This window comes from Streptomyces sp. I05A-00742, assembly GCF_013055795.1.
Classification (GTDB): domain Bacteria; phylum Actinomycetota; class Actinomycetes; order Streptomycetales; family Streptomycetaceae; genus Streptomyces.
Genome location: NZ_JABETO010000015.1, coordinates 1 through 57671, shown reverse-complemented (window position 1 = coordinate 57671; position 57671 = coordinate 1). Strand labels below are relative to the sequence as shown.

Here is a 57671-nt window from a genome sequence, read left to right as displayed (position 1 = left end):
CGGTGATCATGTCGAGCACCGCCCGGTCGTCCGTCAGACGCACGGCGAGGTGGTGCAGCGGGCTCCCGGGGCGCGGCACGAGGAGCCGCCCCGCGGGGAAGGTGCGCAGCTCGTGGGCGTGCCAGGGGGCGATCGTGCCGCGTACGCGCCAGTGACTGGGGGTGTCGGGCAGAACCGGGGTGGTCATGTTGTCCAGCGCGAACCGGACGACGAGACCGTCCGCTCTCCCCTCGGCGACGGACGAGCGCAGCGCCTCCGTGACGGGCGAGACGCGCGCGTCCGGCAGCCACTCCGCCTCCTCCCGGGTGACGACGAACTGGTGGACGGCGCCGTAGCGGAACCAGTCGGCCAGGACGTGCTCGCCGACGTCGAGGACCCGGCCGAACCCCACCCAGCGCGGCGGCTGGAAGCCGGTGACGCCGCCGGTGAAGAGGTAGCCGTCGTCGTGCGAGCGGCCCAGCCGGCCGAAGCCGAACCGGCCCGTCATCAGGGCGGTGGTCCACCGCGAGGCGGGGTCCAGGTCGAAGACCCGGGCCCGGTTGACGGTGGTGCGCAGATACGGGTTGTAGTGGCCCCAGACGTCGACGTGGCGGCCGACGACCGGGTCGCCGGTGTCCACCCGCCCGTCCGGGCCCTGGACGGCGGTGACGCGGGCGTCGAACAGGAAGTGCCCGTTGCCGTCGAAGTTCCAGCCCTTCGCGAGGCTGAACTCGCCGTCGGCGCGGGGGCGTCCGTGCCGGTCGAAGCGCGGCCCGCGCCGTTGCAGCCAGTCGTGGTAGTCGTCGGCCGGCCGGTCGGCGGGGAAGGGGACGGGGGACGGGCCGTCGTCGGTGAGGACGGTCCGGGTCGCCAGGTCGGTCAGGCCGCCGCGCGGACCGGTGGGGAGCCGGGTCGTCGCGACACCGGCGAAGTGCAGCCTGGGCAGGTCGAAGACGCTCACCGCAGGGCCCCCGTGCGGCGGCGCCTGCCGGGTATGCCCAGGACGCGGCGGTGCGGGACGTAGTGGACGACCTGGTGGACGGCGTTCAGCGCGGACTCGATGGCACCCTCGATCCAGGCCGGTGCCGTCGAGCAGTGCTCGCCCGCGAAGAACAGCCGGCCCGCCGGGCGGGCGGCGCGCAGCCGCTCCATCTCGCACGCGGCGGCCGACTTGCCCCAGCGGGTGGCGCACCCGCCGCTCCAGCGCGAGACCCCCCACGCGGCGCTCGCCGCGCCCAGCACCATGCCCGGCCGCCGGAGCTGGGGGTGCGCGGCGGCGAGCTCCTCGACGACGAACCGGTGCCGCCTGCGGGCCGGCAGCCGTCCGAGCCGTTCGGCCTCGTCGCCGATGGTGTAGCTGGCGATCAGCGCGGCGCCCCCGCTCCCGCCTCGGGTGTCGTCCGGGGCGGGGTAGTACGTCTGGCGGACCAGCCCTCCGGTGAACGACGCACCGCCCAGGATGCCTTCGTCGTGCCAGAAGGGCTCGCGGCAGTGGAGGGCCACCTTGGTCGCCGGGCAGTAGACGACATCGTCCAGTACGGAGCGTTTGTCGTCGTCGATGCCGTGCAGGCGCAGCTTCCGGAGCACGGGGAAGGGGAGGGTGCAGACGACGAAATCGGCGTGCTCCACGATGGTCCGGGCCCCGGTGCGGACCCGGACGAGCACCCCGTCCTCCCGGACGTCGATGCCGACGACCCTCCGGCCAGTGGAGAGCCTGCCCCTGAGCCGCGCGGCGAGCCGGAGGACCAGCTGGTCCATGCCGCCCTCCAGGCGGAGCAGGGCGGGGCTGGTCTCGGTGAGGATGTCGTCCAGGAAGCTGTTGAGCCGTCCGCTGCACCCCGTGCGGATGCCGGGGTGGGCGGAGAACAGCGAGTGCAGGTCGATCCGGTCGCGGTCCGGGCCGCGCAGGTGCGGCGTCGGGTCGAGGCGGTCGACCAGCTCCAGGAGCTGGCGGCGCAGGTCGTCGCGGAGCGCCTCGCGCAGGTCGGGAGGGGCTGTGGCGTCGACCACGGCGGTCAGCCAGGCGCCGAAGGCGACGGTGGGGGCGGCGTACGGGCAGTCCTGGCCGCGCAGGGCGAGCTCGGCGCGGAAGCTCTCGCACAGCGGCCCGGAGGCGTCCCGGACGCGGACGAATCCGGCGGGGGTGCGGAGGAGGGCGTTCTCCTCGGAGAGGAGCGTCCTGAACGTCCGCAGCCTTCCCGTCAGCCCCATCCGGTCGATGTACTCCAGGGTGAGGCGGTGGTGGGCCGGAACGCGCATCGCGCCGAGCTCGGCCGCCGGGGCGTCGGGGCCGGGGCCGAACCGGTGGGTGAGAACGCGGCCGCCTATGCGGGTGTTGCCCTCGACGACCTCGACCCGGAACCGGCGGCGCTCCAGCTCGTAAGCGGTCGTCAGGCCCGCCACGCCGGCGCCGAGCACGAGGACACGCGGCCATTTCTGTTCGATTCCATCGAATGCGTGCACATGCCAAAGGTCGGTCGTGCCGGACATCGAACTTCCCCCCGTAAATGTGTGCCTATATCCAGTTTGTGGCTCCAAGAGATGTCATGGGATTCGATGCGGCACAACAGCTTTTCCGGACAAGGGGGATGTTGTGAAAGGTGGGCAGGTCAGTATGTCGACGGCGTAGAGGAATTACGGCCCGGGGATAGGCGGGGACCTCCCCGTGAACGGAACGGGAATCATCCGGAGCGCTCGCCCGCCGCACGACGGAAGGACCGTGCGGACCGTGGTATTTGTCTGCTACGCGGTTGTACTCCATCGGGAGTAGGGACAACCCCGTTCCCAGGAACGACGACGCAGCGCACGGTGCGGGGCATCGTTGGAGGTATGAAGGACGACGGTACGGACCGCAGGGGCACCTCGTGAGCTCTTTCGTGCTCTCGGTACTGCTGTGCCTGGTGTCCGCCGTCTGCTACGCGGCCGCGGCCATCGTGCAGGAACGAGTGGCCGCCACGGGCGACGGCGGGGCCTGCGGGCCGCTGCGCAGCACGGCCTGGTGGGGTGCCGTGGCCCTGACCGGCCTGGGCGCCGGGCTGCACGTACTGGCACTCGCCTGCGGGCCGCTGAGCCTGGTGCAGCCGATGGGGGCGCTCACGATCGTCTTCGCCCTCCCCATGGCGGCGGTCTTCGTGGGCCGGCCGGTCGGCGCGGCCGGCTGGCGGGGCGCCCTGCTGGCCACCGGCGGCCTCGCCGGACTGCTCGCCCTCACCGGGTCGTCCGGCACCGAATCCCTCCCCGGCGGCGAACGGCCGGTCCTGGCCGGCACGGTGTTCGGCGCCATGGCCGTGCTGATGCTCGCCGCCCGCTGGACGCGCGGTCCCGTCGTGCGCGGCGTCGTCCTGGCCACGGCGGCGGGCGCGGCCTTCGGCATGGGATCGGTCTTCACCAAGGCCGCCGCCGAGGACATCGCCGCGCACGAGACCGGGGCACTCGTCCCGACCCTTGTCCTGACGGCCGTCCTGGCCTCGGCGGGCATGCTGCTGTCCCAGGCGTCCTACCGCGGTGCGGGCCTCGCGGCACCGCTGGCCACCGTCACCGTCGTCAACCCCGTCGTGGCCGCCGCCGTGGGGATAGCCGCTCTCGGCGAGGCGTTCCGCTACGGCCCGTGGGGCGGGCTGCTGGCCTGCCTGGCGGGCGTGGCCACGGCGGCCGGGGTGGTCGTGCTGACGTTCCGGGGCGTGGAGGCGCCCGCCGGCGCCGGGGTGTTCGCCGGCGCCGGGGAGTCCGCCGCGGCCGAGGCGGGCGGCCTGCCGCGGCAGGCCGCACCGGTCCCACCGTCCGCACCGCAACCCCCGTCCGGCCGGGGGCCCGTCACACGGCCCGGCCGCCGGTGCCTGGTCTCCGCCCGGCAGGGGTCGAAGGTGGGCTGACGGGCGGAGGCTCGCCGTCCGGGGTCGCCGGGCGTGGGCGCGCTTGCCCCTGCGGGGGCCGCGCTCGTCCCGCCGGAATACCGGAGGGGCCGGAACCGCACCATGGTGTCCAGCCGCCCGCGGCGCCACGATGGTGCCGGCCGCGTCGGAGCCGCCGCGCCGCCACCTACCGAGGAGTGCCCGTGGACTTCGACGTCATCGTGGAAATCCCGCAAGGCAGCCGCAACAAGTACGAGATGGACCACAGGCTCGGGCGCATCCGGCTGGACCGGCTGCTCTTCACGTCCACCCGCTACCCCGCCGACTACGGCTACATCGACGGCACCCTGGGCGCCGACGGGCAGCCCCTGGACGCCCTGGTGCTGGCCGGGGACCCCACGTTCCCGGGGGTGGTGGTGCGGTGCAGGGCGATCGGGATGTTCCGGATGCGGGACGAGCAGGGCGAGGACGACAAGGTGCTGTGCGTACCGGCCGCCGATCCCCGCCACGAGCACCTGCGCGATCTGCGTCACCTCGCGGAGTTCGACCGGCTGGAGATCCAGCACTTCTTCGAGGTCTACAAGGAGCTGGAGCCCGGCAAGTCCGTGGACAACGCCTGCTGGGCCGACCGTGCGGCGGCCGAGGCGGAGATCCGCGTCTCCCGGGTCCGCGCCGGGAACTCGGGGGATCCGGGGGAGCCATCGGCGCGCTAGGCGACGCGCCGATGGCTCCCCCGGATCCCCGGCCCTCGCGCCCCTGAGGAGCCGGGAACCCTCGGAGGCCTCCCCGGGCAACCGACCGGTCGGTATTCAGAGCTGACGGAGAAGCGCCTCGACACCCCCGTCGACGTCGAGGCAGCCGGCCTCGCCGCCCACCGGCACCAGCGCGTACGAACGGGCCAGGAAGCCGCGCAGCTCCTCGGTGTCGATCTGGACCATCGCCACGCCCTCCGGCGCGTGGAATTCGAGGACGGTCCGCTCCGGGCCGCAGGGCCAGACCCGGACGTCACCCCCGCCCGACGGGGAGAGGAGCCCCCCGGCCAGCAGTTCACGGGCGAAGGCCCATTCGACCTCGGCACCGTCGAGCGAGGCGGTCGGCGGGAAGGCGATGTGTACGGCGAAGGGGTCGGCGCGCTTGTACCGGAGCTGCGCGGGGATGGCGCGGGTCTGGGGGGAGGACGCGATGAGTCGGGCCTGGACGGCCTGGTCGATGACGGTGGGCAACGCCTTCTCCCTTGCGGTTGGTTGGTCTTCCCGATGGTGGGGTCCGTGGCACTCCGCAGGGTGAGACGGTGGATCGTGGGGCTCAGTGCTGGATTCGAGCGTGAGATGCGTCACGGCCCTTGAATGAACAGAGCATTTCGCTTCTATGCCTACGAACCAAAGCACTTCCGCCATGTGTGAGGGTCTACGCGTAACGGTCGTCCGTTGTCTGACGCCACTGATGTCGCAGCCGTAACAGTCACCACAAGGATACGCCGCACGGGCCGTCCGCGCGGACAACTCCCGGAAACGGGCCGCCCGTTCGGGGAGCGGACGGCCCGGCGGTCCGGCGGCTCAGGCCGGCGGCCGCTGCTCCCGGTACGCCTCCAGGGCCGGCGCCGTCTTGGTGGGGACGAACTCGGTGACGGAGTACTCGCACACGCCCGCCACCATGAACGGATCGCTCCGCGTGATCTCCTCGATCTTCGCCCGGTCGTCACCGACCGCGAGGATGACCCCGCCGTCCCGCGGCACCTTGCGCCCGGAGGCGAGAAAGACCCCGGAGGCGTAGTGCGCGTCCAGCCAGGCGAGGTGCTCGGCGTGCGCGGCTTCCACGCGGTCGATCGGCGCGATGTAGGTCAGCTCCAGTACGAACATGATCACAGGCTACGTGCCGGGGGTCCGTCCCGTACCGTGTCCTCGCCATGAACCACACGTCCGATGAACTGCCCCCCGACTGGCCCACCACCGAGGAGCAGGCGCTCGCCGTCCAGAACGCGCTCCGCGAGCGCGTGGTCCTCCACGAGCCCGGCCCCGCACCCGGCGCCGCCCTGACCGCCGTGGGCGTCGACGTCGCGTACGACGACGAGCGGGACCTCGTCGCCGCGGCGGCCGTCGCCCTCGACGCCCGCACCCTCCGCGTCGTGGCGGAGGCCACGGCCGTCGGCCGGGTGGCCTTCCCTTACGTCCCCGGGCTGCTCGCCTTCCGCGAGATCCCGACGGTCCTCGCCGCGCTCGGCCGCCTGCCCGCCGCCCCGGACCTGGTCGTCTGCGACGGCTACGGGCTCGCCCACCCGCGCCGCTTCGGCCTGGCCGCGCACCTGGGCGTGCTGACCGGGCTGCCCACGATCGGGGTCGCGAAGAACCCGTTCACCTTCCGCCACGCGCCACCGGGACCCGCCCGCGGCGACGCGGCGTCCCTGCTCGACGGTGACGAGGAGGTGGGCCGGGCGCTGCGCACCCGGGAGGGCGTCAAGCCGGTGTACGTCTCCGTCGGCCACCGGGTGAGCCTGGACCGCGCCTGCGCCCATGTGCTGGACCTGTCCCCCCGGTTCCGCCTCCCCGAGACCACGCGGGCGGCGGACGCGCTGTGCCGGACGGCGCTGCGGGAGGCGGTCGCGGCCGACGAATGAGCATCGACGGCGGATAGCAAGGACGACGGATGAGCAAGGACGGCGGATGAGCACGGACGACCGATGGGTAGGGACGACGCACCAGCCGTCCGCCCGCCCCGGAGGACCCCGTGCGACTCACCGGCTTCATCCCGCCCCTCTGCACCCCGCTCACCCCCGACGGCGCCGTCGACACCGCCTCCCTGCGCCGCCTCGTCGAACACCTCCTCGCGGGCGGCGCCTCGGCCCTCTTCGCCCTCGGCACCAGCGGCGAGGCCGCCTTCCTCACCGACGACCAGCGCCGCACGGTGCTGCGGACCGCGGTCGAGGCGGCCGACGGGCGCGTCCCGGTCCTCGCCGGCGTCATCGACATGACCACCCCGCGCGTCCTCGGCCACGCGCGGGAGGCCGCCGCCCTGGGCGTCGACGCCCTCGTCGCCACCGCGCCGTTCTACACGGGCACCCACCCCGCCGAGACCGCCGACCATTTCCGCCGCGTCCGCGACGGAGCCGGCCTGCCGCTCCTCGCCTACGACATCCCGCCCTGCGTCCACACCAAGCTCCCGCCGGCCGTGCTCCTGGAGCTCGCCGAGGACCGCACCCTCATCGGCGTCAAGGACAGCAGCGGCGACCTCAACGCCCTCCGCCGCCTCCTCGTGACCCTCCGCCACCGCGGCCTCGACGCCACCTTCTCCGTCCTCACCGGCTCCGAACTGACCGTCGACGCCGCCCTGCTGATGGGCGCGGACGGCGTCGTCGCGGGCCTCGGCAACGTCGACCCCGCCGGCTACGCCCGGCTGTACGACCACGCCCGCGCCGGCCGCTGGACCGAGGCCGCCGCCGAGCAGGACCGGCTCGCCGCCCTCTTCGCCCTGGTCGAGGCGGCCGACCCGGCGACGATGAGCGGAACGGCCGCCGCCCTGGGCGGCTTCAAGGCGGCGCTGCGCCTGCTGGGCGTCATCGACTGCCCGGCCACGGCGGCTCCGCTGCGGCCGCTGTCCGAGGGGGCGGTGCGGGTGGTGGAACGGCATCTGAAGGAGGGCGGCTTGCTGTGAGTCCGGGAGGGTCGTGAGGCCGGCACCCTCTAGCGTGGACGCGTAACGATCACTCGCCCCGACCCCCGGAGCCCCCATGCCGTCCGCGCCGCCCAGCACCCGGGCCAGGATCCGTGCGTTCGCCCTCTCCCTCCCCGGCGCCGTCGAGGAGTTCCCCTGGGGTGGGAGCGCCGTCGTCAAGGTCAACAAGAAGATCTTCGTGTTCCTGGGCGACGAGGACGCCGAGGCGCCCGGCATCAGCGTCAAACTGCGGAACGAGGAGGCGCACGGCCATGCCCTCGCCGTCCCCGGCGCCGCCCCCACCGGGTACGGGCTGGGGCGGGCCGGCTGGGTCTCGGTGCCGCTCGGGGGTGGGGGGACGCCCGTGGAGCTGTTCTGCGACTGGGTGGAGGAGAGCTACCGCACCGTCGCGCCCAGGCGCCTCGTCGCGGAGCTCGACGGCTGACCGCCGGACTGGGCGCGGGCCCGCTGTCAAGTTCCGTCGTTCCGACGGGGCTTGTGGAAAATGGAACACGTTCTTAACATCGCGGGTGTTACAGCGGTCTTGTCATAGAGGTGACGGTCACAGGGAGCGGTCCGGATGGCTGATGCGGCGAGCGGCGGCCCGCTCACCGGCGTGCGTGTCGTCGAGCTCGCGGGGATCGGGCCCGGCCCGTTCGCGGCGATGCTCCTCGCGGATCTCGGTGCGGACGTGGTGCGCGTCGACCGGCCCGGGGGGCCGGGCCTGTACATCGATCCGCGCCATGACGTCACCAACCGCAACAAGCGCTCCGTCCGCGTCGATCTCAAGGCGGACGGGGGAGCGGAGACCGTCCTCGATCTCGTCGAGCGGGCCGATGTGCTGCTGGAGGGGTACCGGCCCGGGGTGGCCGAGCGGCTGGGGGTCGGGCCGGGGCCCTGTCTGGGCCGCAACCCCCGGCTGGTGTACGGGCGGATGACCGGTTGGGGCCAGGACGGGCCGCTGGCGCCGGCCGCGGGGCACGACATCGGGTACATCGCGCTCACGGGGGCGCTGGGCCTGGCCGGGGCGGCCGACGGGCCGCCGTATCCGCCCGCCAATCTCCTGGGTGACTACGCGGGCGGGTCCCTCTATCTGGTGATCGGTGTGCTGGCCGCGCTCCAGCACGCCCGTGCCACGGGAACCGGCCAGGTCGTGGACGCGGCCATCGTGGACGGCACCGCGCATCTGACCGCGATGATCCACGGCATGCTGGCCGCGGGCGTCTGGCAGGACCGGCGCGGTGGCAATCTGCTGGACGGCGGGGCGCCTTTCTACGGCGTCTACGCGACCTCGGACGGCGGACATATGGCCGTCGGGGCGCTCGAACCGCGCTTCTACGCCGAGTTCGTCCGCCTGCTCGGCATCCCGGAGGCGGACGCCGGACGGGACGACCCGGCGGGGTGGGACCGGCTGCGGGAGCTGATCGCCGACCGGTTCCGGCAGCGCACCCGGGCCGAGTGGAGGGAGGTGTTCGAGGGTACGGACGCCTGTGTGTCGCCGGTGCTCTCGTTGACCGAGGCGCCCGGCCATCCGCATCTCGCCGCGCGCGGCACCTTCGCCGACGACTGGGGCATCACCCAGCCCGCCCCCGCGCCCCGCTTCTCCGCCACCCCCGGTTCCCTCCGCCGCCCGCCCGCGGTGCCCGGCGCCCACACCGAAGAGGTCGCCCGCGACTGGGGTGTCCCTCGCCCGGAACACCCCGAACATCCCGAACGTCATGAACAGAAGGGCACGCGGCCATGAAGCGCCACCTCTTCGACGACCGGCACGAAGCCTTCCGCGCCACCGTGCGGACCTTCCTGGAGCGCGAGGTCACGCCCCACTACGAGCAGTGGGAGAAGGACGGCATCGTCCCCCGCGAGGTCTGGCGGGCGGCCGGGCGGCAGGGGCTGCTCGGACTCGCCGTGCCCGAGGAGTACGGCGGCGGGGGCACGGAGGACTTCCGCTTCGGCGTCGTGCTCGCCGAGGAGTTCGTCCGGGCCGGCGTCGCCGGGTTCGCGGCGGGGCTGCACAACGACATCATCGGCCCGTACCTCACCACGCTCGGCACCGAGGAGCAGAAGCGGCGCTGGCTGCCCGGTTTCTGCAGCGGCGAGACCGTCACCGCCGTCGCCATGACCGAACCGGGTGCGGGCTCCGACCTCCAGGGCATCCGGACGGCCGCCGTCGACAAGGGCGACCACTGGCTGCTCAACGGCTCCAAGACGTTCATCTCCAACGGGATCCTCGCCGACCTGGTGGTCGTCGTGGCCAGGACCACCCCCGAGGGCGGGGCCAGGGGGCTCAGCCTGCTCGTCGTCGAACGGGGAATGGAGGGGTTCGAACGCGGCCGGAACCTCGACAAGATCGGGCAGAAGTCCCAGGACACGGCCGAGCTGTTCTTCACCGACGTCCGCGTCCCCAAGGAGAACCTGCTCGGCGAACTGCACGGCGCGTTCGGCCATCTGATGACCAACCTCCCGCAGGAACGGCTCCAGATCGCCGTCTCCGCGATCGCCGCGGCCGAGCACCTGCTGGAGATCACCACGCGGTACGTCAAGGAGCGCGAGGCGTTCGGCAGGTCGCTCGGCCGCTTCCAGCACATCCGGTTCGAGATCGCCGAGATGGCCACCGAGTGCGCCGTCACCCGCACCTTCGTCGACCGCTGCGTCGTCGACCACGGCGAGGGCGGACTGGACACCGTGCACGCCTCGATGGCCAAGTGGTGGGCGACGGAACTCCAGAAGCGCGTCGCCGACCGCTGTCTGCAACTCCACGGCGGCTACGGCTATATGGCCGAGTACCCGGTCGCCCGGGCCTTCACCGACGGCCGGATCCAGACGATCTACGGCGGCACGACCGAGATCATGAAGGAGATCATCGGCCGTTCCCTGCTGGCCTGAGCCCGACGGCCCCCCACCCCCTCCCCGCACCAGGAAGGCTGCTGACCTTGAGCACCGAAGCGTACGTCTACGACGCCATCCGTACCCCCCGGGGCCGCGGCAAGGCGAACGGCTCCCTGCACGGCACCAAGCCCGTCGACCTCGTCGTCGGGCTCATCCACGAACTGCGGCGCCGGTTCCCCGGCCTCGACCCGGCCGCCGTGGACGACATCGTCCTCGGCGTGGTCAGCCCCGTCGGCGAGCAGGGCTCCGACATCGCCAGGATCGCCGCCGTGGCCGCCGGGCTGCCCGACACCGTCGCCGGCGTCCAGGAGAACCGCTTCTGTGCCTCCGGGCTCGAAGCCGTCAACATGGCCGCCGCCAAGGTCCGTTCCGGCTGGGAGGATCTGGTCCTGGCCGGCGGCGTCGAGTCGATGTCCCGGGTGCCCATGGCCTCCGACGGCGGCGCCTGGTTCGGCGACCCCATGACCAACTTCGCCACCGGCTTCGTCCCCCAGGGCGTCAGCGCCGACCTCATCGCCACCCTCGGCGGCTACACCCGCCACGACGTCGACGCCTTCGCCTCCCGCTCCCAGGAGAACGCCGCCACGGCCTGGAAGGAGGGCCGCTTCGACCGCTCCGTCGTCCCCGTGCGCGACCGCGCCGGCCTGGTCGTCCTCGACCGCGACGAGCACATCCGCCCCGGCACCACCCCCGAGACCCTGGCGAAGCTCAAGCCGTCCTTCGCCGCCCTCGGCGAGGCCGCCGGCTTCGACGCCGTGGCGCTCCAGAAGTACCACTGGGTGGAGAAGATCGACCACGTCCACCACGCCGGCAACTCCTCCGGCATCGTCGACGGCGCCGCCCTCGTCGCCATCGGCAACCGGGAGGTGGGCGAGCGCTACGGCCTCGCGCCGCGCGCCCGGATCGTCTCCGCCGCCGTCTCCGGCTCCGAGCCGACCATCATGCTCACCGGCCCGGCCCCCGCCTGCCGCAAGGCTCTCGCCAAGGCCGGGCTGACCGTCGACGACATCGACCTCGTCGAGATGAACGAGGCGTTCGCCGCGGTCGTGCTGCGCTTCGCCGACGACATGGGCATCGGCCTGGAGAAGATCAACGTCAACGGCGGCGCCATCGCCCTCGGCCACCCGCTCGGCGCCACCGGGGCGATGCTCCTGGGCACCGTCATCGACGAACTGGAACGGCAGGACAAGCGCTACGGCCTGGTCACCCTGTGCGTGGGCGGCGGCATGGGCGTCGCCACCGTCGTCGAACGCGTCTGACCTCCGGCCGCGCCCGTTCACCTCACCCCGGACCCCAGGAGACCACGACCATGAGCACCACCGAGACCATCCGCTGGGAGCAGGACGCCGACGGCGTCGTCACCCTCGTCCTCGACGACCCGGACCAGTCCGCCAACACGATGAACCGGAACTTCCAGACCTCCCTGAAGGCGGTGGCCGACCGCCTGGAGGACGGGAAGGAGTCCGTCCGCGGCGTGATCTTCACCTCCGCCAAGAAGACCTTCTTCGCCGGCGGCGACCTCCATGAACTGCTCGCGCTGCGCCCGGCGGACGCGGGCACCGCGTTCGAGGCCACCCAGGCCGTCAAGCGCGACCTGCGCCGCATCGAGACCCTGGGCGTACCGGTCGTCGCGGCCCTCAACGGCACGGCGCTCGGCGGGGGGTACGAGATCGCCCTCGCCTGCCACCACCGCGTCGCGCTGGACGCGCCCGGCGCGAAGATCGGCCTGCCCGAGGTGACCCTCGGCCTGCTCCCGGGCGGCGGCGGTGTCACCCGTACCGTACGGCTCCTCGGGATCACCGACGCCCTGCTGAAGGTCCTGGTGCAGGGGACCCGGTACAGCCCCCGCCGCGCGCTGGAGGCCGGCCTCGTCCACGAGGTCGTCGACAGCGCGGACGAACTCCTCGCCCGTGCCCGCGACTTCATCGCCGCCCACCCCGAGTCCCGGCAGCCCTGGGACACCGAGGGCTACCGGATGCCCGGCGGCACCCCGTCCCACCCGTCCCTCGCCGCCAACCTCCCCGCCTTCCCCGCGACGCTGCGCAAGCAGACGGCGGGCGCGCCCTACCCGGCCCCGCGCAGCATCCTCGCCGCGGCCGTCGAGGGCGCCCAGGTCGACTTCGAGACCGCCCAGACGATCGAGTCCCGCTACTTCGTGGACCTGGCGACCGGACAGACCGCCAAGAACATGATCCAGGCGTTCTTCTTCGACCTCCAGGCCGTCAACGCCGGCCGCAGCCGCCCCTCCGGCCCCGAGCCGCGCCCGGTCCGCAAGGTGGCCGTGCTCGGCGCCGGCATGATGGGCGCGGGCATCGCCTACGCCTGCGCAAAGGCGGGCATCGACGTCGTCCTCAAGGACGTCTCCCTCGACAACGCCCGCAACGGCAAGGAGCACGCGGCCGGTCTGCTCGCCAAGGCCCTGGCCAAGGGGCGGACGACCGAGAAGAAGCGCGACGAGCTCCTCGCCCGCATCACCCCGACCGCCGAGGCGGCCGACCTGGCCGGCTGCGACGCCGTCATCGAGGCGGTGTTCGAGGACCCGGCGCTCAAGCACAAGGTGTTCCAGGAGATCCAGCACGTCGTCGCCCCCGACGCACTGCTCTGCTCCAACACCTCCACCCTCCCCATCACCCTGCTCGCCGAGGGCGTCGAGCGGCCGGCCGACTTCGTCGGGCTGCACTTCTTCTCGCCCGTGGACAAGATGCCGCTCGTCGAGATCATCAAGGGCGAGCGCACCGGTGACGAGGCCCTTGCCCGCGCGTTCGACCTGGTGCGGCAGATCAACAAGACGCCCATCGTCGTCAACGACTCGCGCGGCTTCTTCACCTCGCGCGTCATCGGCCGCTTCATCAGCGAGGGCGTCGCCATGATCGGCGAGGGCATCCCCGCCGCCTCCGTCGAACAGGCCGCCGCCCAGGCCGGCTACCCCGCGAAGGTGCTGTCCCTCATGGACGAGCTGACGCTCACCCTGCCGCGCAGGATCCGCGAGGAGGCCCGGCGGGCGGCCGAGGCGGCCGGCGGCACCTGGACCCCGCACCCCGCCGACGCCGTCATCGACCGGATGATCGACGAGTTCGGCCGCACCGGCCGCAGCGGCGGCGCCGGCTTCTACGACTACGCGGACGGCAGGCGGACGGGCCTGTGGCCGGGCCTGGCCGAGCACTTCGGCGGGGAGATCGCCCCCGCCGACATCCCCTTCGAGGACCTCAAGGAGCGGATGCTCTTCGCCGAGGCGCTGGACACCGTCCGCTGCCTGGAGGAGAACGTCCTCACCTCGGTCGCCGACGCCAACATCGGCTCCCTGTTCGGCATCGGCTTCCCCGGCTGGACCGGCGGCGCCCTCCAGTACATCAACGGCTACGAGGGCGGGCTCCCCGGCTTCGTGGCCCGCGCGCGCGAGCTGGAGGCGGCCTACGGCGAGCGGTTCGCGCCGCCGCCGCTGCTGCTGGAGAAGGCGGAGCGGGGAGAGGTCTTCACGGACTGACGCTCCGGGGGAGGGGCGGGCCCGCTCCCGCGGCACGCCCGCCCCTCATGCCCCGGCCGTTCCGCCCGCTCCGGATCCAGCTCCCGGCCCCTTTCCCGTCACCCGGCAGTTCTGTCCGGCGAGTCCGCTCATCGTCGCGTTGAGCGTGTTCGCCGGACCCATGCCGCCGGCGCCGATCCGGTTGACGTTGTCGAGCGAGTCGACGTCCCGCATTTCCCGCTGGTACCGGCGGTAGGTTTTCTCCGACTGGTCCAGCCAGGCGTCCTGTGCCCTTTTCGCCGCCGCGTGTTCCTTCCGCAACGCGTCGGGAGGGTCCTTCTCGTTCAGGAGGGCGAAGGACTGCCGGGCGCTGTCGATGTTGTTCCGTGTGTACGCGAGCAGAAGGCTCTTCTTCACACCGAACGACCCCGCGGCGGGATTCGGTACGAGCATGTCGTTGTGGTCTGCACCGAGCACGTCGTTGACCTGCTGGCACGTGGCGAGCACGTCTTTCCGGTAGGAATCCACCGGGTCCTTGTCCGTTATGACATAGGCCGCTCCGACGACCGCCCCCGCCACCAGCAGGGCCGCGACGAAGAGCCGTACGGGGCGCTGGAAGATGGTGAGGTCGTTCCCGGCCTGGATATTGGTCCGTCCCCGCTGGAACTGCGATCGGGATCCGGCCGGTCCGTGTCCGGTCATGGTTCACACCCGCTTCCGCCACCAGGCGAGCCAGGACCTGCCGGACCGGTCGATGGTGACGTCGTTGCCCGCCTGGATGTTGTTTCCCCGGCGCGACCGCTGCACCTGGACGACGGAAGGTCCGTTCCTTCCGCGTCCGGGCGCCGCCCCCGATTCCTCTGTCAGTTCCGCGAGGAATCCGGCCAGTTCCGGGTATTCCTCCAGAAGGAATTCGAACCGCCCCTGGAGGAGTGTGACGGCACTCGCCGCCCCCTCCGGGTTCTCGTCCAGCTCCGCCCGGGTGCGGTCCAGGACGGAGACCGTCCGGCGCGCCTGGCCGGGGTCGGCCGTGCCGAGACGGCGTGCCACCCGTTCGCGGATCGCCGTCCAGCCGTCCGTGGTCATCGCCTGGACCAGTGCCTGGGCCGCCAGCAGCGCGAGTTGAGCGGGATCCATGATTCTCCCCCCGGTCGTCTGCGGAATTACTCCGCGATCCGATGGGGGGAAGGTAGCCAACCGCGGAATGGGACAGCCGCGAATGGGAAATTCCGGTGCGACGGGCATTCCCGCGGGGAGCCGTTGGTCACCATCCCGCCTTGTTTGTGACGGCGTGTGAAGCGCTTCACACGCCGGGAGAAGGAGGAACGGGCCCCCGGGCCGTCAGCGCTGCTTGACGGAGGACCCGCCGGGGAGGCGTCGGCTCAGGCGTCGGCCGCGCCCGCCACGCCCGTCCCGTACGTCTCCCGCAGCTCCTCCCGCAACGCCCGCTGGAACGCGGTCACCAGGGCCTGGACGATCAGCGGCTGCATATGGGCGGAGAGCGACTTCATCGTCTCCACCTCCTCGGGGTCCGTCTCCCGCGCCTCGTACGGGCCCCACACCTCCTCGTGGAACAGCCGGGTCAGCTCCTGGGCGGTGGACCGGGCGTGGTCGAGCAGGACCGTACGGGCGGCGAGGACCGTGCCGAGGGGCATGGGGACGGCCAAGAGCTGGGTGCCCAGGGCGAGGAGGCCGGGATCCACATGGAAACGGGCGGACTCCCCGGCGCCTGACCGGTGTTCCAGGACGTCCATGGCGACGAGCTTGGCGATGTCCTCCTCGGTCAGCGGGCGGCCCGCGCGGCGTTCCAGTTCGGCGTGGGTGATCTCCTCGGTGCCGTCCGGGGCCCAGGAGGCCACGACCGCGCGGTGGATGGCCAGGTCGTGGGCGCTGAGATCGGCCGGGAGGCGGTGCAAATAGCGCTCGATGGCGGCGAGTGTGAGGCCCTGGTGCTGCAGCTCCTCGATGAGGGCGAGACGGGAGAGGTGGCCGGGGCCGTAGTGGCCCACGCGCCGCGGACCGAGGGTGGGGGGAGGGAGAAGGCCGCGGGTGCTGTAGAAACGGATGGTGCGGACGGTCACGCCGGCGCGGGCGGCGAGTCCGTCGATGGTGAGGAGTTCGGGCTCCCCGTTGTCCGTGGCCATGCGCGGTCCCTCGCTCTCCGGCTCTCGGACCTCTCCGGCCGCTCCAGCCTCTCCCGTGGTCGGCCGCGTCCGGTGGGGCGCGGCAGCAGTGCAACAGTATGGGTGTACCACCGGCGCTGTAACAGCCGGGCGGCACGGCGGACCGGCCGGGGAGCGGAGCGCACGGCGGAGCCCGCCGTACCGGGCGGGGTACGGCGGGCCCCTGCGCGCGGTGCCGCGCGGTCAGTGCCGGTGCGTCCGGAGCGCCTCCTGGATCTTCTTCCAGGACGCCGGCCGCTCCGGCTTCTGTGCGGTGAGGGCAGCGCCCTTCCGGGCCCCCGCCTTCGCCGGCAGGCCGATGCCGGACTCGGCCGCCTCGGCGGCGCTGGGCTTGGAGGCGGTGAACAGCCAGGTGTCGAAGAGCGGCTTGAGCTTCTTGCCCGACACCTGCTCCGCGTGGGCCACGAAGTCCTGGACCGAGCCGTTGCCGTACTGGTTCTTCGCCGTCCAGCCCTGCAGGATCCGGAAGAACGTCTTGTCGCCTACCTGGTTGCGGAGCGCCTGGAGGGCGACGGCCCCCCGCTGGTAGACGGCGCCGTCGAACTGCTTGTCCGCGCCCGGGTCACCGGGCTTGACCGTCCAGAACCTGTCGCCCGCGGGGTACTGCGCGTACGTGTAGTCGGCGAGCTGCTGCGCCGTGCCCTCGCCCTCCTTCTCCGACCACAGCCACTGCGCGTAGGTGGCGAAGCCCTCGTTGACCCAGATGTCCCGCCAGTTCTTCACCGAGACGCTGTCGCCGAACCACTGGTGGGCCAGTTCGTGCACGACGAGCGAGACGTTGGCGCCGTTCGCGAAGGGAGCGGGGCTGTAGAACGGCCGGGTCTGCGTCTCCAGCGCGAAGCGCGTGGGGACGTTGGGCACATAGCCGCCGACGGCCGTGAAGGGGTACGGGCCGAAGACGGTGCTTTCCCAGTCGACGACCTCGGCGCTGCGCTCGACGCTCGCCTTGGCCGGGGCGAGGTTGTCGCCCAGGTCCTTGCTGTAGGCGTTGACGACCGGCAGGCCGTTGGCGGTCGTGTCGGTGGTGATCTCGAACCTGCCGATGGCCAGCGTGGTGAGGTAGCTCGCCTGCGGCTTGGTGGAGCGCCAGTTGTAGCGCGTCCAGCCGAGCTTGGAGGTCTGCGAGGCGAGGACGCCGTTGCTGATCGCCTGGGTGCCGTCGGGGACGGAGACCGAGATGTCGTACGTGGCCTTGTCGCGCGGGTGGTCGTTGCTGGGGAACCACCAGGCGGCCGACTCCGGTTCCTGGGCCGCGATGCCGCCGTCGGGGGTCCGCTGCCAGGCGGAGGATCCGTCGACCTTCACCGCGGACGGGGTGCCGCTGTACCGGACCACGACGGTGATGTGCTTGCCCTGCGGGAGGGCCGCGGCCGGAGTGATCTCCAGCTCGTGCGTGCCCGTCTTCCTGAACGCGGCCTTCTTGCCGTTGACCAGAACCTCGCCGACGTCCAGCAGCAGATCGAGGTTGAAGCGGGACAGCGCCTGCGTGGTGGTGGCGGTGACCGTCGCGGTGCCCTCCAGCCGGTCGGTCTTCGGCTGGTACTTGAGCCGCAGGTCGTAGTGGGAGACGTCGTAGCCGCCGTTGCCGGCGTCCGGGTAGTAGGAGTCTCCGATGCCCGGCGCGCCCGGCGTACCGTCGGCGGCCGACGCGGGGACCGCGAGCAGCAGGAACGCGGCAGCGGCGGCGGCGCTCGGGACGAGGAGTCTGTGACGCACGAGACACTCCAACTCGTAGGGGGCGGAAGATCGTTCGCAGCCTATGCACTCATGGTGTGCGTGGGAATGTCCATGACGAATCCCGACATGTAACGGACATCCGGCCGTCATGGTGGCCGTGTCCGGAAACAGCCTCACGATCCGGTCGCACCGGTGGGCCCGGCATACCCATCGGTACGTCATATTGCGCTTGGAACAAGGGAGTTGACTGCGCTAGCGTCCGCTCGTGCTAAACAACATGCGTCACATGCGCACCAGAAGTTTCTTGAAACGCACAGTTCCGGCCGCTGCCACCGCGCTTATGGCGGCTCTCGTCGCGGCCCCGGGCACCGCCCAGGCCGCCTCCGCCGGACGGAGCTCCGAGGGGAGCACCCCGATCTACTCCTACGACCGCGCGGTCCGGGAGACGGTCTATGTGGCGACGGGGAAGGACAGCGACGGCGACGGGCGCACGGACCGGGTGGCGGTGGACATCATCCGCCCCCGGGAAGCCGCCGAGCAGGGCAAAAAGGTCCCCGTCATCCTGAACCCCAGCCCGTACTTCCAGAGCATCGGGCGCGGCCCCGAAGCCCAGGCCAAGACGTATGACGAGCAGGGCAGGCCCGTACAGTTCCCGCTCTTCTACGACAACTACTTCGTTCCGCGCGGCTACGCCGTCGCCCTGCTCGACACGCCCGGGACCAACCGCTCCGACGGCTGCGCGGACGTGGGCGGTCCGTCGGACGTCGCGGCGGCCAAGTCGGTCGTCGACTGGTTCAACGGCCGGGCGGACGGCTTCGACTCGCGCACCGGTGGCAGCGGCGTCGACGCCGACTGGACCAACGGCTCCGTGGGCATGATCGGCAAGAGCTACGAGGGATCGGTCATCAACGGCGTCGCCGCCACCGGCGTCGAGGGCCTGAAGACCGTCGTCCCCATCGCCGGACCCACCTCCTGGTACAACTACTACTTCTACAAGGGTGCCTCCACCAACTCCACCGAGGGCATCGCCGGTCACGCGCGCTACGTCGAGACCGAAGAGGTCAAGGCCCGCTGCAAGGCCATGGACCGCGCCCTGATCGAGGGTTCGCCGCGCAACGGCAACTGGACCGACATGTGGACCGAGCGCGACTACGTCCGCAACTCGGACAAGGTCCGCGCCAGCGTCTTCGCCGTCTACGGCCTCCAGGACCTCAACGTCCGCGCCCAGCACCTCAACAAGTGGTGGGACGGTCTGGCCGAGAACGGTGTCGAGCGCAAGATCTGGCTCTCGACGGCCGCCCACGCCGACCCGTTCGACTTCCGTCGCCAGGAGTGGGTGACCACCCTCCACCGGTGGTTCGACCACTACCTGATGGACTACGACAACGGCATCGAGCGGGAGCCGATGGCCGACATCGAGCGCGCCCCCGACAAGTGGACGACCGACACCACCTGGCCGCCGAGCGGCACCGGCGGCGCCACCCTGCACCCGGCCGCCGGGAAGGTCGCGGGCGTCGGGACGCTGAACACCGAGCCCTCCAGTGCTCCGGGCGCGGTCGAGTTCACCGACGACCCCACCCTCGGCGAGCTCGACTGGGCGGCGGACGTCGACCGGTCGACCCCGGCCAAGGCGTCGTTCACCACCATGCCCCTCAACCGTGAACTGCGGCTGTCCGGACACGGTTCGGTGAAGCTGAAGGTCACCCCGACCACCAGCTCGGCGACGCTGTCCGCCGTCCTCGTCGACCTCGGCCCGGACACCATCCGGGACTACAAGACCGGCGGCGGCATCCAGATCCTCCCGGAGAAGGAGTGCTTCGGCAGCGGCACCACCGGCGACACCGGCTGCTTCAAGAAGGCCGTCCCCACCACCAAGAAGGTGGAGCAGACCGTCTTCAGCCGCGGCTGGGCCGACCTCGGCCACTACGCGGGCTTCCCCAAGCGTGAGATCACGCCCGGGAAGCAGTACGAGATCACCGTCGACCTCGGCACGGCCGACCACGTGGTCCCGGCCGGACACCGGCTGGCGCTGATCGTGGCCGGCACGGACAAGCCGTACATCGACGCCCCGGCGTCCAAGCCGAAGCTGACCGTGGACCTGAGCGGCAGCTCGGCCGAGCTGCCCGTGGTCGGCGGCGGTCTGGCCCTCACCCGCGCCACCGGCGGGGACCGGACGTGACATAGCGGCACGGCGGGGCGGCCCCCGGACCCTTCGGTCCGGAGGCCGCCCCCTTGCCGTCCGCCCCCTTCTGCACGGCAGTTGACCCGCGTACTCTCCCGCCCGTGCCCAAACCCACGCGGAACACCCGCATACCCTGGACCACCTTCGTCCTGGCGGCACTCGCCGCCCTGCTGGTCTCCCTCGCCGCACCACCGGGCGCGCAGGCCGCGCCCCCGGAGAGACGCGCCGGCGAGAGCAGACCCGTCTACTCCTACGACCGGGCCGTCCGTGAGTCGGTCTGGGTGGAGGCGCCGACCCGCGCCGGCCGCACCGACCGGGTGGCCGTGGACATCATCCGGCCCCGGGAGGCCGCCGAGAAGGGCCTCCGCGTCCCGGTGATCATGGACGCCAGCCCGTACTACTCCTGCTGCGGACGCGGCAACGAGAGTCAGAAGAAGACGTACGACGACCGGGGCAACCCGGTGCAGTTCCCCCTCTACTACGACAACTACTTCGTCCCGCGCGGCTACGCCGTCGTCCTCGTCGACCTCGCCGGGACCAACCGGTCCGACGGCTGCGTCGACGTCGGCGGGCGGTCGGACGTCCAGTCCGCCAAGGCCGTCGTCGACTGGCTCAACGGACGGGCCCGCGCCTACGGTTCCCGGACCGGCACCACCGCGGTGACGGCGGGCTGGACCACCGGCGCCGTCGGCATGATCGGCAAGAGCTACGACGGCACGGTCGCCAACGGCGTCGCCGCCACCGGCGTCGAGGGGCTGAAGACCATCGTCCCGATCGGCGCCATCAGCTCCTGGTACGACTACTACTTCGCCAAGGGTGCCGCGCTCTTCGGCAGCGGCCCCGACGGCCTCGCCTCGCGTGTCGAGAGCGCCGAGGCCCGCGCCCGCTGCCAGGACGTCCAGCGCGAACTCGTCAGGGGGGCACCGCGCAACGGCGACTGGACGCCGCTGTGGAGCGAGCGCGACTACGTCCGCGACGCGGGCAAGGTCCGCGCCAGCGTCTTCGCGGTCCACGGTATGCAGGACCTCAACGTCCGCACCAAGCACCTCGGCCAGTGGTGGGACGCGCTCGCCGCCAACGGCGTGGAGCGGAAGATCTGGCTGTCGCAGACCGGCCATGTGGACCCCTTCGACTTCCGCCGCGAGGCATGGGTGAGCACCCTGCACCGCTGGTTCGACCACTACCTCCTCGGCCACGACAACGGCATCGAGAAGGAGCCCGCGGCCGACGTCGAGCGGGCGCCCGACCAGTGGACGACCGACCGCGCCTGGCCGCCGGCCGGCACCCGGACGACCACCCTGCGCCCGTCCGCCGGACCGGCCGACGGCCCCGGCGCCCTGGGCCTGGAACCCGCCCGGCCGGGAACGACCGCGCGGTTCACCGACGACCCGAAGCTCGGCGAGAGCGACTGGGCGGCGGCGATCGACCGGACGACCCCGTCGAAGGCCGGCTTCGTCACCCGGCCGCTCGCCCGCGACCTGCGCCTCTCCGGCTCCTCGACGGTCCGCCTGCGGGTGACGCCGTCCACCGCGTCGGCCCATCTGTCGGCGGTGCTCGTCGACCTCGGCCCGGCCGTCATCCGCGACTACGCGGACGCCGCCGAGGGCATCCGCACCCTGCCCGACACCACCTGCTGGGGCGGCGGGACCACCGGTGACACCGGCTGCTTCAAACGCACCGAGGCGAAGACGGCCCGGGTCGGCCACACCGTCCTCAGCCGCGGCTGGGCGGACCTCGGCCACTGGGGGAGCGGCACCCGCGGCCGGGCCGTGACGCCCGGCACCCCGTACACCATCACCCTCGACCTCGCCGCCACCGACCACGTCGTCCCGGCGGGCCACCGGCTGGCGCTCATCGTCGCGGGCACGGACGCGGGTCTCATCGAACCGGCGTCGACAACCCCGCAGTTGACGCTGGACCTGGCCGCGACGTCGGCGAACCTGCCGATCGTCGGGGGCTACGGGGCGTTCCTCCGCGCCACCGCGGGCAGCCCCCGTCCCCCGGCCGGCAAGGGGCACCCGTACGGGCTGCCGGTGCCGGTGCCCAAGCGGCTGCAGTGAACCCCGAGGGGATGACCCGCACGGGTCACCCCCTCACTCCTCCCGCGCGAGCGCCAGCTCCGCCGCCTCGTGCGCACACCCCCAGGCGACCGTCACACCGGCCCCGCCGTGCCCGTAGTTATGCACCAGCCGCGTCCCGCCCGGCAGCCGCTCCGCCTCCAGCCGCACCCGTTGGCGCGCGGGCCGCAGCCCGGCCCGGTGCGCCAGGATCCGGGCCCGGGTGAGGGAGGGATGGACCCGGGCGCACCGGGCGATGATCGCCTGCGCCAGGGAGGGCACCGGCGCGCAGTCCCAGACGTGGGGGCGCGCGGTGCCGCCGAGGACGAGGCCGTAGGGCTGGGGGAGGACGTAGGCCGGGTCGCGCGTGGGGTCGTCGGCGGCCGTGAACCACTCGCGCACGCCCGGGTTCTCCACGACGACGAGCTGCCCCTGCACCGGGTGCACCTCCGGGTCGCCGGCGAGCGGCCCGGCGCCCAGCCCCGCGCAGTTGACGACCACCGGCGCCGCGCGCCCGGCGTCCGCGAGGGCGGCCACCGGGCGGAGGGTGACCGTCCCCCCGGCCAGCCCGAGGCGGCGTTGCAAATACCCGAGGTGGACGGGCATGTCGAGCAGCGGCAGCCGGGCGCGGACGGCCCGCTCGTACCCCGCCGGAATCTCGTGCGGCGCGGCGTCCCGCAGCCCGGGCACCCCGGACGCCCACGGCCCCAACGCGGCCGCCGCGGCGCCCGCGTGCACCCCGTCGACCATCCGCACCCCGGTCTCCTCCGGGCGCCGGGCGAGCCCGGCCAGGACGGGCAGCGACGCGAGCGACCAGGCGGTGACGGCGTCGGCCGGCTCGATGCGGTAAGGCCACCACAGGCCCCCGGCCACGGCGGACGTGGTCTGCGCGGCCGTCCCGCGCGTCCACACCTCGACCCTGCGGCCCCGCTCCGCGAGGACGACGGCCGTGGTCAGACCGATGACCCCGGATCCCACCACGATCGCATCGCTCACCATGAGGTGAAGGTACCGACCCGCCGGGCCTGTTGGGCGAGGATTCCGCACGGGTCGGGGAATACTCGGCACATGACAGTGGAGTACGCGACCCTCGGGCTGGCGCACACCACGCGCGCCGGCGGTGTCCTCGGCGGACGGGCGTGCCAAGTGCGCCGCGAGTTCGTGGATTTCACCGTCGACGGCCGGCCGCTGCTGCTGCACCTGGCGGACCTCGACGGTTTCCCGCCGCCCGCTTCCGACCTCGTCCCCGTACCCCTCGCCCCGGGCGCCCACCGCCGCCCGCTGCCCGGCACCGGCGACCCGCCGGAGGGCGGGCGCTCGGTCCTCTACACCTGCCCCGACTGCCCGGGCCCGGAGTGCGGCGAGGTGACCGCCGTGGTCGAGCCGGACGGCCAAGGGGCCGTCGTCTGGCGTGACTTCGCCTGGCGGGACGCCACCGGGAGCGGCGGCGCCCCGGACGGGACCGGCCCGTTCCGCTTCCGCGCCGAGGAGTACCGGCGCGTGGCGGAACGGCTGCTCGCCGACGGGACCCCGGCCGCTCCGCCGCCGCTCCGGGTCCTGCTCGTGGGGCCGCGCGTCGCCTCCTTCGCCCGCCTCGCGGCGGCCCTCCGCGCGGCGGGGATCGGCGCCGACCTCACCCGCGACGCGACCGGGGCCGCCCCGGAGGAGCTGCGGGAGTACGGCGCGGTGCTCTTCGACCGCGCCGTCGGGGAACCTGAACGGGCCGCGGCCCGCGCCGCGTTCACGGCCGCGGGCGCCTCGGCGACGCTCGTCGACCGCCCCGCCCCCCTCCTCCCGGTCCTCGTCGCCCAGCTCGAACAGCTTGTGCAGCGCCCCGCCGACGCAGGGACCGCCCGGCACCGGCTGGTCGGACTCCACGTCGACGGCGCGGGGGTACGGGTCGAGGTCGCCTCGGCCTGCCGCGTCCGGCTGACCGGCTACCGGCAGGACCGGCTGCGGCGGATCCGTACAGCCGAGCTGTTCGCGGGGCGCCTGGAGCGCGGCGCGCACCTGCTGGACGGCTTCGGCGGGGCGGGGGCGTTCGTGGTGGCGCGGACGTTCGGGGGCGTCGCCGTGGCGGGAGGCCCGGGGCCCGGCCCCGGGCAGCGGAAATCCGTTGGGGACCCCCATATGGCCCGATAGACTCGGCGCCGACATGAACGCCACCCTCATCGCCAAGAACCTCGCCGCCGGTCACGGCGACCGCACCCTGTTCTCCGGGCTCGACCTCGTCGTCGCCCCCGGGGACGTGATCGGTCTGGTCGGGGCCAACGGCGCGGGGAAGTCCACCCTGCTGCGCCTGCTCGCCGGGCTCGCGGAGCCCGACGAGGGCGCGCTGCGGATCAGTCCGCCGACCGCGACGGTGGGGCACCTGCCGCAGGAGCCGGAGCGGCGCCCGGGGGAGACGGTGCGGGAGTTCCTCGCCCGGCGCACGGGGGTCACGGCCGCGCAGGCCGCCCTCGACGCGGCCACGGAAGCGCTCGTCGTGAGCGCGCCGGGCGCCGACGACGCGTACTCCACGGCGCTGGAGCGCTGGCTGGGGCTCGGCGGCGCCGACCTGGACGAGCGCGCGGAGGAGGTCGTCGGCTCGCTCGGCCTCACCGTCGGCCTGGACCGGCCGATGACCGCCCTGTCGGGCGGCCAGGCCGCCCGCGCCGGCCTGGCCTCGCTGCTGCTCAGCCGGTACGACGTGTTCCTGCTCGACGAGCCCACCAACGACCTCGACCTCGACGGTCTGGACCGCCTGGAGAACTTCGTCACCGGGCTGCGCGCGGGCACCGTCCTGGTCAGCCACGACCGCGAGTTCCTGGCCAGGACCGTCAACCAGGTGCTGGAGCTGGACCTGGCCCAGCAGCAGGTCAACCTCTACGGCGGCGGCTACGGCGCCTACCTGGAGGAGCGCGAGCGGGCCCGCCGGCAGGCCCGCGAGCAGTACGAGGAGTACGCGGAGACCCGCGCCTCCCTGGAGGCCCGTGCCCACACCCAGCGGAACTGGATGGAGAAGGGCGTCAGGAACGCCCGCCGCAAGGCCAACGACATCGACAAGATCACCCGCAAGTCCCGGGTCGAGGCCAGCGAGAAGCAGGCCGCCAAGGCCCGGCAGACCGAGCGGCTGATCGAGCGGCTGGAGACCGTCGAGGAGCCGCGCAAGGAGTGGGAGCTCCGGATGGAGATCGCCGCGGCGCCCCGCTCGGGGGCCGTGGTGGCCACCCTGCGCGGTGCCGTGGTGCGCCGCGGCTCCTTCGTCCTCGGCCCGGTGGACCTCCAGATCGACTGGGCGGACCGGGTCGCGGTGACCGGCGCCAACGGGTCGGGGAAGTCCACCCTGCTGGCCGCCCTGCTGGGCCGGCTCCCGCTGGACGAAGGTGCCGCCTCGCTCGGCCCGGGGGTGGTCGTCGGCGAAGTGGACCAGGCGCGGGCGCTGTTCTTCGGGACGGAGGCCCTGCTGGACGCGTTCGGGGCGGCCGTCCCCGGTCTCGTCCCCGCCGACGTCCGGACGCTGCTCGCCAAGTTCGGCCTCAAGGCCGGCCATGTGCTGCGCCCCGCGGTGACCCTCTCGCCGGGCGAGCGGACCCGCGCCGCGCTGGCGCTGCTCCAGGCCCGGGGCGTCAACCTGCTGGTGCTCGACGAGCCCACCAACCACCTCGACCTGCCGGCCATCGAGCAGCTGGAGTCCGCCCTCGCGTCGTACACGGGCACGCTCCTCCTGGTCACGCACGACCGCAGGATGCTGGAGGCCGTGCACACCACCCGGCGGATCATGGTCGACGACGGCCGCATTATGGAGCGCTGAGCGTTTCGGTTCCCAGTTTTCCTCCCCCTTTTGGGCGAAAATTCCCCCGAAAAGAACCTCCGCCGCAGGTCAACACTGTGCCAAGCGGTCATCACGGTACGACCACCGGAAAACCATGGTTTTCCGGTGAAACGGCACGTACCGTGGGAAAAGAGTGCGCCCGAGGCACCTCCGCCGCGTGTTCGATTTGCGGAACATTGGCCTCGATTTACGAACCCGTGGGCGCGGAGCGACGTCTGTGGGTGCGGGCGTCCGAGGGGCGCTCGCACTCCCAACGTCGAATTGAGGCGTAAGGCCATGTCCCCGACTCTTTCCAGTTCCACCCCCACCCCACTGGTCCCCTCAGTGGGGCGGGCGCGTTATACGAGCGCCCCGCCGCACGGGGAGCGCACCCTGATCGACGTCCTCGACGCGACCGCCGCCACGCACCCCGACGTCCCCGCACTCGACACCGGGACCGGCGTCCTCACCTACCGGGAGCTGTGCGCGGCGGTCGAGACCCGCGCCGCCCGGCTGCGCCGGGCCGGGGTCGGCCCCGGCGACCGGGTGGGCATCCGCGTCCCCTCCGGAACCGCCGAGCTCTACCTGTCCATCCTGGCCGTCCTCCGCTGCTCCGCCGCCTATGTGCCGGTGGACGCCGACGACCCCGAGGAACGCGCCGCCACGGTGTTCCACGAGGCCGAGGTGTGCGGCGTCGTCACCGCCGACGGCTCCCTCGCCCCCGGCCGCCGGAAACCGGTGGCCGCCGGGGCACGGCTGCCGCTGCCGGAGGACGACGCCTGGATCATCTTCACCTCCGGTTCCACCGGCGCCCCCAAGGGGGTCGCCGTCTCCCACCGCAGCGCCGCCGCCTTCACCGACGCCGAGGCCGCGCTCTTCCTCCAGGACGAGCCCCTCGGCCCCGGCGACCGGGTGCTGGCGGGCCTGTCCGTCGCCTTCGACGCCTCCTGCGAGGAGATGTGGCTGGCCTGGCGGCACGGCGCCTGCCTGGTCCCTGCCCCCCGCGCGCTGGTCAGAGCCGGCCACGAACTCGGCCCCTGGCTCGTCGAGCGGGCCGTCACCGTCGTCTCCACCGTCCCGACCCTCGCCGCCCTCTGGCCCGCGGAGTCCCTGGACCGGGTCCGGCTGCTGATCGTCGGCGGCGAGGCCTGCCCGCCCGGACTCGTCGAGCGGTTCGCCGTCCCCGGCCGTGAGATGTGGAACACCTACGGGCCCACCGAGACCACCGTCGTCGCCTGCGCCGCCCGGATGGAGCCGGGCGAGCCCGTCCGCATCGGGCTGCCCCTCGACGGCTGGGAGCTCGCCGTCGTCGACGAGGACGGCGAGCCCGTGCCGTACGGCGCCGAGGGCGAGCTGGTGATCGCCGGCGTCGGCGTCGGCCGCTACCTCGACCCCGCCAAGGACGCCGACCGCTTTCGGCCCTGCCCGGCCCTGGACACCGAGCGCGCCTACCGCACCGGCGACCTCGTCCGCGCCGACGAGGAGGGCCTGGTCTTCACCGGCCGCGCCGACGACCAGGTCAAGCTCGGCGGCCGGCGCATCGAGCTCGGCGAGATCGACGCCGCGCTCGGCGACCTCCCGGGCGTGCGCGGCGCCGCCGCGGCGGTGCGCACCACCCCGTCCGGCTCCCAGCTGCTCGTCGGCTACCTGGTGCCGGGGCCCGGGTACGACCCGGCGTCCGCGCGGGACCGGCTGGCCGCACGGCTGCCCGCCGCCCTCGTCCCCGTCCTCGCCGAGGTCGACGACCTGCCCACCCGCACCTCCGGCAAGGTCGACCGCAACGCCCTGCCCTGGCCGCTCCCCACCACCGGCGGCACCGGACCCGGCGGCGGGGAGGAACTGCACGGCACGGCGGGCCGCCTCGCCGACCTCTGGGAGGAACTGCTCGGCGCCCGGCCCGGTTCCGACTCCGACTTCGTCCTCATGGGCGGCACCAGCCTCACCGCCGCCCGTATGGCCTCGGCGCTGCGCGAGCACCACCCCGGCGTCTCCGTCGCCGGCCTGTACCGCCACACCGTCCTGCGGGACATGGCCGAACACATCGACTCGCTCGACGCCCCGGCCGAGGACCCCGGCCCCCGGCGCACGGTCCGCCCGCTGCCGCGCCGCACCGGCGCCGCGCAGATCCTGGTGCAGACCGTCCTCTACGGCGTCCAGGGCCTGCGCCTGCTGACCGCCCTGACCGTCGCCGACAACCTCCTCGGCATCCTCGCCCCGCAGACCTGGGCGCCGTTCACCTCCTGGTGGCTGGTGGCCGTCGCCTGGGTCGTGCTGTTCAGCGCCCCCGGCCGGTTCGTGGTCGGCGCGCTGGCCTCCCGCGTGCTCACCCACGGCGTCACCCCGGGCGCCCACCCGCGCGGCGGCCGTGTCCACCTGCGGCTGTGGGCCGCCGAACGGACGGTGGCCGCGTTCGGCGTTCCCTCCCTGATGGGCACCCCCTGGGCCCGCTGGTACGCCCGCGCCCTCGGCTGCGCGGCGGGCAGAAACGTCTCTCTGCACGCCATGCCGCCGGTCACCGGATTCGCCGAACTCGGCGAGGGGTGCAGTGTCGAGCCCGAGGCCGACATCGCCGGCTGGTGGATCGACGGCGAGACCCTGCACGTCGGACCCGTGCGCCTCGGCGCCCACTCCCGGGCCGGCCACCGCAGCATGGTGATGCCCGGTTCCTCCCTCGGCCCCGGCGCCGAACTGGGCCCCGGCGCCTGCCTCGACGGCCATGTGCCCGCCGGGCAGACCTGGGTGGGCTCGCCCGCCCGCCCGGACGCCGCCGCCCACCGGGCGAGCGGCCCGGTCCGTCCCGCCGACGACTGGCCAGAACCGCGCCACACCCGCTCCCGGCGCTGGTCCGCCGCCTACGCGCTCTCGCTGTTCGGCCTGCCGCTGCTGCCGGTCCTCGCCGCCGCGCCGGCCCTCGTCGGCACCTACTACCTGATCCGGGGCAGCACCTCGCTGGGCTCGGTCGCCGTCCGCCTGTTCCTGGCCGTCCCCGTCTTCACCGTGGTCACCACGGTCTGCTGGATGCTCGTCGTCGCGGCCACGGTCCGCGTCCTCAACCGCGGCATCAGCGCCGGCCTCCACCCGGCCTGCGGCGGCGTCGCCTGGCGGGCCTGGGTCATCACCCGCCTGCTGAACGGGACCCGGCGGAACCTCTTCCCCGTGTACGCGAGCCTCGCCACCCCGGTGTGGATGCGGATGCTGGGCGCCCGGATCGGCCGCCGCGCCGAACTCTCCACCGTCCTGCCCCTGCCCTCCCTGCTGACCGTCGCCGACGGCGCGTTCCTCGCCGACGACACCCTCGTCGCCCCCTACGAACTGCGCGGCGGCTGGCTGCGCCTGGGCACCGCCCACGTCGGCCGGCGCGCCTTCCTCGGCAACTCCGGCATCATCAGCCCCGGCCGGGGCGTCCCCGACCACGGCCTGGTCGGCGTCCTCTCCGACGCGCCCGAGCACAGCGAACCCGGCACCTCCTGGCTGGGCCGCCCCGCCATGCCGCTGCCCCGCGTCGCCACCGTCGCCGACGCCGGACGCACCTTCGCACCGCCCCGGCGGCTGGTCCTGGCCCGCGCCGGCGTCGAACTGTGCCGGGTGCTGCCGCTGATGTTCGGGCTCGCCCTGGCCGACATGGTGCTCCTCGGCGAGCAGTGGGTCCTCACCAACGGCGGCCTGGGCCTCGCCGCGCTCGTTGCCGCCCCCCTGCTGGCGCTCGGCGGCATCCTCGCGGGACTGCTCGCCACCGCCGCGAAGTGGCTGCTCATGGGCCGGTTCCGGAGCGGCGAACACCCGCTGTGGAGCTCGTTCGTCTGGCGCAACGAACTGTTCGACACCTTCGTCGAATCCCTCGCCGTCCCCTGGCTGGCGGGTCCCTTCACCGGCACTCCCGTGCTCAACTGGTGGCTGCGCTCCCTGGGCGTCCGCGTCGGCCGGGGCGTGTGGTGCGACACCCACTGGCTGCCGGAGACCGACCTCATCACCCTCGGCGACGGGGCCACCGTCAACCGCGGCTGTGTGCTCCAGACCCACCTCTTCCACGACCGGATCATGCGCATGGACACCGTCCACCTCGCCGAAGGCGCCTCCCTCGGCCCGCACGGCATCGTGCTGCCCGGCACCACCGTCGGCGCGCACACCGCCATCGCCCCCTCGTCCCTGGTCATGCGCGGCGAGACGGTCCCGCCCGGCACCCGCTGGGCCGGCAACCCCATCGCCGGCCAGCGGCCGCGGGCGGACCGGGCACCCGCACCGGAGCGGGAAGCCGCGTGACATGGGCCCACGACACGGATGCGGCCGCCGCGCCCTCCTCGCGGCGGCGGTCGTCCCGGTGACCTCCGCCGCCGTCGGGGGCGGCTCCCGGCACCGGGCCGCCCACGAGCAGCAGTACTTCCCCGGCCACGGCTCGTACGGCCACCGGACCCTCGCCCACGACCTGAAGCTCGCCTTCGACCCCGGGCGGAACCGGCTCGACGGCCACGCCTGGATCGAGGCGGCCGCCAACGTCGCCCTCGACCGCGTCGAACTCGACCTCGCCCGGCTCACGGTGACCGAGACCCTCCTCGACGACCGGCCGGTCCGCTTCCACCACAGGGACGGCAAGCTCCGGATCACCACCGGCCGCACCCTCGACCCGGGACGCCCCTTCGTCCTGGACATCCGCTACGAAGGCGGGCCACGCCCCGTCTCCTCGCCCTACGGCCCCATCGGCTGGGACCGCACCGGCGACGACCACGACGGCACCCTCGTCGCCTCCCAGCCGGTGGGCGCGCCCTCGTGGTTCCCCTGCAACGACCGGCCCGACGACAAGGCCGCCTACACCATCGAGGTCACCGTCCCGGCCGGCCACGACGCCCTCGCCAACGGCTCCCTGACCGACCGTCGCGAGGAGGGCGGCTCGGCCCGCTGGACCTACCACCACCCCGGGCCGATGGCCTGCTACCTCGCGGCCGTCTACACCGGCCGGTTCCACCGCGAGACCTGGACGGGCGAGGGGGCCGCCGGAGCGCCCGTGCCGGTCCATGTGGCCTGCCCGGTCGGGCTGGAGGAGAACGTCCGGCACGACCTCGCCCGCCAGGGGCGGATCCTGGGCGTCTTCACCGACCTCTTCGGCCCCTACCCCTTCGAGTCCTACGGCGTGGTCGTCGTCGACGCCGATCTGGACGCGCCCGTCGAGAACCAGACGCTCTCCGTCTTCGGCCGCAACCACATGGACGGCCGGCGCGGCTGGGAGACGCTCGTCGCCCACGAGACCGCGCACCAGTGGTTCGGCAACAGCGTCGGCCTCGCCGGATGGCAGCACATCTGGCTCAACGAGGGCTTCGCCACCTACGCCGAGTGGCTCTGGTCCGAACACCTCGGCGAGGCCGACGCCCACACCCTCGCCCACCGCTCCCGCGACGACCTCGCCGACCGGCGGCAGAACCTCCGCATCGCCGACCCCGGCCGCCGTCACCTCTTCGACGACCGCGTCTACGTCCGCGGCGCCTGCGCCCTGCACGCCCTCCGCCTCGCGGCGGGCGACGAACCCTTCTTCCGCACCCTCCGGACGTGGCACGAGACGCGGCGCGGGGGCACGGGGGACACGACGGGGTTCCTCACGCACGCGGAGCGGGTGCTGGGACGGTCGGTGGCCGACGTGCTGGGACCGTGGCTGTTCGAGAAGCGGGTGCCGGGGTTCGGGCGGGGGTGAGGCCCCGGTCCCGCCCCTTCACCGTTTCTTGCGGGGGCAAGCCCCCGCATCCCCCGAAGCACGCTGCGCGCGCTGTCCTCAATCGCCGGACGGGCCGAAGTCAGCCCGCCCGGCGATACCCCTCAGCGCCGTCCCTCGGGCCGCACCAACCCCGCCCGCCGCAGCGCGTCGGCCATCGCCCCGCCGGCGGCGGGCGACGCCTCACGCCGCTGCTGACGGGGAGCACCGCCGCGGCGCTGTTCCCGAGGTGCCCGCTGCTCGCGAGGCCCCTTCGAGGCGCCGGCCTCGTCCTCCAACCGCAGCGTCAGCGAGATCCGCTTCCGCGGAATGTCGACCTCCAGCACCTTCACCCGCACGATGTCCCCCGGCTTCACCACATCCCGGGGATCCTTGACGAACGTCTTCGACATCGCCGACACATGCACGAGCCCGTCCTGGTGCACCCCGACGTCCACGAACGCCCCGAAGGCGGCGACATTGGTGACGACGCCCTCCAGGATCATCCCCGGCGTCAGATCGCCGATCTTCTCGACGCCGTCCTTGAAGGAGGCGGTCCGGAACGCGGGACGCGGGTCGCGCCCCGGCTTCTCCAGCTCGCGCAGGATGTCGGTCACCGTCGGCAGACCGAAGGAGTCGTCGACGAAGTCCTCGGGGCGCAGGGAGCGCAGGGTGCTCGTGCTGCCGATGAGGGCCGCGACGTCACCGCCCGTCCGCTTGGCCATGGACCGCACCACCGGATACGCCTCGGGGTGGACGCTGGAGCCGTCCAGCGGATCGTCGCCGCCGCGGATGCGGAGGAAGCCGGCGCACTGCTCGTACGCCTTGGGGCCGAGCCGGGGCACGTCCTTGAGCGCCTTGCGGGAGCGGAACGGGCCGTTGGCGTCGCGGTGGGCGACGATGTTCTCGGCGAGGCCTGCGCCGATGCCGGACACCCGGGAGAGCAGCGGCGCCGAGGCCGTGTTGACGTCGACGCCCACGCCGTTGACGCAGTCCTCGACGACGGCGTCCAGGGACCGGGACAGCTTCACCTCGGAGAGGTCGTGCTGGTACTGGCCGACGCCGATCGACTTGGGGTCGATCTTCACCAGCTCGGCCAGCGGGTCCTGGAGCCGCCGCGCGATCGAGACCGCGCCGCGCAGCGACACGTCCATACCGGGCAGTTCCTGGGAGGCGAAGGCGGAGGCCGAGTACACCGAGGCCCCGGCCTCGGAGACCATCACCTTGGTGAGCTTCAGCTCGGGGTGACGGGTCATCAGGTCGGCGGCAAGCCGGTCCGTCTCGCGGGAGGCCGTGCCGTTGCCGATGGCGACCAGCTCGACGCCGTGCTCCTTCGCGAGCCGGGCCAGGGTGGCCAGGGAGGCGTCCCACTTGTTCTGCGGGACGTGCGGGTAGATGGTCTCGGTGGCGGCCACCTTGCCGGTGGCGTCGACGACGGCGACCTTCACCCCCGTGCGGAAGCCCGGGTCGAGGCCCATGGTGGCGCGGGTGCCGGCGGGCGCGGCGAGCAGCAGGTCGCGCAGGTTCGTGGCGAAGACGCGGACCGCCTCGTCCTCGGCCGCCTGGCGCATCCGCAGCCGCAGGTCGATGCCGAGGTGGACGAGGACCCGGGTGCGCCAGGCCCAGCGGACGGTGTCCGCCAGCCACTTGTCACCCGGCCGCCCCCGGTCGGCGATGCCGAAGCGGCGGGCGATGGCCTGCTCGTACGCGCTCGCGCCCGCCGGCTCCGTACCGGCCGGCTCCGGATCCAGGACGAGGTCGAGCACCTCCTCCTTCTCGCCGCGCAGCATGGCCAGCACCCGGTGCGACGGCAGCTCGGTGAACGGCTCGGCGAAGTCGAAGTAGTCGGCGAACTTCGCGCCCGCCTCCTCCTTGCCCGCCCGCACCTTCGCCGCCAGCCGCCCGCGCGTCCACATCCGCTCGCGCAGCTCGCCGATGAGGTCGGCGTCCTCGGCGAACCGCTCGGTGAGGATCGCCCGGGCGCCCTCCAGCGCCGCCGCGGCGTCGGCCACGCCCCGGTCCGCGGACACGAACGCGGCCGCCGCGGCGAGCGGTTCGACACCCGGGTCGGACAGCAGCCCCTCGGCCAGCGGCTCCAGCCCCGCCTCGCGCGCGATCTGCGCCTTGGTGCGCCGCTTGGGCTTGAACGGCAGGTAGATGTCCTCCAGCCGGGCCTTGGAGTCGGCCTCCCGGATCCGCGCCTCCAGCGCGGCGTCCAGCTTGCCCTGCGAGCGCACCGACTCCAGGACGGCGGCCCGCCGCTCCTCCAGCTCCCGCAGGTAGCGCAGCCGCTCCTCCAGGGTGCGCAGCTGAGCGTCGTCCAGCGCGCCGGTCGCCTCCTTGCGGTAGCGGGCGACGAACGGCACGGTCGCCCCGCCGTCGAGCAAGTCGACGGCCGCCTTCACCTGCCGCTCCTGAACGCCGAGCTCCTCGGCGATCCTGCCTTCGACCGACGTACCGGTAGCCGTCACGATCACGCTCCGCTTTCTCTTCGGACTGCGGTCTGCATTGTGGCAGGTACCTGTGACAACGCGGGCCGCGCCGCCCCCGGCTCACCCCTCGCCGGAGCCGTCCGCCGCCCGCGGGGCGCCCATCGGGAACGCCCCCGCGTCCGCGAGCCGCCCGGCCACCGCCCCGGCCAGCTCCGTCAGCCGCTCCACACCGGCCGCGCCCAGGTGCGCGTAGGGCGCGGCGTCCAGCCGGTCGGTCGCCTCCTCGATGTCCCGGCGCAGCGCCCTGCCCGCCCCGGTGAGTGTCCCGTCCGCGGCGAGCAGCCCGCGGTCGCGCAGCCGCCGCTCGGCCTCCTCCAGCTCCTCCGGGCTCCACCCGCGGGTCCGCAGCAGCCGTCCGGGCAGGGACCGGCGGTCGCCGTCGGCCACATGGCTGACCAGCGCCTCGACGGGGTCGAGCCCGGCCCCGGTCAGCACGGCCAGGTGCCCGCCGCCGCGGTGCTCGCGCAGCATCGTCGCGGCGTGCCAGAGGGCGAGGTGCGGCCTGTCGGGGACCGGCAGGTCGGCCTGGGCGGCGAACAGCGGCCGGGAGGGCCGCTCGCCCGCCTCGGCGGCCCGCAGCGCGAGCTCCGCGGCCTCGGCCGTTCCGGGGGCCGTGACGAACTCCTCGCCCAGTATCCGGCGCAGGGCCGTGTCGCAGGCGCGCAGCCGGGCGGCCAGGGCCTCCTCCGGAGCGGCGGTCTCCCACACGGCCGGCACGTGCCGGGCCACCAGCTCGTGCTTGAAGATGTGGAACGCCGCCGTGACGGCACCCGCCCCGACCCGTCCCATGGCCGCGCCCCGCTCCGCGAAGTAGCGGGTGTGGGCGTGCTCGATCCCCAGCGCGGCGAACTCCCGGGTGCTCTCCGGGGTGAAGTAGGAGAAGACGTGCAGACGTTCCAGGGCGGCGTGACAACGGCGGGCTGCGGATGCGGAAGGACTCGTCATGCCCGGAACGCTAGGTGCCGGAGGGCCGGCGGGGAAGACCGGGACGGCGTCCGGGAACGTGGGTCCGGCATGGCAGGAAAGGTGGGGAGCCCGTCATTGCGGCCGGACGGCACCGGGGCGAGCATGTGATCATGTCGCCCCGCCGCACCGTGCTCATCGTCCTCCACGAGGGGGTCCAGAGCCTCGACGTCACCGGCCCCCTGGAGGTCTTCACCCAGGCGGCGGCCGCGGCCGGCGACCCCCGCGCCTACCGGGTGCGCACCGCCACCCTCGACGGACTGCCGGTGCGCACCGGCAGCGGCCTCCTGCTGACGCCCGACGGCGCCCTGGACGACATGCCGGTGCCGGACGTCCTGCTCGTCCCCGGCGGCCGGGGCGTCACCGACCCGGACCCGCGGCTCGTCGACGGGCTGCGCGAGCACGGCCCGCGGGCGGGCCGGCTGGTCGCGGTGTGCACGGGGGCGTTCCTGCTCGCCGCGGCCGGGCTGCTGGACGGCCGCCGGGCCACCACCCACTGGGCGTACTGCGACGGCTTCGCCGAGCGCTTCCCCGAGGTGCTGCTGGAGACCGACCCCGTGTATGTGCGGGACGGCAGCGTCGCCACCTCGGCCGGGGTCACGGCCGGCGTGGACCTGGCCCTCGCCCTGGTCGAGGAGGACCTCGGCCGGGACATCGCCCTCGCCGTCGCCCGCTACCTGGTCGTCTACCTCCGGCGCCCGGGCGGCCAGGGGCAGTTCAGTGCCCAACTGGCCGCGCAGACCGCCCGCCGCCCGTCGCTCCGCGACCTCCAGCAGTGGATCGCCGAACACCCCGAGGCGGATCTGGGCGTGGAGGCACTCGCGGCCCGCGCCGGACTCTCGCCCCGTCACTTCGCCCGGGCCTTCCGGGCGGAGGTGGGCGTACCGCCCGGCCGCTACGTCGAGCGGGTGCGCCTGGAGGCGGCCCGGCGGCTGCTGGAGGACACCGCGGACGGCGTCGAGGAGATCTCCCGCCACTGCGGCTACGGCACGCCCGAGGCGATGCGCCGGGCCTTCCGGCGCGCCCTCGGCACGGCCCCCGGCGCCTACCGCCGCCGCGTCCGTCCGGACCGCGGAACCACCTGATGAGGCACAACCCCGAAAGGCCACCCGTGCAGATCGCCATCCTGCTCTTCCCCGGTTTCACCGTCCTCGACGTCACCGGCCCCTACGAGGTCCTCACCCGCCTCCCCGGCGCCGAGGCGGTCCTCGTCGCCGAGCGGCGCGGCCCGGTGACCGACGACCGGGGCACCCTCACCCTGGTCGCCGACGCCACGTTCGACGAGGTGCCCCGCCCCGACGTGATCATCGTGCCGGGCGGCCCCGAGGGCAATCTCCCCCTGGAGCCGGGGCCCGCGCACGCCTGGCTGCGCGAGGCGGACCGGCACACGCGGTGGACCACCTCCGTGTGCACCGGCTCGCTGATCCTCGGGGCGGCCGGGCTGCTCGTGGGCCGCCGGGCCACGGGGCACTGGCTGACGCTGCCCCAGCTCGCCGGGTACGGCGCCGAGCCGGTGGACGAGCGGGTGGTGACCGACGGCAAGTACGTGACGGCCGCCGGCGTCTCCTCCGGGATCGACATGGGGCTGATGCTGGCCGGCCGGCTGGCCGACGACCGCACGGCGCAGTCGATCCAGCTGATCGTGGAGTACGACCCCCAGCCGCCGTACGGGGCGGGGTCCGCGCACACGGCCCCCGCCGACATCGTGGCCGAGTGGAAGGCGGTGCGGGGCAAGGCGTGACGGGGCGTCAGCCATTGGGCAGCGGTGCGGGGCAAGGCGTGGCGCGGCGTCAGTCGGCGGGCAGCGGGGCGGGGACCGGCACGCTCCAGGTGAACCGCGGCTCCCTGCGCTCCAGGAACGCCGTGACCCCCTCCGCCAGGTCGGCGCTCCGGTGCCCCTCCTCCGCCCAGTGGGCGACGCGCTCGGCCGCCACCGGCCCGGCGGTGGCGAACTCCTTCGCCGCCGCCTGCGTCAGCTGAGAGCGCGAGCCGAGCAGCCGGGCGAACTCCGCCACCCGGCCGTCCAGTTCGTCCGGTGCCCACACCTCGTCCACCAGGCCGGTGCGCACGGCGCGTCCGGCGCCGATGAGTTCGGCGGAGTAGAGCAGGTACTTGGCCGTCGCCGGGCCCACCAGGGCGGTCAGCCGCCGGGTGGACGACGCGGCGTACACGATCCCCAGCCGGGCCGGGGTGATGCCGAAGACCGCGTCCTCGGCGGCGAACCGCAGGTCGCAGGCGACGGCGAGCTGGCAGCCGCCGCCGACGCAGTGCCCGCGCACGGCCGCGACCGTCGGCTTGGGGAAGGCCGCCAGCGCCTCCTCGGCGGCGACGGCCAGGCCGCGCGGGTCGCCCTCGCCGCCCTCGCCGTCCGCGGTGAGCGAGGCGATGTCGGCGCCCGCGCAGAAGGTGTCACCCTCGCCGGTCAGCACCAGGACCCGGACGGCGGGGTCGGCGGCGCACCGCTCCAGGAGCCGGGGGAGTTCCTGCCACATGGCGGGGGTCATGGCGTTCCGCTTGGCGGGGTGGGCGATACGGACCGTCGCCGTGCCGTCGGCGATGTCCAGATGCAGTGCAGGCTCCATGCGACGGATGCTAACCGGACGCCGTCCGGTCGCGCCGTCGCCCACCGGGCGGCGGGCCGGAGGGGATCGCTCCGGACCGTTCGGCGAATGACGATCAGGGCAGCCAGGAACAGTCGGGAGAGTGACTGCGGCATACGCACGCGATCAAATAGCGTCGATTGGCGGCGACTTCTGATCAGCTGTCCGCGCGGACTGTGGTATTCCCAACACTCGTCGTGTGCGGTGGAGCCACGGCGAGGGGTTGGTATCGGACATGGAGATCGTCGGGAGCGTCCCGCCCGAGCCGGGCCAGGCCCCGCCCCGCGAGCCGGCCGGATCCGCCGCGCGCCGCGGCAGCTGGCGGTTCACCGCGCCCGCGCTGCCCACGTCGGTGCCCCGCGCCCGGCACGGCGTCCGTGACCTGATGCGGCGTCAGAAGGTGCCGCTGGCCGGCGACCGGCTGGACGGGCTGCTGCTGATCGTCTCGGAGCTGGTCACCAACGCCGTCCAGCACGCCGCCCTGCTCTCCCCGGAGCTCACCGTCGAGGTCTCCGTCGGCCCGGCCGGGGTACGGGTGGCCGTCGAGGACGGCCACCCCTACCGGCCGCGCCCCCTGGTGCCCGACGAGGAACGGATCGGCGGCCGGGGGCTGCTGCTCGTCCAGGCCGTCGTCGACGAGGCCGGCGGCAGCTATGACGTCGAGCACACGCCGGGCGGCGGCAAGGTCGTCTGGGCCTCCCTGCCCTTCGCGGAGGAGCCCGCCCCTACCAGCCCGCCCCGGTCCCGATGAGCTCGCGGACGGCCGGCCGCACCGTGTCCAGCACGGTCATGAACCACGCGGAGAACGTCACCTCGCCCATCAGCTTCTCCAGTTCGGCCGGGGTCACGAAGACGGTCTCCTCGACCTCCTCCGGATCCGGGGCGAGCTCGGCCCGCAGGGTGCCGACGAAGAGGTGGTTGTACTCCTGCTCGACCAGGCCGGAGAGCGGGTCCGGGTGGTTGTAGCGCACCGTGCCCGCCTCCCGCAGCAGCGCGGGGGCCACGCCCAGTTCCTCGCCGGTGCGCCGGGCGGCGGCCACGAACGGCGGCTCGCCCGGATAGGGGTGCCCGCAGCAGGTGTTCGACCAGACGCCGGGGGAGTGGTACTTGCCGAGGGCCCGGCGCTGGAGCAGGAGTCGGCCGCGGTCGTCGAAGAGGAAGACCGAGAAGGCCCGGTGCAGTCTGCCGGGGGCGAGATGCGCGGAGACCTTCTCGGCGGTCCCGATGGTTCTGCCGTCCTCGTCGACCAGCTCCAGCATGATCGGCTCGGTGGCTTCGGGAGAGGGGACCGCGGCGGAATCGGCGGAGCGGCCCTCGGCTGATGTGATCGGCATTGACCATCCTCGGGTGTCGGTCTTGGCCTTCAAGTCTGCCCCACGGCATACCACCCGGAACGGCAGACCGGACGAAGCGCGGCCGCTGGGGCGGATCAGTGGCAGAGCCTGGCCTCGCGCTCCGCATACCCGCCCGGTTCCAGCTGGAAGGTGCAGTGCTCGACGGCGAAGTGCTGCCCCAGGCACCCCTGGAGGTCGAGCAGCATCTGCTCGTGCCCCGCCGCGTCCAGCGCGGCCCGGTCCACCACGACGTGGGCCGACAGCACCGGCATTCCCGATGTGATCGTCCACACATGCAGGTCGTGCAGCCCCGTCACCCCCGGCAGGGCCGTGATGTGCGCCCGGACCTCGTCCATGTCGACGTCCCGCGGCGCGGCCTCCAGCAGTACGTCCAGCGCCTCGCGCAGCAGCTTCACCGTCCGGGGGACGATCATCAGGCCGATCGCCAGCGAGGCGACCGGGTCCGCCCGGGTCCATCCCGTGCCCATGATCACCAGGGCGGCGATCACGACGGCGAGGGAGCCGAGGGCGTCGGAGAGGACCTCCAGGAACGCCCCGCGCACATTGAGGCTCTCCTTCTGCCCGCGCATCAGCAGGGACAGCGAGATCAGGTTGGCGACCAGGCCGACGAGGCCGAAGACGACCGTCGTCCCGCCCGGCACGTCCTCGGGCGAGGCCAGCCGCTGGACCGCCTCGAAGAGGATGTAACCGCCGACGCCGAGCAGCAGCAGGCAGTTCAGCACGGCCGCCAGGATCTCGGCGCGCGCGTAGCCGTAGGTGCGCCGGCCGCCGCTCGGGCGGTTGGCGAAGTGGATCGCGATCAGGGCCATCGAGACGCCCACGGCGTCCGTCGCCATATGACCGGCGTCGGCGAGCAGCGCCAGCGAGCCGGTCAGCGCACTGCCGACGACCTCCGCGACCAGCACCGTGAGCGTGATCCCGAGCGCGATCCGCAGCCGCCCGCGGTAGGCCGCGGCCGCCGTGCCCGTCGGGGGCCCGCCCTGCGCGTGGCCGTGGTCGTGCCCTGCACCCATGGACGCCGCCTCCCGTGCACTGCCGGTCCCGGCGCGGCGGGCGCCGCCCGGGACCTCAGTGAACTACGGGTGGGTGCCACCGGGCAACGCGACACCGAACACCGTTGTCATCCCCGCTGACCTGCGGAGATCCAGCCGGTCGGGGGACGGGCGCCGCCGTCCGGCGGTCACCCGGCGGACGCATCCGGATGGTGCAGGCGCCAGCCCTCCCAGGCCGAGACGACCATGCTCCGCACGTCGTGCCGAGGGCTCCAGCCGAGCGTCCGGGTGATCAGGTCGTTGGCGGCCACGACACGCGCCGGATCACCCGGACGGCGCGGTCCCACCTCGGGCGCGAGGTCGGGACGCCCGGTGACCTCGCCGATCAGATCCGCCATCTCGCGCACCGACACCCCGCGGCCGGTGCCCACGTTCAGCGTCAGGTCGCCGCCGTCGGGCCGCTCGGCCAGCCTGCGGGCGGCGGCGAGGTGGGCGGTGGCCAGGTCCTCGATGTGGATGTAGTCACGGACGCAGGTGCCGTCGGGGGTGGCGTAGTCGTCGCCGAAGACGCGCGGCCGCTCCCCCCGGGTGATCCGGTCGAACATCATGGGGATGATGTTGAACACACCGGTGTCCGCCAGCTCCGGCCGGGCCGCGCCCGCCACGTTGAAGTAGCGCAGACAGGCCGTGGACAGGCCGTGCGCGGCGCCGGTGGCCCGGACCAGCCACTCGCCGGCCAGCTTGGTCTCCCCGTACGGGTTGATCGGCAGGCACGGCGTCCCCTCGGTGACGAGGTCCACGTCCGGCATGCCGTAGACGGCCGCGGAGGAGGAGAAGAGGAAGCTCCGCACGCCCGCTGCGACCACCGCTTCGAGCAGCACGGTCAGCCCGTGCACGTTCTCCCGGTAGTAGAGCAGCGGCTTCTCGACCGACTCCCCGACCTGCTTCTTGGCCGCGAGGTGCACCACACCCGTCACCCCGTGCTCCTTCAGGGCACGGTCGACGGCGTCCCGGTCGAGGACCGAGCCCCGCACCAGGGGCACCCCGTCCGGCAAGCGCTCCGCGGCGCCGCCGGACAGGTCGTCCAGGACGGCGACCCGTTCCCCGGCCTCCGTCATCGCCCGCGCCACGTGCGCCCCGATGTACCCGGCTCCGCCTGTGATCAGCCACGTCATGACGGCACCCTAGACCAGTCCGGGGCAGCCCCCGCCCCGCGCCGGACGTGCCGGGAACCGCCGCGGCGCCCCGGACGTCTTCTCCGTGAGGGGCAGGGCCGCACCCGGCGGTGAACGGCGCCTTCCAGTGATCCGATAGCCTCTGCCGACGTGCCGCACGCCACCGACGCCGGGGCCTGCGCGGCACCACCGCTGCCCGGACACCTGCGGACCCGAGGCGGCCAGGCCCGCTTCCAAGGAGTGAGTTCGTCTGTCGACCGCCATCCTCACCGGTTTGCCGCCCGTCGGCTCCTCCCTGGAGGGCGACCTGCGGTCCCTGGGCTTCGACGTGCGTGTGGCGGCCGACGCCGCCGCGGTGACCGCCGAGCTGGCGGCCCTGCCCGCGAGCGGACGCGTCGCCGTCGTCGACCACCGATTCGTGGGGCACGTGCACAGCCTCCGGCTCGCGCTGACCGATCCCCGCTTCCCGGCCGCCGCCGTACACGGTGCGCTCACGGTGCAGCCCGAGGCCCGGCCGGCGCTGCGGGACGCGCTGCTCATGGCCGACGGACGGCACCGGGTGACCGCCTACGCGGGCGCGCCGCTCCCGCCGTCCTCGCTGGAGGTCCTGCCGGACGCCCTGGCGGCCGGGCTGGAGGCGCACGGAGTCGCCGTCCACCGCCCCGACCTGGGCGTCCTCGTCGCCGACGTCCCCCCGGACGCCCCGGCCAGGGCGCACTCCGAGGCGGCCGTCGCGGCCACCGACGACGAGGCCGTACGGCTGCGCGGCGCGGTGAAGTCCCGCGACGGGTTCTTCACCACCTACTGCATCAGCCCGTACTCCCGCTACCTCGCCCGCTGGTGCGCCCGGCGCGGCCTCACCCCTAATCAGGTGACGACCGCTTCGCTGTTGACGGCGCTGATCGCGGCGGGCTGTGCGGCGACCGGCACCCGCCCCGGGTTCGTCGCCGCCGGCCTGCTGCTGATCGCGTCGTTCGTCCTGGACTGCACCGACGGCCAGCTCGCCCGCTACTCGCTCCAGTACTCCACGCTCGGCGCCTGGCTCGACGCCACCTTCGACCGGGCCAAGGAGTACGCCTACTACGCGGGCCTGGCGCTGGGCGCCGCCCGCGGCGGTGAGGACGTCTGGGCGCTGGCGCTCGGCGCGATGGTCCTCCAGACCTGCCGGCACGTCGTCGACTTCGCCTTCAACGAGGCCAACCACGACGCCACGGCGAACACCAGTCCGACCGCGGCGCTCTCCGGGAAGCTGGACAGCGTCGGCTGGACGGTCTGGGCCCGCCGCATGATCATCCTGCCGATCGGGGAGCGCTGGGCGCTGATAGCCGTCCTCACCGCGCTCACCACCCCGCGCATCGTCTTCGTCGTGCTCCTGATCGGCTGCGCCTTCGCCGCCTGCTACACCACCGCCGGCCGCGTCCTGCGCTCGGTCACGCGGAAGGCGCACCGCACGGACCGCGCCGCCCGGGCGCTGGCCGAGCTTGCCGACTCAGGCCCGGTCGCCGAGGCCGTCGCCCGGTTCACCCGCGTCAAGGGCGCCGTGACCGTCCCGCTGCTGGGCCTGCTGGGCGCCGCCGCGCTGCTGGTCCCGCTGCTGGTCAAGCCCTTCGGCAGCCCCCTGGGCATCGCCGGCGCCGCGGTCTACGCGATCCTCACCGGCCTCGCCGTCTCCAGCCCTCTCAAGGGCCCCCTGGACTGGCTGCTCCCGCCCGTCCTCCGGGCCGCCGAATACCTGGCGATCCTGATCCTGGCCGCGCGCTCGGACGTCCACGGGGCGCTTCCCGCCGCATTCGGCCTGGTGGCCGCGGTCGCCTACCATCACTACGACACGGTGTACCGCATCCGCGGCGGCACCGGCGCGCCCCCGCACTGGCTGGTCCGGATGACCGGCGGCCATGAGGGACGGGTCCTGGCGGTCACCATCGCCGCCGTCCTGTGGCAGGGCCAAGGCTTCACGATCGCGCTGACGGCTCTCGCGGCCGGCATCGCGCTGGCGGTGCTCATCGAGAGCATCCGCTTCTGGGTGTCCTCCGGGGCGCCCGCAGTACACGACGAAACAGGAGAACCCGCATGATCGGCCTCGTGCTGGCAGCCGGCGCCGGACGCCGTCTGCGCCCCTACACCGACACCCTGCCGAAGGCTCTGGTGCCGGTCGACGGCGAGACGACCGTCCTCGACCTGACCCTGGCCAACTTCGCCGAGGTCGGCCTGACCGAGGTCGCGATCGTCGTCGGCTACCGCAAGGAGGCCGTGTACGCGCGGCAGGCGGCGCTGGAGGAGAAGTACGGCCTCAAGCTCACCCTGATCGACAACGACAAGGCCGAGGAGTGGAACAACGCCTACTCCCTGTGGTGCGCCCGTGAGGTGCTCGGCCGCGGTGTGATCCTCGCCAACGGCGACACCGTCCACCCGATCTCCGTCGAGAAGACCCTGCTCGACGCCCGCGGCAAGGGCCAGAAGATCATCCTCGCCCTCGACACGGTGAAGAACCTCGCCGACGAGGAGATGAAGGTCATCGTGGACCCCGAGAAGGGCGTCCAGCGGATCACCAAGCTGATGGACCCGGCCACCGCGACCGGCGAGTACATCGGCGTCACCCTGATCGAGGCCGAGGCCGGCGCCGAGCTCGCCGACGCCCTCAAGGTCACCTTCGAGAAGGACCCCGACCTCTACTACGAGGACGGCTACCAGGAGCTCGTCAACCGCGGCTTCAAGATCGACGTGGCCCCCATCGGCGACATCAAGTGGGTCGAGATCGACAACCACGACGACCTCGCCAAGGGCCGGGAGATCGCGTGCCAGTACTGACGAGGCTCATCCCCTCGCCGGTCGTCGTCGACATCCGGGCCGGGGCCCTGGACGATCTCGCCGCGGTCCTCGCGGACCAGCGGATCTCCAGCTCCGGCAAGCTGGCCGTCGCGATCAGCGGCGGCTCCGGGGCGGCGCTGCGCAAGCGGCTCGCCCCGGCGCTGCCCGGCGCCACGTGGTACGAGGTCGGCGGCGGCACCCTCGACGACGCCATCAAGCTGGCCGACGCCATGAAGTCCGGCCACTACGACGCGGTCGTCGGCCTGGGCGGCGGCAAGATCATCGACTGTGCGAAGTTCGCCGCCGCGCGCATCGGCCTGCCACTGGTCGCCGTCGCCACGAACCTCTCGCACGACGGCCTCTGCTCGCCCGTCGCCACCCTCGACAACGACGCGGGCCGCGGCTCGTACGGCGTGCCCAACCCCATCGCCGTCGTCATCGACCTCGACGTCATCCGCCAGGCCCCCGGCCGCTACGTCCGCTCGGGCATCGGCGACGCCATCTCCAACATCTCCGCCGTCGCGGACTGGGAGCTGGCCAACCGGGTGCGCGGCGAGGACATCGACGGCCTGGCCGCCGCGCTGGCCCGGCAGGCCGGCGAGGCCGTGCTGCGCCACCCCGGCACCGTCGACGACGACGGGTTCCTCCAGGTGCTCGCCGAGGGGCTCGTCCTCACCGGCATCGCGATGTCCGTGGCCGGCGACAGCCGCCCGGCCTCCGGCGCCTGCCACGAGATCAACCACGCCTTCGACCTGCTCTACCCCAAGCGCGCCGCCCCGCACGGCGAGCAGTGCGGCCTCGGCGCCGCCTTCGCCATGTACCTGCGCGGCGCCCGCGAGGAGTCCGCGCTGATGGTCGAGGCGCTGCGCCGGCACCAGCTGCCCGTGCTCCCCGGCGACATCGGGTTCACCGAGGACGAGTTCGTCCGCGCCGTGGAGTTCGCTCCGCAGACCCGGCCCGGGCGGTACACCATCCTGGAGCACCTCGCCCTCTCCACCGACCAGATCAGGGACGCATACGCCGACTATGCAGAAACCGTCAGTCGCTGAACTCCGGCCGGTCGTCCACCCCGCGGGGGTGAAGGACCGGCGCAGCGGTGAGCACTGGGCCGGCCGCCTGTACATGCGGGAGATCTCGCTGCGGGTGGACCGGCACCTGGTGAACACCAGGGTCACGCCCAACCAGCTCACCTACCTGATGACCGTCGCGGGCGTCCTCGCGGCTCCGGCCCTCCTGGTGCCGGGGATCACGGGCGCCGTGCTCGGCGTGGTCGCCGTCCAGCTCTACCTGCTGCTGGACTGCGTCGACGGCGAGATCGCCCGCTGGAAGAAGCAGTACTCGATGTCCGGGGTCTACCTGGACCGGGTCGGCGCCTACCTGTGCGACGCCGCGGTCCTCGTCGGCCTCGGCCTGCGCGCCGCCGACCTCTGGGGCAGCGGCCGTATCGACTGGCTGTGGGCCTTCCTCGGCACCCTCGCCGCGCTCGGCGCCGTCCTGATCAAGGCCGAGACCGACCTCGTCGGCGTCGCCCGCCACCAGCAGGGCCTGCCTCCGGTCAAGGAGGCCGCGGCCGAGCCGCGTTCCTCCGGTGTGGCGCTGGCCCGCAAGGCCGCCGCGGCGCTCAAGTTCCACCGGCTGATCCTCGGCATCGAGGCGTCCCTGCTGATCGTGCTCCTCGCGATCCTGGACCAGGCCCGCGGCGACCTCTTCTTCACCCGCCTCGGCACCGCCGTCCTCGCCGGCATCGCCGTCCTCCAGACGCTGCTGCACCTCGTGTCCATCCTCGCCTCCAGCAGGCTGCGATGAACGCCCGGGGCCTGAAGGTCGGCGCGGTCGTCCTCACCATGGGCAACCGCCCCGCCGAGCTGCGCGCGCTGCTGGAGTCGGTCGCCAAGCAGGACGGCGACCCGATCGAGGTCGTCATCGTGGGCAACGGCGCCCCGCTGCCCGAGCTGCACGTCCCCGGCCTGGCCGTGCGGACCGTCGAGCTGCCCGAGAACGTGGGCATCCCGGCCGGCCGCAACGTCGGCATCGAGGCGTTCGGCCCGGCAGGACGGGACGTCGACGTCCTGCTCTTCCTGGACGACGACGGCCTGCTGCCGAACCAGGACACGGCCGAGCTCTGCCGCCGCGCGTTCGAGGCCGACCCGAAGCTGGGCATCATCAGCTTCCGCATCGCCGACCCCGACACCGGCGTCACCCAGCGCCGGCACGTCCCCCGGCTGCGCGCCTCGGACCCGCTGCGCTCCTCCCGCGTGACCACCTTCCTGGGCGGCGCCAACGCGGCCCGCACCCGGGTCTTCGCGGACGCCGGCGGGCTGCCGGACGAGTTCTTCTACGCGCACGAGGAGACCGACCTCGCCTGGCGGGCCCTCGACGCGGGCTGGATGATCGACTACCGGGCGGACATGGTCCTGCACCACCCGACCACCGCCCCCAGCCGGCACGCGGTCTATCACCGCATGGTGGCCCGCAACCGCGTCTGGCTGGCCCGCCGCAACCTGCCGGCCCTCCTCATTCCGGTCTACCTCGGGGTGTGGATGCTGCTCACCCTGGCCAGGAAGCCCTCGCTCCCGGCGCTGCGCGCCTGGTTCGGCGGTTTCAAGGAGGGCTGGACGACGCCGTGCGGTCCGCGTCGGCCCATGAAGTGGCGTACCGTGTGGCGCCTGACCCGGCTGGGTCGCCCGCCGGTGATCTGACAAGCTCGTGTCTGAGAGCATCGGGCGCCGCCCGGGGCACTGCCCCGGCGGCGCACCTTGAGGACGAAAGTGTCAACAGTGAGCGAGACAACGCACGGCAGTGCGGTCGCCATGAGTGCTGCACCATCACCCGACGACGGACTGTCCGCCGCGGAGCTGGCCAGGAAGTACGGCCTCGCGGTCAGCGGTGCCCGCCCGTCGCTGCCGGAGTACACCCGGCAGCTGTGGGCCCGGCGGCACTTCATCCTTGCCTTCTCCCGGGCCAAGATGACGGCCCAGTACAGCAAGGCCAAGCTGGGCCAGCTCTGGCACGTGGCCACGCCCCTGCTGAACGCCATGGTCTACCTGCTGATCTTCGGCGTGCTGATGGGGCAGGGCAGGGACATGGGGATGGGTACCTACATCCCCTACCTGGTGACGGGTGTGTTCGTCTTCACCTTCACCCAGAGCTCGGCGCTCGCCGGCGTCCGGGCCATCGCGGGCAACCTCGGGCTGGTGCGCGCCCTGCACTTTCCCCGGGCCGCGCTGCCCGTCTCCTTCGCACTCCAGCAGCTTCAGCAGCTGCTGTTCTCCATGTGCGTGGTCTTCGTGTTCCTGCTCGGCTTCGGACATCTGCCGGCCCTGTCCTGGGTGCTGATCGTTCCGACGCTGGCCCTGCAGTTCGTCTTCAACACCGGCCTGTCGCTGATCCTGGCCCGGCTGGGCAGCAAGACCCCGGACCTCGCGCAGCTCCTGCCGTTCATCCTGCGGACGTGGATGTACGCGTCCGGTGTGATGTACAACATGGAGAAGGCGCTGACGAAAGCGCACGCCCCGGGCTGGGTCATCGACGTGCTGAGCGCCAACCCGGCCGCCGTCTACATCGAGCTGATGCGCTACGCGCTGATCGACGATCCCGGCGCGATCCACCTGCCGCCGCACGTCTGGCTGCTGGCCGTCGGCTGGGCGGCGCTCGTCGGGCTCGGGGGCTTCGTGTACTTCTGGAAGGCTGAGGAGCAGTACGGCCGTGGCTGAACAGAGCACCGCACCCGACGGCGCCCGCATCCCCACCGTGATCGCGGACGACGTCCACATCGTCTACCGCGTCTACGGCGGCAACAGCGGACGCGGCAGCGCTACCGCCGCCCTCAACCGGATCGTCAAGCGCACCCCCGGCGCCGGGGTGCGCGAGGTGCACGCCGTCAAGGGTGTGAGCTTCACCGCGTACCGCGGCCAGGCGATCGGTCTCATCGGCTCCAACGGCTCGGGCAAGTCCACCCTGCTGAAGGCCATCGCCGGACTGCTCCCCACCGAGCGTGGCAAGGTCTACACCGACGGCCAGCCGTCCCTGCTGGGCGTCAACGCCGCGATGATGAACGACCTCACGGGCGAGCGGAACGTCATCCTCGGCGGTCTCGCGATGGGCATGACCCACGAGGAGATCCGCGAGCGCTACCAGGGCATCGTCGACTTCTCGGGCATCAACGAGAAGGGCGACTTCATCACGCTGCCCATGCGGACGTACTCCTCCGGCATGGCGGCCCGGCTGCGCTTCTCCATCGCCGCGGCGAAGAAGCACGACGTGCTGATGATCGACGAGGCGCTGGCCACCGGCGACCGGTCGTTCCAGAAGCGCTCGGAGGCCCGGGTCCGCGAGCTGCGCCAGGAGGCGGGCACCGTCTTCCTCGTCAGCCACAACAACCGCTCGATCCGGGACACCTGCGACCGGGTCCTCTGGCTGGAGCGCGGCGAGCTGCTGATGGACGGCCCGACGGACGAGGTGGTCCGGGCGTACGAGAAGGAGACCGCCCGCTGAACACGGACACAAGGCCCCTCGCCCCCATGGAGGCAAGGGGCCTTGATCCGTTCTTGACGGTCGAAGTGACATCGACCGGCATATTGACTGGGACGCTCCCCTTGGGGCATGGCATTGTATGGATCAAGCACGGACCTCGGCGAAGACCGCGTGCCTGTACGACGTACGCTGTAGCGTGCTGTGCGGTGGAGGCCCCTCGCGGCGCCGGGTGCCGGGGGCGTTTCAGGGGCGGCCCACGGGGGAGCAGGGCAGGAGGTCGCGCTGCGGCGTGTCCGAAATAGGATGTTCTGGGTCGGCAGTGTAGAACGGGAGATGTGACGGCGATGGCTGTGTTGGCTGCGGGGCCTCTCCAGATCAGAGGCGCATACGCCGTCTGTGGTCCGGGCAGCCCGCGATGACCGCGGGGACGGACGCGCATGCGCGTGCCGTGCTCGACAAGGCCGCGCACGAGAACTTCCCGGTCGCGCCGTTCTTCGTGCCGCGCGCCTGGCGTGACGACCTGATGGCGGTCTACGGATACGCCCGCCTGGTCGACGACATCGGCGACGGCGACGTGGCCCCCGGTGGCCGGGACGCCGAGCTGCTGGGCCTGGACCGCGAGCAGGCGGACGACCGGCCGGCCATGCTCGACGCCTTCGAGGCCGACCTGCGACGTGTCTTCGCCGCCAACGGCACCGGCCCCCGCCACCCGCTGCTCCAACGGCTCCGGCCGACCGTCCGGCGCTGCCGCCTCACCCCCGAGCCCTTCCTCGGCCTCATCGAGGCCAACCGCCAGGACCAGCGGGTGAGCCGCTACGCCACCTACGACGACCTGGTGGCCTACTGCGAACTGTCGGCGAACCCGGTCGGCAGGCTCGTCCTCGGGATCACCGGCACGGCCAGCCCCGAGCGGATCCGCCGCTCGGACGCGGTCTGCACGGCGCTCCAGCTCGTCGAACACATCCAGGACGTCGCCGAGGACCTCGGACGCGACCGGATCTACCTCCCCGCCGAGGACCTGGAGCGCTTCCGGGTCGGCGAGGCCGACCTCGCCCGGCCCACGGCGGGCGCTTCGGTGCGCGCCCTGGTCGCGTTCGAGGCGGAACGCGCCCGTTGCCTGCTGAATGAAGGGACCCCCCTGGTGGGTAGCGTCCACGGCAGGCTGAAGCTGTTGCTCGCGGGGTTCGTGGGCGGGGGGAGGGCCGCGCTCCGGGCGGTCGCCGCCGCGGGACACGACGTACTCCCCGGACCGCCCAAGCCCACCAAGCTCAGCCTGCTGCGCGAGGTGGGGGCGACACTGCGAAGAGAGGGGTGAGCGGGACCGTGATCGGAACGCCACACGCGTCCGCACCGGTACTCGCCGCGTACAGCTACTGCGAGGCCGTCACCGGACAGCAGGCCGGCAACTTCAGCTACGGGATCAGGCTCCTGCCCACCGCCAAGCGGCGGGCCATGTCGGCGCTCTACGCCTTCTCGCGGCGCGTCGACGACATCGGGGACGGCCCGCTGGACGACGAGTCCAAGCGGCTCCGGCTGGAGGAGACGCGGGCCGTGCTCGGCAGAATAAGGGACGGCGACGTCGAGGAGGACGACACCGACCCGGTGGCCGTCGCCCTGGCGCACGCCGCGCGGCGCTTTCCCATTCCGCTCGGCGCGCTCGACGAACTGATCGACGGCGTTCAGATGGATGTGCGCGGCGAGACCTACGAGACCTGGGACGACCTCGCGGTGTACTGCCGCTGTGTCGCCGGGTCGATCGGACGGCTCTCGCTCGGCGTGTTCGGCACCGTGCCCGGCGCGCGGGACACCGCGCGCGCTCCTGAGTACGCCAATACGCTGGGGCTGGCGCTCCAGCTCACCAACATCCTGCGTGACGTCCGGGAGGACGCGGCCAACGGCCGCACCTACCTGCCCTCCGACGACCTCGCCAAATTCGGCTGCTCGGCCGGGTTCGGCTCGGCCGTCCCGCCGGAAGGCGCCGACTTCACCGGCCTGGTGGCCTTCGAGGTCAGGCGGGCCCGCGCGCTGTTCGCCGAGGGCATGCGCCTGCTGCCGATGCTCGACCGGCGCAGCGGCGCCTGCGTCGCCGCCATGTCCGGCATCTACCGCAGGCTCCTGGACCGTATCGCCGAGACCCCGCAGGCCGTGTTGCGCGGCCGGGTCTCGCTGCCCGGCCGGGAGAAGGCCCTGGTCGCCGTCCGCGGCCTGTCCGGTTACGACGCGCGCAGCGTCCACCGGCAGACCGCCAGGGGGCGCGCTTGATGACCCCGGACCGCACCGGCGGGCGGGCGGCGTTCCCCCGCAGGCCGGGACCCGCCGCGGCCGCGGCCGGCGCAACCCCCGACGGCGGGGACGCGTCACTGACAGCAGCCATGGGGGTGGGAGCATGACGGAGCCTACGACGGACGTGCCCGCCGGTCCTCCGGCCGACCGGTCCGGCCGCCCCGGCGGGGCGGCCGCGGTGGTCGTCGGGGGCGGGCTCGCCGGGGTCACGGCGGCGCTCGAACTCGCCGCCGCCGGGCTCCGGGTGACCCTGGTGGAGGGCCGCCCCCGGCTCGGCGGGCTCGCGTTCTCCTTCCGCCGGGGCGAGTTGACCGTGGACAACGGCCAGCACGTCTTCCTGCGGTGCTGCACCGCCTACCGCTGGTTCCTCGACCGGATCGACGCCGCCCACCTCGCCACCGTGCAGGACCGGCTCGACGTCCCCGTCCTCGACGTCGCCCACCCCTCGGGCCGCCCGCGCCTGGGCCGGCTGCGCCGCTCCGCGCTGCCCGTCCCGCTGCACCTGGCCGCGAGCCTGGCGACGTACCCGCACCTCTCGTTCGCCGAGCGGATGAGCGTCGGCCGCGCCGCGCTCGCCCTGCGCGGGCTCGACCCCGCCGACCCGGCCCTGGACGAGGTGGACTTCGCGGCCTGGCTGCACCGCAACGGGCAGTCGGACCGCACGATCGAGGCGCTGTGGGACCTCGTCGGCGTCGCCACGCTCAACGCCACCGCGGGGCAGGCGTCGATGGGGCTGGCCGCCAAGGTCTTCAAGACCGGGCTGCTCTCCGAGCCCGGTGCCGCCGACATCGGCTGGGCGAGTGTGCCGCTGGGCGAGCTGCACGACACCCGGGCGCGCGCCGCCCTGGACAAGGCCGGGGTCCGGGTCGCGCTGCGTACCCGCGTCACCGGGCTCACCCGGACCGCGGACGGCTGGCACGTGGACACCGAGACCGGGCCGGGCGCCGGGGAGCGGCTGGACGCGGCCACGGTCGTGCTCGCGGTGCCCCAGCGCGAGACCCACGCCCTGCTGCCGGACGGCGCGCTGCCCGACGCGGGACGGCTGCTGGAGATCGGCACCGCGCCGATCCTCAACCTGCACGTCATTTATGATCGCAAAGTCCTGCGGCAGCCGTTCTTCACGGCGCTCGGCAGTCCGGTGCAGTGGGTCTTCGACCGTACGCACTCGTCGGGGCTGGCGGCGCGGTCGGGGCACGGCCAGTACCTGGCGGTGTCCCAGTCGGCGGCCCAGGACGACATCGACCGGCCGGTCGCCGAGCTGCGGGCGCGGTATCTGCCCGAGCTGGAGCGGCTGTTGCCGGCCGCCCGCGGCGCGAGTGTCCGGGACTTCTTCGTGACCCGGGAGCGGACAGCGACGTTCGCCCCCGCACCGGGCGTCGGCCGGCTGCGGCCGGGTGCCCGGACCGACGCGCCCGGCCTGTTCCTGGCCGGTGCGTGGACCGCCACCGGCTGGCCCGCGACCATGGAGGGCGCCGTGCGCAGTGGTCTGAACGCCGCGGACGCGGCCCTCTCCGGGCTCGGCCGGAGCTATCGCAGCCCCGTGCGGGAGGCGGTATGACCCAGCGAGCCACCCAGGCGCGCGCCTCCCGAACGGGGCACGCGTGAGCACGATCACCAGAGGAGAGACCGTGACTTCGGCGATCCCAGCCTGCGATACCGGCGACGTCAGCGCCCTGCTGGAGCGCGGACGGACGCTTGCCACGCCGGTGTTGCGTGCCGCCGTCAACCGGCTCGCGGCACCGATGGACACCGTCGCCGCCTACCACTTCGGCTGGATCGACGTCGCCGGGCGGCCGACCGACGGCGACAGCGGCAAGGCCGTCCGCCCCGCCCTGGCCCTGCTCTCGGCCGAGGCCGCCGGCGCCGCCCCCGGGACGGGCGTGCCCGGGGCGGTGGCCGTGGAGCTCGTGCACAACTTCTCGCTGCTCCACGACGACCTGATGGACGGGGACGAGCAGCGCCGCCACCGCGACACCGTGTGGAAGGTGCACGGCCCGGCGCAGGCCATCCTGGTCGGTGACGCTCTCTTCGCGCTCGCGAACGAGGTGTTGCTGGAGCTGGGGACGGCGGAGGCCGCCCGGGCCACCCGCCGGCTGACCACCGCCACCCGTAAGCTCATCGACGGCCAGGCGCAGGACATCTCCTACGAGCACCGGGAGCGGGTGACGGTCGCCGAGTGCCTGGAGATGGAGGGCAACAAGACCGGCGCCCTCCTCGCCTGCGCCGCCTCCATCGGCGCGGTGCTCGGCGGTGCCGACGACCGCACGGCGGACGTCCTGGAGGCGTACGGCTACCACATGGGCCTCGCCTTCCAGGCGGTCGACGACCTCCTCGGCATCTGGGGCGACCCGGAGGCCACCGGTAAGCAGACCTGGAGCGACCTGCGGCAGCGCAAGAAGTCACTGCCGGTCGTCGCCGCCCTGGCGGCGGGCGGACCGGCCTCCGAGCGGCTCGCCGGGATCCTCGCCGAGGACGCCAAGCTCACCGACGCCCAGCTCGCCGACTTCGACGAGGAAGAATTCGCGAGCCGCGCGGCGTTGATCGAGGAAGCGGGCGGCAGGGAGTGGACCTCCCAGGAGGCCCGGCGGCAGCACGCGACGGCGATCGAAGCGCTGGACGGAGTTGACATGCCGTCAGGCATTCGGGCCCGGCTCGTCGCGCTGTCCGACTTCGTTGTAGTACGAAAGAGATGATGAGTATTCACCCGAACTAGCCATCGCGGTCGCCGGCCGGTGCGCTGCTCGCGTCGGCCGACGGAAACCCCAGGTACGGCAGTACGGCAGAGAAGCAACTCACTGCATTAGGGGAAACCATGACAGCGACGACCGACGGCGCCGGGGCGGTTCTGCCCCGTGTCGCCGAGGCCGGTCACAGCGCCACCGTTGTGACAGACGTGAAGGAAGACACGGCGGCCGGCGGGCCTCCGGCCGCCCGCACGGCCGCCGAACGGGCCACCGCCCGCGCGGTGGAGCACCTCCTGTCCCGCCAGGACGGGAGCGGCTGGTGGAAGGGCGACCTGGAGACCAACGTCACCATGGACGCCGAGGACCTGCTGCTCCGTCAGTTCCTGGGCGTCGGGGACGAACGCACCACCCGGGCCGCCGCCCGCTGGATCCGCTCCCAGCAGCGGCCCGACGGCACCTGGGCCACCTTCCACGGCGGGCCGGGGGAACTGTCCGCCACCGTCGAGGCGTACGTGGCCCTCCGGCTCGCGGGGGACGCCCCGGACGCCGCCCATATGGCCGCCGCCTCCGCCTGGGTCCGCGACCGGGGCGGCATCGCCGCCACCCGGGTCTTCACCCGGATCTGGCTGGCCCTCTTCGGCTGGTGGAAGTGGGAGGACCTCCCCGAGATGCCACCGGAGATCATGTATCTGCCGAAGTGGCTCCCGCTCAACATCTACGACTTCGCCTGCTGGGCCCGGCAGACCATCGTGCCGCTCACCGTCGTCGGCGCCCACCGGCCCGTACGCCCCGCGCCGTTCGCCCTCGACGAGCTCCACGCCGACCCGGACCGGCCGAACCCGCCGCGCCCGCTCGCCCCGGCCACCACGTGGGACGGCTTCTTCCAGCGCCTGGACAAGGCGCTGCACACCTACCGCAGATTCCAGGTCCGCCCGCTGCGCCGCGCGGCGCTGAACTCCGCCGCCCGCTGGATCGTCGAGCGCCAGGAGAACGACGGCTGCTGGGGCGGAATCCAGCCCCCCGCGGTCTACTCCGTCATCGCCCTGCACCTCCTCGGCTACGACCTGGACCACCCGGTGCTGCGCGCGGGACTGGAGTCGCTGGACCGCTTCGCCGTCTGGCACGAGGACGAGGACGGCGAGCCCGTCCGGATGATCGAGGCCTGCCAGTCCCCGGTCTGGGACACCTGCCTGGCCACCATCGCCCTCGCCGACGCGGGGCTCCCCGCCGACCACCCGGCGCTCGTCAAGGCCGTCGACTGGATGCTCGACGAGCAGATCGTGCGGCCCGGCGACTGGTCCGTACGCCGTCCCCGACTGGGCCCCGGCGGCTGGGCGTTCGAGTTCCACAACGACAACTACCCGGACATCGACGACACGGCCGAGGTGGTGCTCGCGCTCCGGCGCGTCCGGCACCCCGACCCGCAGCGCGTCGAGGCCGCCGTCCGGCGGGCCATGAACTGGACCGTGGGCATGCAGTCGAGGAACGGCGCCTGGGGCGCCTTCGACGTCGACAACACCAGCCCCTTTCCCAACAGGCTGCCGTTCTGCGACTTCGGCGAGGTCATCGACCCGCCCTCCGCGGATGTGACGGCCCATGTGGTGGAGGCGCTGGCCGTGCTCGGCAAACAGCACGACCCGCGGGCCCGCCGGGGCATCGACTGGCTGCTGGCCGAGCAGGAGGAGAGCGGCGCCTGGTTCGGCCGCTGGGGCGTCAACTACGTCTACGGCACCGGCGCGGTGGTCCCCGCGCTCGTCGCCGCCGGACTGCCCGTCTCCCACCCGGCCGTCCGGCGCGCGGTGAGCTGGCTGGAGAGCGTCCAGAACGCCGACGGCGGCTGGGGCGAGGACCTGCGCTCGTACCACGACCCCGAGTGGATCGGGCGCGGGGACTCCACCGCATCGCAGACCGCCTGGGCGCTGATGGCCCTGCTGTCGGCGGGGGAGCGGGAGAGCCCGGCCGTGGAGCGCGGGGTGGCCTGGCTGGCCGACACCCAGTGCGAGGACGGCTCCTGGGACGAGCCGTACTTCACCGGCACCGGCTTCCCCTGGGACTTCTCCATCAACTACCACCTGTACCGGCAGGTGTTCCCGCTCACGGCGCTCGGCCGCTATCTGCACGGCGAGCCCTTCGCCCCCCGGGAGGCGTAATGCATCCCGGCACGGAACCGCCGCCCGTGGCCCCGCTGCTGGTCGCCTGCGCCCTGGGCATCGAACGCCTCGCCCTGCGCGGCGGCCGGCACGGCGCGGCGGGCTCCGCGACCATCCTGCGGACGGGCATGGGCCCGCAGGCGGCGGACCGTGCCGTGACCCGGGCGCTCGGCGGCGACGGCAGGTACGCCGCCCTCGCCGACGCCGCCGTGATCGCCACCGGGTTCTGCGCCGGTCTGGCGCCCGGGATGCACCCCGGCGACCTGGTGGTGGCCGACGAGACCCTGGACGGCCACGGGCGCACGGAGTGCGCCGGGGTGGAGCTCCTCGCCAAGGAGCTCGCCCGGGTGGTACCCAGGCGCACGATCCACACCGGGCCACTGGTAGGTTCCGACCACGTGGTGCGCGGGGCGGAACGATCCGCCCTGCACGCCGCGGGCGCACTCGCGGTGGACATGGAGTCCGCCGCCACCCTCAGGAGCGCCGTCCGGGCGGGGCCGCGCCCGGTTGCGGCCGTACGAGTGGTCGTGGACGCTCCCGAACATGAGCTTGTCCGCATCGGGACCCTGCGCGGTGGAATATCGGCATTCCGCGTGCTGCGCACCGTCCTGCCGGCCTTTTTTGCTTGGCACCGTTCTTTGTTGCTCCCCCGGAGGTGAGCCAGATGGCAATGCCGCTTCGTCAGTCCATCCGCGTGGGTACCTATCTCGCCGAACAGAAGTTGCGGAAGCGCGACAAGTTCCCGCTGATCGTCGAGCTGGAACCGCTCTTCGCGTGCAATCTCAAGTGCGAGGGCTGCGGGAAGATCCAGCATCCGGCGGGGATCCTGAAGCAGCGCATGCCGGTGGCCCAGGCCGTCGGCGCGGTGCTGGAATCCGGTGCGCCGATGGTGTCCATCGCGGGCGGCGAGCCCCTGATGCACCCTCAGATCGACGAGATCGTGCGGCAGTTGGTGGCCAAGCGGAAGTATGTCTTCCTCTGCACCAACGCGATGCTGCTGCGCAAGAAACTTGACAAGTTCACGCCCTCGCCGTACTTCGCGTTCGCGGTGCACATCGACGGGCTGCGGGAGCGGCACGACGAGTCCGTGGCGAAGGAGGGCGTCTTCGACGAGGCGGTGGCGGCCATGAAGGAGGCCAAGCGGCGCGGCTTCCGGGTCACCACCAACTCGACCTTCTTCAACACCGACACCCCGCAGACCATCGTCGAGGTGCTCAACTACCTCAACGACGACCTGAAGGTGGACGAGATGATGATCTCGCCCGCCTACGCCTACGAGAAGGCCCCCGACCAGGAGCACTTCCTGGGCGTCGAGCAGACCCGCGAGCTGTTCTCCAAGGCGTTCTCCGGCGGCAACCGGCGCCGCTGGCGGCTCAACCACAGCCCGCTCTTCCTCGACTTCCTGGAGGGCAAGGCCGACTTCCCCTGCACCGCCTGGGCCATCCCCAACTACTCGCTGTTCGGCTGGCAGCGTCCCTGCTACCTGATGAGCGACGGGTACGTGCCCACGTACCGGCAGCTGGTCGAGGAGACCGACTGGGACAAGTACGGCCGCGGCAAGGACCCGCGCTGCGCCAACTGCATGGCGCACTGCGGCTACGAGCCGACGGCCGTGCTGGCGACCATGGGCTCGCTCAAGGAGTCGCTGCGCGCGGTCCGCGAGACCGTCTCGGGCAACCGGGGCTGAGTGCCGTGTCCCTCGTGGAACCGGTAGCTCTCGGGATGCCGTCCGTCCCGGCCCGGATCGCCGACCGCAGGGTCAGCCGGCAGATCCGGGTCGGGTCCGTGGCCGTGGGTGGGGACGCGCCGGTGTCGGTGCAGTCGATGACGACGACGCGGACGTCGGACATCGGCGCGACGCTCCAGCAGATCGCCGAGCTGACGGCGTCGGGCTGTCAGATCGTGCGGGTGGCGTGTCCGACGCAGGACGACGCGGACGCGCTGAAGGTGATCGCGGCGAAGTCGCAGATCCCGGTGATCGCGGACATTCACTTCCAGCCGAAGTATGTGTTCGCGGCGATCGACGCGGGCTGTGCGGCGGTGCGGGTGAATCCGGGGAACATCAAGCAGTTCGACGACAAGGTCAAGGAGATCGCGAAGGCGGCCGGTGACGCGGGCACCCCGATCCGTATCGGCGTGAACGCCGGGTCGCTGGACCGGCGCCTGCTGCAGAAGTACGGCAAGGCCACTCCCGAGGCGCTGGTGGAGTCCGCGCTGTGGGAGGCGTCGCTGTTCGAGGAGCACGGCTTCCGGGACATCAAGATCTCGGTCAAGCACAACGACCCGGTCGTGATGGTCAA

General features: G+C 73.1%; 48 protein-coding genes (1 of these 48 running past the window's edge). 33 read left to right on the top strand and 15 right to left on the bottom strand.

Features of this window, described 5'->3' with window-relative positions; translation table 11 throughout:
* Together HN013_RS16540 and HN013_RS16535 are read right to left on the bottom strand one after the other, a co-directional pair.
* On the bottom strand, window positions 1-940 hold the 5' end (the start) of the coding sequence (locus tag HN013_RS16540) for a ferritin-like domain-containing protein (protein WP_171166917.1). Its footprint begins 2339 nt before the window's first position; 940 of the gene's 3279 nt are visible here — the first part of the coding sequence; it begins with the start codon at window positions 938-940; the stop codon falls past the left edge of the window.
* Complete coding sequence (locus HN013_RS16535; RefSeq protein WP_312018622.1) at window positions 937-2442, bottom strand: NAD(P)/FAD-dependent oxidoreductase; 1506 nt, start codon at window positions 2440-2442, stop codon at window positions 937-939. Before HN013_RS16535 ends, HN013_RS16540 begins: the two co-directional genes overlap by 4 nt.
* 401 nt (window positions 2443-2843) lie before the next feature.
* Here HN013_RS16535 and HN013_RS16530 point away from each other — a divergent pair, with 401 nt between their 5' ends.
* Together HN013_RS16530 and HN013_RS16525 are read left to right on the top strand one after the other, a co-directional pair.
* Window positions 2844-3851 carry a DMT family transporter gene (locus HN013_RS16530; RefSeq protein ID WP_171166915.1) on the top strand — a complete coding sequence of 336 codons (1008 nt, stop codon included), beginning with the start codon at window positions 2844-2846 and terminating at the stop codon, window positions 3849-3851.
* 182 nt (window positions 3852-4033) lie between these two features.
* The gene (locus tag HN013_RS16525; protein WP_171166914.1) at window positions 4034-4543 is read left to right on the top strand and encodes an inorganic diphosphatase; all 510 of its coding nucleotides are present in this window, start codon (window positions 4034-4036) and stop codon (window positions 4541-4543) included.
* A gap of 96 nt (window positions 4544-4639) precedes the next feature.
* On the opposite strand, the gene HN013_RS16520 is transcribed toward HN013_RS16525, so the two are convergent.
* Window positions 4640-5053 carry an SsgA family sporulation/cell division regulator gene (locus HN013_RS16520; RefSeq protein WP_171166913.1) on the bottom strand — a complete coding sequence of 138 codons (414 nt, stop codon included), beginning with the start codon at window positions 5051-5053 and terminating at the stop codon, window positions 4640-4642.
* 333 nt (window positions 5054-5386) lie between these two features.
* Window positions 5387-5689, bottom strand: a complete 303-nt coding sequence (locus tag HN013_RS16515) for a YciI family protein (RefSeq protein WP_171166912.1) — start codon at window positions 5687-5689, stop codon at window positions 5387-5389.
* Between the two features lie 47 nt (window positions 5690-5736).
* On the opposite strand from HN013_RS16515, the gene HN013_RS16510 reads away from it, so the two are divergent.
* From HN013_RS16510 to HN013_RS16480, 7 genes are all read left to right on the top strand, one after another.
* Entirely contained in the window at window positions 5737-6444 is a 708-nt protein-coding gene (locus HN013_RS16510; protein ID WP_171166911.1) for an endonuclease V, read from the top strand.
* Window positions 6445-6554: 110 nt separating this feature from the next.
* Entirely contained in the window at window positions 6555-7478 is a 924-nt protein-coding gene (locus HN013_RS16505) for a dihydrodipicolinate synthase family protein (protein WP_171166910.1), read from the top strand.
* Window positions 7479-7554: 76 nt separating this feature from the next.
* Window positions 7555-7923, top strand: a complete 369-nt coding sequence (locus HN013_RS16500) for an MmcQ/YjbR family DNA-binding protein (RefSeq protein ID WP_171166909.1) — start codon at window positions 7555-7557, stop codon at window positions 7921-7923.
* A 135-nt stretch (window positions 7924-8058) separates the two neighbouring features.
* A complete protein-coding gene (locus tag HN013_RS16495; protein ID WP_171166908.1) occupies window positions 8059-9222 on the top strand; it encodes a CaiB/BaiF CoA-transferase family protein in 1164 nt (387 codons plus the stop codon).
* Window positions 9219-10361: an acyl-CoA dehydrogenase family protein gene (locus tag HN013_RS16490; protein ID WP_171166907.1), complete on the top strand. Its 1143-nt coding sequence runs from the start codon at window positions 9219-9221 to the stop codon at window positions 10359-10361. Before HN013_RS16495 ends, HN013_RS16490 begins: the two co-directional genes overlap by 4 nt.
* Window positions 10362-10408: 47 nt before the next feature.
* A complete protein-coding gene (locus tag HN013_RS16485) occupies window positions 10409-11623 on the top strand; it encodes an acetyl-CoA C-acetyltransferase (protein ID WP_171166906.1) in 1215 nt (404 codons plus the stop codon).
* Between the two features lie 50 nt (window positions 11624-11673).
* The gene (locus HN013_RS16480; protein WP_171166905.1) at window positions 11674-13848 is read left to right on the top strand and encodes a 3-hydroxyacyl-CoA dehydrogenase NAD-binding domain-containing protein; all 2175 of its coding nucleotides are present in this window, start codon (window positions 11674-11676) and stop codon (window positions 13846-13848) included.
* Between the two features lie 45 nt (window positions 13849-13893).
* On the opposite strand, the gene HN013_RS16475 is transcribed toward HN013_RS16480, so the two are convergent.
* The 4 genes from HN013_RS16475 to HN013_RS16460 all read right to left on the bottom strand — a co-directional run bounded on the left by HN013_RS16475 (window position 13894) and on the right by HN013_RS16460 (window position 17726).
* On the bottom strand, window positions 13894-14529 hold the full coding sequence (locus HN013_RS16475) for a hypothetical protein (RefSeq protein WP_171166904.1): 636 nt from the start codon (window positions 14527-14529) through the stop codon (window positions 13894-13896).
* Between the two features lie 3 nt (window positions 14530-14532).
* Window positions 14533-14964, bottom strand: coding sequence for a hypothetical protein (locus HN013_RS16470; protein ID WP_171166903.1), 432 nt, complete (start codon window positions 14962-14964; stop codon window positions 14533-14535).
* A gap of 245 nt (window positions 14965-15209) precedes the next feature.
* A complete protein-coding gene (locus tag HN013_RS16465) occupies window positions 15210-15971 on the bottom strand; it encodes a MerR family transcriptional regulator (RefSeq protein WP_171166902.1) in 762 nt (253 codons plus the stop codon).
* A gap of 222 nt (window positions 15972-16193) precedes the next feature.
* On the bottom strand, window positions 16194-17726 hold the full coding sequence (locus HN013_RS16460; protein ID WP_171166901.1) for a M1 family metallopeptidase: 1533 nt from the start codon (window positions 17724-17726) through the stop codon (window positions 16194-16196).
* A gap of 301 nt (window positions 17727-18027) precedes the next feature.
* Between HN013_RS16460 and HN013_RS16455 the strand changes: the two genes are divergently transcribed.
* Together HN013_RS16455 and HN013_RS16450 are read left to right on the top strand one after the other, a co-directional pair.
* Window positions 18028-19866, top strand: a complete 1839-nt coding sequence (locus HN013_RS16455; RefSeq protein WP_249375079.1) for a Xaa-Pro dipeptidyl-peptidase — start codon at window positions 18028-18030, stop codon at window positions 19864-19866.
* A 104-nt stretch (window positions 19867-19970) separates the two neighbouring features.
* Window positions 19971-21929, top strand: coding sequence for a Xaa-Pro dipeptidyl-peptidase (locus HN013_RS16450; protein ID WP_312018621.1), 1959 nt, complete (start codon window positions 19971-19973; stop codon window positions 21927-21929).
* A gap of 33 nt (window positions 21930-21962) precedes the next feature.
* Here the strand turns inward: HN013_RS16450 and HN013_RS16445 are convergent, their stop codons facing one another.
* Entirely contained in the window at window positions 21963-22925 is a 963-nt protein-coding gene (locus HN013_RS16445; protein WP_171166899.1) for an FAD-dependent oxidoreductase, read from the bottom strand.
* A gap of 69 nt (window positions 22926-22994) precedes the next feature.
* Between HN013_RS16445 and HN013_RS16440 the strand changes: the two genes are divergently transcribed.
* The 4 genes from HN013_RS16440 (at window position 22995) to HN013_RS16425 (ending at window position 31399) form a co-directional block, all read left to right on the top strand.
* A complete protein-coding gene (locus HN013_RS16440) occupies window positions 22995-24068 on the top strand; it encodes an oxidoreductase (RefSeq protein WP_249375078.1) in 1074 nt (357 codons plus the stop codon).
* 13 nt (window positions 24069-24081) lie between these two features.
* Window positions 24082-25719: an ABC-F family ATP-binding cassette domain-containing protein gene (locus HN013_RS16435; RefSeq protein WP_171166898.1), complete on the top strand. Its 1638-nt coding sequence runs from the start codon at window positions 24082-24084 to the stop codon at window positions 25717-25719.
* Between the two features lie 297 nt (window positions 25720-26016).
* Window positions 26017-29979, top strand: a complete 3963-nt coding sequence (locus HN013_RS16430) for a Pls/PosA family non-ribosomal peptide synthetase (protein ID WP_212764427.1) — start codon at window positions 26017-26019, stop codon at window positions 29977-29979.
* Between the two features lies 1 nt (window position 29980).
* Window positions 29981-31399, top strand: a complete 1419-nt coding sequence (locus HN013_RS16425) for a M1 family metallopeptidase (protein ID WP_171166897.1) — start codon at window positions 29981-29983, stop codon at window positions 31397-31399.
* Window positions 31400-31521: 122 nt separating this feature from the next.
* Here the strand turns inward: HN013_RS16425 and HN013_RS16420 are convergent, their stop codons facing one another.
* Together HN013_RS16420 and HN013_RS16415 are read right to left on the bottom strand one after the other, a co-directional pair.
* A complete protein-coding gene (locus HN013_RS16420) occupies window positions 31522-33873 on the bottom strand; it encodes a Tex family protein (RefSeq protein WP_171166896.1) in 2352 nt (783 codons plus the stop codon).
* Window positions 33874-33948: 75 nt separating this feature from the next.
* Window positions 33949-34833, bottom strand: coding sequence for an SCO6745 family protein (locus HN013_RS16415; RefSeq protein WP_171166895.1), 885 nt, complete (start codon window positions 34831-34833; stop codon window positions 33949-33951).
* Window positions 34834-34964: 131 nt separating this feature from the next.
* On the opposite strand from HN013_RS16415, the gene HN013_RS16410 reads away from it, so the two are divergent.
* Window positions 34965-35936 (top strand): GlxA family transcriptional regulator, encoded by a 972-nt coding sequence (locus tag HN013_RS16410; RefSeq protein ID WP_171166894.1) that lies wholly within the window; start codon window positions 34965-34967, stop codon window positions 35934-35936.
* 26 nt (window positions 35937-35962) lie between these two features.
* Complete coding sequence (locus HN013_RS16405) at window positions 35963-36592, top strand: DJ-1/PfpI family protein (protein ID WP_171166998.1); 630 nt, start codon at window positions 35963-35965, stop codon at window positions 36590-36592.
* A 49-nt stretch (window positions 36593-36641) separates the two neighbouring features.
* On the opposite strand, the gene HN013_RS16400 is transcribed toward HN013_RS16405, so the two are convergent.
* Window positions 36642-37433 (bottom strand): enoyl-CoA hydratase/isomerase family protein, encoded by a 792-nt coding sequence (locus HN013_RS16400; protein WP_171166893.1) that lies wholly within the window; start codon window positions 37431-37433, stop codon window positions 36642-36644.
* A 253-nt stretch (window positions 37434-37686) separates the two neighbouring features.
* Here HN013_RS16400 and HN013_RS16395 point away from each other — a divergent pair, with 253 nt between their 5' ends.
* Window positions 37687-38202 (top strand): ATP-binding protein, encoded by a 516-nt coding sequence (locus HN013_RS16395; RefSeq protein ID WP_171166892.1) that lies wholly within the window; start codon window positions 37687-37689, stop codon window positions 38200-38202.
* Here the strand turns inward: HN013_RS16395 and idi are convergent.
* From idi to galE, 3 genes are all read right to left on the bottom strand, one after another.
* Window positions 38177-38785 carry an isopentenyl-diphosphate Delta-isomerase gene (gene idi, locus HN013_RS16390; protein ID WP_171166891.1) on the bottom strand — a complete coding sequence of 203 codons (609 nt, stop codon included), beginning with the start codon at window positions 38783-38785 and terminating at the stop codon, window positions 38177-38179. The genes HN013_RS16395 and idi overlap by 26 nt on opposite strands.
* A gap of 95 nt (window positions 38786-38880) precedes the next feature.
* The gene (locus HN013_RS16385; RefSeq protein ID WP_171166890.1) at window positions 38881-39819 is read right to left on the bottom strand and encodes a cation diffusion facilitator family transporter; all 939 of its coding nucleotides are present in this window, start codon (window positions 39817-39819) and stop codon (window positions 38881-38883) included.
* 167 nt (window positions 39820-39986) lie between these two features.
* Entirely contained in the window at window positions 39987-40973 is a 987-nt protein-coding gene (gene galE / locus HN013_RS16380) for a UDP-glucose 4-epimerase GalE (protein ID WP_171166889.1), read from the bottom strand.
* Window positions 40974-41223: 250 nt separating this feature from the next.
* On the opposite strand from galE, the gene HN013_RS16375 reads away from it, so the two are divergent.
* From HN013_RS16375 to HN013_RS16305, 15 genes are all read left to right on the top strand, one after another.
* A complete protein-coding gene (locus HN013_RS16375; protein WP_171166997.1) occupies window positions 41224-43047 on the top strand; it encodes a DUF5941 domain-containing protein in 1824 nt (607 codons plus the stop codon).
* Window positions 43044-43781 (top strand): sugar phosphate nucleotidyltransferase, encoded by a 738-nt coding sequence (locus HN013_RS16370; RefSeq protein WP_171166888.1) that lies wholly within the window; start codon window positions 43044-43046, stop codon window positions 43779-43781. Before HN013_RS16375 ends, HN013_RS16370 begins: the two co-directional genes overlap by 4 nt.
* Window positions 43769-44830 carry an iron-containing alcohol dehydrogenase family protein gene (locus HN013_RS16365; RefSeq protein WP_171166887.1) on the top strand — a complete coding sequence of 354 codons (1062 nt, stop codon included), beginning with the start codon at window positions 43769-43771 and terminating at the stop codon, window positions 44828-44830. Before HN013_RS16370 ends, HN013_RS16365 begins: the two co-directional genes overlap by 13 nt.
* Entirely contained in the window at window positions 44808-45587 is a 780-nt protein-coding gene (locus HN013_RS16360) for a CDP-alcohol phosphatidyltransferase family protein (RefSeq protein WP_171166886.1), read from the top strand. The genes HN013_RS16365 and HN013_RS16360 overlap by 23 nt, the downstream gene beginning before the upstream one ends.
* Window positions 45584-46480, top strand: a complete 897-nt coding sequence (locus HN013_RS16355; RefSeq protein WP_171166885.1) for a glycosyltransferase family 2 protein — start codon at window positions 45584-45586, stop codon at window positions 46478-46480. Before HN013_RS16360 ends, HN013_RS16355 begins: the two co-directional genes overlap by 4 nt.
* A 78-nt stretch (window positions 46481-46558) precedes the next feature.
* Window positions 46559-47494: an ABC transporter permease gene (locus HN013_RS16350; RefSeq protein ID WP_171166884.1), complete on the top strand. Its 936-nt coding sequence runs from the start codon at window positions 46559-46561 to the stop codon at window positions 47492-47494.
* Window positions 47487-48275, top strand: coding sequence for an ABC transporter ATP-binding protein (locus HN013_RS16345; RefSeq protein WP_171166883.1), 789 nt, complete (start codon window positions 47487-47489; stop codon window positions 48273-48275). Before HN013_RS16350 ends, HN013_RS16345 begins: the two co-directional genes overlap by 8 nt.
* Before the next feature lie 394 nt (window positions 48276-48669).
* Window positions 48670-49569, top strand: coding sequence for a squalene synthase HpnC (gene hpnC, locus HN013_RS16340; RefSeq protein ID WP_171166882.1), 900 nt, complete (start codon window positions 48670-48672; stop codon window positions 49567-49569).
* Entirely contained in the window at window positions 49566-50516 is a 951-nt protein-coding gene (gene hpnD, locus HN013_RS16335; RefSeq protein WP_171166881.1) for a presqualene diphosphate synthase HpnD, read from the top strand. Before hpnC ends, hpnD begins: the two co-directional genes overlap by 4 nt.
* A gap of 124 nt (window positions 50517-50640) precedes the next feature.
* A complete protein-coding gene (gene hpnE, locus HN013_RS16330; protein WP_171166880.1) occupies window positions 50641-52095 on the top strand; it encodes a hydroxysqualene dehydroxylase HpnE in 1455 nt (484 codons plus the stop codon).
* Window positions 52096-52165: 70 nt separating this feature from the next.
* Complete coding sequence (locus tag HN013_RS16325) at window positions 52166-53230, top strand: polyprenyl synthetase family protein (protein WP_171166879.1); 1065 nt, start codon at window positions 52166-52168, stop codon at window positions 53228-53230.
* Window positions 53231-53349: 119 nt separating this feature from the next.
* Complete coding sequence (gene shc, locus HN013_RS16320) at window positions 53350-55371, top strand: squalene--hopene cyclase (RefSeq protein WP_171166878.1); 2022 nt, start codon at window positions 53350-53352, stop codon at window positions 55369-55371.
* Window positions 55371-56030, top strand: a complete 660-nt coding sequence (locus HN013_RS16315) for a 1-hydroxy-2-methyl-2-butenyl 4-diphosphate reductase (RefSeq protein ID WP_171166877.1) — start codon at window positions 55371-55373, stop codon at window positions 56028-56030. The genes shc and HN013_RS16315 overlap by 1 nt, the downstream gene beginning before the upstream one ends.
* Window positions 56031-56035: 5 nt before the next feature.
* Window positions 56036-57058 carry an adenosyl-hopene transferase HpnH gene (gene hpnH, locus HN013_RS16310; protein WP_171166876.1) on the top strand — a complete coding sequence of 341 codons (1023 nt, stop codon included), beginning with the start codon at window positions 56036-56038 and terminating at the stop codon, window positions 57056-57058.
* A gap of 35 nt (window positions 57059-57093) precedes the next feature.
* The coding region (locus tag HN013_RS16305; RefSeq protein WP_212764436.1) for a flavodoxin-dependent (E)-4-hydroxy-3-methylbut-2-enyl-diphosphate synthase at window positions 57094-57671 on the top strand (578 nt) is incomplete at its 3' end.

What these genes read in the sequence shown, in the direction of transcription:
- HN013_RS16510 (WP_171166911.1), top strand. Translation starts at nt 5,737, where the DNA reads ATGAACCACACGTCCGATGAACTGCCCCCCGACTGGCCCACCACCGAG.
- HN013_RS16360 (WP_171166886.1), top strand. Translation starts at nt 44,808, where the DNA reads ATGCAGAAACCGTCAGTCGCTGAACTCCGGCCGGTCGTCCACCCCGCG.
- HN013_RS16465 (WP_171166902.1), bottom strand. Translation starts at nt 15,971, where the DNA reads ATGGCCACGGACAACGGGGAGCCCGAACTCCTCACCATCGACGGACTC.
- HN013_RS16315 (WP_171166877.1), top strand. Translation starts at nt 55,371, where the DNA reads ATGCATCCCGGCACGGAACCGCCGCCCGTGGCCCCGCTGCTGGTCGCC.
- hpnH (WP_171166876.1), top strand. Translation starts at nt 56,036, where the DNA reads ATGGCAATGCCGCTTCGTCAGTCCATCCGCGTGGGTACCTATCTCGCC.
- HN013_RS16400 (WP_171166893.1), bottom strand. Translation starts at nt 37,433, where the DNA reads ATGGAGCCTGCACTGCATCTGGACATCGCCGACGGCACGGCGACGGTC.
- shc (WP_171166878.1), top strand. Translation starts at nt 53,350, where the DNA reads ATGACAGCGACGACCGACGGCGCCGGGGCGGTTCTGCCCCGTGTCGCC.
- HN013_RS16435 (WP_171166898.1), top strand. Translation starts at nt 24,082, where the DNA reads ATGAACGCCACCCTCATCGCCAAGAACCTCGCCGCCGGTCACGGCGAC.
- HN013_RS16440 (WP_249375078.1), top strand. Translation starts at nt 22,995, where the DNA reads ATGACAGTGGAGTACGCGACCCTCGGGCTGGCGCACACCACGCGCGCC.
- HN013_RS16355 (WP_171166885.1), top strand. Translation starts at nt 45,584, where the DNA reads ATGAACGCCCGGGGCCTGAAGGTCGGCGCGGTCGTCCTCACCATGGGC.
- HN013_RS16425 (WP_171166897.1), top strand. Translation starts at nt 29,981, where the DNA reads ATGGGCCCACGACACGGATGCGGCCGCCGCGCCCTCCTCGCGGCGGCG.
- HN013_RS16455 (WP_249375079.1), top strand. Translation starts at nt 18,028, where the DNA reads ATGGCGGCTCTCGTCGCGGCCCCGGGCACCGCCCAGGCCGCCTCCGCC.
- hpnE (WP_171166880.1), top strand. Translation starts at nt 50,641, where the DNA reads ATGACGGAGCCTACGACGGACGTGCCCGCCGGTCCTCCGGCCGACCGG.
- HN013_RS16430 (WP_212764427.1), top strand. Translation starts at nt 26,017, where the DNA reads ATGTCCCCGACTCTTTCCAGTTCCACCCCCACCCCACTGGTCCCCTCA.
- HN013_RS16475 (WP_171166904.1), bottom strand. Translation starts at nt 14,529, where the DNA reads ATGACCGGACACGGACCGGCCGGATCCCGATCGCAGTTCCAGCGGGGA.
- HN013_RS16395 (WP_171166892.1), top strand. Translation starts at nt 37,687, where the DNA reads ATGGAGATCGTCGGGAGCGTCCCGCCCGAGCCGGGCCAGGCCCCGCCC.
- HN013_RS16490 (WP_171166907.1), top strand. Translation starts at nt 9,219, where the DNA reads ATGAAGCGCCACCTCTTCGACGACCGGCACGAAGCCTTCCGCGCCACC.
- HN013_RS16410 (WP_171166894.1), top strand. Translation starts at nt 34,965, where the DNA reads ATGTCGCCCCGCCGCACCGTGCTCATCGTCCTCCACGAGGGGGTCCAG.
- HN013_RS16480 (WP_171166905.1), top strand. Translation starts at nt 11,674, where the DNA reads ATGAGCACCACCGAGACCATCCGCTGGGAGCAGGACGCCGACGGCGTC.
- galE (WP_171166889.1), bottom strand. Translation starts at nt 40,973, where the DNA reads ATGACGTGGCTGATCACAGGCGGAGCCGGGTACATCGGGGCGCACGTG.
- HN013_RS16445 (WP_171166899.1), bottom strand. Translation starts at nt 22,925, where the DNA reads ATGGTGAGCGATGCGATCGTGGTGGGATCCGGGGTCATCGGTCTGACC.
- HN013_RS16515 (WP_171166912.1), bottom strand. Translation starts at nt 5,689, where the DNA reads ATGTTCGTACTGGAGCTGACCTACATCGCGCCGATCGACCGCGTGGAA.
- HN013_RS16500 (WP_171166909.1), top strand. Translation starts at nt 7,555, where the DNA reads ATGCCGTCCGCGCCGCCCAGCACCCGGGCCAGGATCCGTGCGTTCGCC.
- HN013_RS16385 (WP_171166890.1), bottom strand. Translation starts at nt 39,819, where the DNA reads ATGGGTGCAGGGCACGACCACGGCCACGCGCAGGGCGGGCCCCCGACG.
- HN013_RS16495 (WP_171166908.1), top strand. Translation starts at nt 8,059, where the DNA reads ATGGCTGATGCGGCGAGCGGCGGCCCGCTCACCGGCGTGCGTGTCGTC.
- hpnC (WP_171166882.1), top strand. Translation starts at nt 48,670, where the DNA reads ATGACCGCGGGGACGGACGCGCATGCGCGTGCCGTGCTCGACAAGGCC.
- HN013_RS16370 (WP_171166888.1), top strand. Translation starts at nt 43,044, where the DNA reads ATGATCGGCCTCGTGCTGGCAGCCGGCGCCGGACGCCGTCTGCGCCCC.
- HN013_RS16415 (WP_171166895.1), bottom strand. Translation starts at nt 34,833, where the DNA reads ATGACGAGTCCTTCCGCATCCGCAGCCCGCCGTTGTCACGCCGCCCTG.
- HN013_RS16470 (WP_171166903.1), bottom strand. Translation starts at nt 14,964, where the DNA reads ATGGATCCCGCTCAACTCGCGCTGCTGGCGGCCCAGGCACTGGTCCAG.
- idi (WP_171166891.1), bottom strand. Translation starts at nt 38,785, where the DNA reads ATGCCGATCACATCAGCCGAGGGCCGCTCCGCCGATTCCGCCGCGGTC.